This window comes from Corynebacterium sp. CQ3829_602738 (assembly GCF_054478435.1).
The window spans coordinates 2154595-2212265 of sequence record NZ_CM137003.1 but is presented as its reverse complement, the minus strand read 5'-3'; the positions used below and the strand labels follow the sequence as shown (position 1 = coordinate 2212265).

Here is a 57671-nt window from a genome sequence, read left to right as displayed (position 1 = left end):
GAAATCCTTTACATTCACGGCATTAACCGGCACTTTCGATAGTCCGGTTGTTTTAGACCGAGTAGTCCGGCACTATTGGCCAGCAATAGCTCCGGGCTGCCCGGATGTGTACAGAGTTGTCTAGTTAGGGAGAGCAGATGAGCGCACCCACGAAGCCCAGGACACGCGCCAAAAAGCCGGAGGGGCAGTGGCTTATCGACGGCTGCACGCCGCTGAACCACGACGAGGAGATCAAGCAGGAGTCCCCGGTCCTGGACGTCAAGCAGCGCGTGATCGACGTCTACTCCAAGGGCGGCTTCGACTCCATAGACCGCGAGGACCTCTACCCGCGCTTTAAGTGGCTCGGCCTATACACCCAGCGCAAGCAGAACCTGGGCGGGGAGTTCACCGGCGAGGACAACAGCGTGCTCGAAGACAAGTACTTCATGATGCGCATCCGCTTCGACGGCGGCATCTGCTCCACGGAGCAGGCCCGCGCCGTCGGCGAGCTTTCCCGCGACTACGCGCGCTCCACCGTGGATCTGACGGACCGCCAGAACATCCAGTTCCACTGGGTGCGCATCGAGGACGTCCCCGTGATCTGGGAGAAGCTCGAGGCAAACGGACTGAACACCTGGGACGCCTGCGGCGACGTGCCGCGCGTGATCTTAGGCTCCCCGGTCGCCGGCATCGCCAAGGACGAGATCATTGACGCCACCCCGGCGATCCGCGAGATCCAGCAGATCGTCACCGACGACGAGTTCCAGAACCTGCCGCGCAAATTCAAGACCGCGATTTCCGGCAACGCCCGCCAGGACGTCGTCCACGAGATCAACGACCTCGCCTTCATCGGCGTCGAGCACCCCGAGCTCGGCCCCGGCTTCGAGTGCTACGTCGGCGGCGGCCTGTCCACCAACCCGATGCTCGCGCAGTCCCTCGGCGCATTCGTCACCCTCGAGCAGGTTCCGGACGTGTGGGCGAACGTGGTGCGGATCTTCCGCGACTACGGCTACCGCCGCCTACGCAACCGCGCGCGCCTGAAGTTCCTGGTCAAGGAGTGGGGCGTGGCGAAGTTCCGCCAGATCCTCGAAGAGGACTACTTGGGCTACAAGCTTCCGGACGGACCAAAGGCCCCCAACAACCTGGTTGACCGCGACCACATCGGCGTGCACGAGCAGAAGGACGGCAACGTCTACATCGGCGTCAAGCCCACGCTGGGGCACATGTCCGGCGAGCAGCTCATCGCCCTAGCCGACCTCGCTGAACGCTACGGCGTGACCGACCTGCGCTTCACTCCGTTCAAGGAGGTGCTGCTGCTCGGGATCACACCGGAGGACGTCGAGAAGCTGCAGGCTGATTTGGAGGAGATGGGCCTGTACTCCACACCCTCCGAGTTCCGTCGCGGCCTGCTCAGCTGCACCGGCTTGGAGTACTGCAAGCTCGCGCACGTGACCACCAAGTCCCGCGCGATCGAGCTGGCGGATGAGCTGGAGGAGCGCTTCGGCGACCTGGATTCCCCGATCACGATTTCGCTCAACGGCTGCCCGAACGCGTGCGCGCGCCACCAAGTCTCCGACATCGGCTTGAAGGGCCAGATGGTGGCGAACGACGCCGGCGAGAAGGTCGAGGGCTTCCAGGTGCACCTGGGCGGCACCGTCGGCGAGGGCGCGAACTTCGGCCGCAAGCTGCGCGGCCACAAGGTGCTGTCGACCGAGCTGACGGATTACGTCACGCGCGTGGTGCAGCATTACGTGGACAAGCGCGAGGACGGCGAAACATTCCGTCAGTGGGTCGCCCGCGCGGACGAGGACGACCTGCGATGAGCTTTCGCCGGGCCCCGAATCCGAACCGCAATTTCCCCTCGTTTTGCCCCTATTGTGGCGGCGAGGACCTCTGGCCGAACGAGGAGACGGACTTTGCCTGGAAATGCGGGGAATGCCTGCGAATTTTCGAGGTGAAATACCACGGCCAGGACGATCCGGACACCCCGCACGCGCCCGCGCCGTCGACGGAGGAGGCGCTGCAGGCCTCCCTGGCGCGGCACGGGCATACCGCAGTAGTGAAGGAAGAGAAGCGATGACCAACCTGCTCAACCAGCCGGGAGGAAACTTCCGCGACCCCGAGATCAGCCCGGAGGGGCCGAAGGAGACGGCGGCGTTGCCGGAGGACGTCGCGAAGCAAAACGCCCAGTTAGTCGAGGAGTGGGCACCCAAGCTTTACGACGCATCCGCCGCCGACATCTTGAGCTGGGCCCACGAGCACGCCCCCGGCAAGCTCGTGGTGACCCTGTCCATGGAAAACACCGTGCTGGCGGAGCTGGCCGAGCGCCACCTGCCCGACGCCGACTTCCTGTTCCTGGACACCGAGTACCACTTCCCGGAGACGTTGGAGGTGGCCGACGCGGTAGAGGCGCGCTACCCGACGCACGAACTGGTGCGCGCGAAGGCGCAGCTTTCCCGCCCGGAGCAGGACGAGGTGTACGGACCGAACCTGTACCTGCGCAATCCCGGCGCGTGCTGCCGGATGCGCAAGGTGGAGCCGCTGGCGGTGCACATGAGCCCGTACGCCGGCTGGATCACCGGCCTGCGCCGCGCCGACGGCCCCACCCGCGCTGAGGCGCCCGCGCTGAGCCTGGATGGAACCGGCCGGTTGAAGATCTCCCCGCTGGTGACCTGGTCGCTGGAGGACACGGAGGCCTTCGAGGAAGACAACGACCTGATCATCCACCCGCTGACCCGTCAGGGCTACCCCTCCATCGGCTGCGCCACCTGCACCATGCCGGTGGCCGAGGGGGAGGACCCGCGCGCGGGGCGTTGGGCGTTCGCATCCAAGACCGAGTGCGGCCTGCACGAATAAAAGGAGTGTTAGAGAAGATGACGCAAGCAACGACAACTGAGCTGTCGCCGCACCTGAAGGACTTGGAAAACGAGTCCATCCACATCATCCGCGAGGTGGCCGGGCAGTTCGACAAGATCGGCCTGCTGTTTTCCGGCGGCAAGGACTCGTGCGTGGTGCTCGAGCTGGCGCGCCGGGCCTTCGCGCCGGCGGCGATGCCGATTGAGCTGCTGCACGTGGACACCGGGCACAACTTCCCGGAAGTGATCCAGTTCCGGGACGAGCTCGTGGAAAAGCACGGCCTGCGCCTGCGCGTGGCCGAGGTGCAGGACTGGATTGACCGCGGCGACCTGCAGGAACGTCCCGACGGCACCCGCAACCCGCTGCAGACCGTGCCGCTGGTGGAGACCATCGCGGAGGTCGGCTACAACGCCGTGCTGGGCGGCGCGCGCCGCGACGAGGAACGCGCCCGCGCCAAGGAGCGCGTGTTTTCCGTGCGCGACTCCTTCGGCGGCTGGGACCCGCGCCGCCAGCGCCCCGAGCTGTGGGACCTGTACAACGGCGCGACACTGCCGGGCGAGAACGTGCGCGTGTTCCCCATCTCCAACTGGACCGAGGCGGACGTGTGGGAGTACATCGGCGCGCGCGGGATCGCCCTGCCGTCGATTTACTTCGCGCACGACCGCGAGGTGTTCGGCCGCGACGGCATGTGGCTGACCCCGGGCGAGTGGGGTGGCCCGCGCGACGGCGAGCAGCTTGAGACCCGCCGCGTGCGCTACCGCACCGTGGGCGACATGTCCTGCACGGGCGCGGTTGATTCGGACGCGTCCACGATCGACGAGGTGCTCGTCGAGATCGCCAACTCCACCCTGACCGAGCGCGGCGCGACGCGCGCCGACGACCGTCTGAGCGAATCCGCCATGGAAGACCGCAAGAAGGAAGGCTACTTCTGATGACTACGACTACCGCTCCAGCCGCCTCCGCCGCAGCCGCTTTGGCGGACCGCGAAACGCTGCGCCTGTGCACCGCCGGCTCCGTCGACGACGGCAAGTCCACCTTCGTCGGCCGCCTCCTGCACGACACGAAGTCCGTCCTCGCCGACCAGCTCGCCTCCGTTGAGCGCACCAGCGCAGATAGGGGCTTTGAGGGGCTCGATCTTTCTTTGCTTGTCGACGGGCTTCGCGCCGAACGCGAGCAGGGCATCACCATCGACGTGGCCTACCGCTACTTCGCCACCGACAAGCGCACCTTCATCCTCGCCGACACCCCGGGCCACGTGCAGTACACGCGCAACACCGTGACCGGCATGTCCACCTCCCAGGTGGTCGTGCTGCTGGTGGACGCCCGCAACGGCGTGGTGGAGCAGACCATCCGCCACCTTACCGTGGCCAAGCTGCTGGGCGTGCGCACCGTGATCCTGGCGGTGAACAAGATCGACCTGGTCGGCTACTCCGAGGAGACCTTCAACGAGATCAAGGCGGCGTTCGACGCCAAGGCCGCCGAGCTGGGCATCGAGGACCCGCACGTGGTGCCGATCTCCGCGCTCAAGGGCGACAACGTCGCGGAGCGCAGCGACGCGACCCCCTGGTACGACGGCCCGACCGTGCTGGAGCTGCTGGAGACCATCCCGGTCAACCACGGCCGCGCCGACGACCTGGACTTCCGCTTCAACATCCAGTACGTGCTTCGCGAGCACGCCACCGACTACCGCGCCTACGCCGGCCGCGTCAACGCCGGTTCCGTCTCCGTCGGCGACGAGATCCTCGCCCCGCACGGCCGCACCACCACCGTGGCCGGCATCGACACCTCCGACGGCCCGGTGGACACCGCCCACGCCGGCGACTCCGTCGCCCTGCGCTTGGCGGACGAGATCGACCTGACCCGCGGCGACCTTTTGGCCTCGGGCACCCGGCCGGAGGACGTGCGGGAGTTCGCCGCCACCGTCGTGGGGCTCACCGAGAAGGAGCTGCGCGCCGGGCAGGCCGTGAAGCTGCGCATCGGCACCGCGTTCGTGCGCGCCCGCGTGGCCAGCGTGGACCGCGTCCTCGACATCGACGGCGCCGCCGGCGACAACACCTCGCCCGAGGCTGTCGCCCTCAACGAGATCGCGCACGTGACCATCCAGACCGCCGACGAGCTGCCGGTCGAGCCCTACGCCGCCCGCGGCGCGGTGGGCAACTTCCTGCTCGTGGACCAGTCTTCCGGCAACACGCTGGCCGCGGGTCTCGTCGGAAAGCGCCTGCGCTAGGAGCACCCGCCATGACCGCGCTGATCACCCTCTCACACGGCTCGCGCCACCCGCGCGCCAAGGAGGGCATCCGCGCGCTCACGGAAGCGGCGGCCGGCAAGCTCGGCGTGGAGTGGGCGGACGCGCACCTCGAGTTCGACCGCCCCACCCTCGCCGAGGCGGCCGCCGCGCTGGACAGCCCGCGCGCCATCGTCGTGCCGCTGCTGTTCACCCGCGCGTTCCACGCGAAAGTGGACGTGCCGGCCCACCTCGCCGAGGCGCGGGCCCACTGCGACCTCACCCTTGCCGAGCCGCTCGGCACCGGCCCCGACATCGCCGAGGTCCTGCACAAGCGTTTGCTTATCGACGCCCCTTCGGCGCCCCACGCCACCCTCTTCCCCGTCGGCACATCGGACACTGCACAGGCTGCGAACTACGCCAACCTGGCGGATGACCTGGCACGTTTGGCCGGGATCGAGGTGTCGGTGGTGCAGGCGACGAGGGGCGACCGGAGGTTCGTCGATAGGCACACGCACGTGCTGCCGCTGTTTGTCACCCACGGAACACTCCTGGACCGGATCCCGCTGCACCTGTCAGCTTCTGGGCCGTTAACCACAGACCTCGCGGACGTCGTTGCCAACCGATACCGCGCCGCCGAAAAGGACGCCTGAAATGTACAAGATTGAGACGCTGCTGCTCATCGCCGTGGCCGGCCTGGCCGCCCAACTTGTCGACGGCGGCCTCGGCATGGGCTTCGGCGCCACCTCATCCACCATGCTCATCGCGCTGGCCGGGCTCACGCCCGCCGCCGCGTCCGCCGTCGTGCACACCGCCGAGCTGGGCACCACGCTGGCCTCCGGCGTCGCGCACACCCGCTTCGGCAACGTGGACTGGCGCACCGCCATCGCCATCGGCATCCCCGGCGCAATCGGCGCTTTCCTCGGCGCGACCGTGCTGGTACGGCTGTCCACCGAAGCGGCACGGCCGGTGATGTCGCTGATCCTCGCGCTGATCGGGCTGAACCTGATGCTGCGCTTCGCGCGCGGGCTGACGCAGCGCAAGCTGGCTGAAAAGCCGCACTCGCGCGGGTTCCTGGCCGGGCTGGGCCTGTTCGGCGGCTTCGTGGACGCCACCGGCGGCGGGGGCTGGGGGCCCGTGACCACCTCGACGCTGCTGACCGCGGGGCGCTCCGAGCCGCGCCGCATCGTCGGCACCGTCAACACCGCGGAGTTCCTGGTCACCCTGGCAGCCACCCTCGGGTTTGCGGTGGGCATGTGGAACGACCTGATGGCCAACCTCGCCGGAGTGCTCGCGCTGTTGGCAGGCGGAGTCATCGCCGCGCCGATCGGCGCGTGGGTGGTCACCCGCATGAACCCCATCGCCCTCGGCGGGGTGGTGGGCACCCTGATTGTGTTCTTGAACCTGCCGGTGGTGCTGAAGTTCCTCGGCGTGGACTCCGGACTGTGGGCCGTGCGCGTTGCCGTCCTGATCGTGGGCGCGGCGCTATCCGTGCGCGGCGTGCTCAAGGCGCGCGAGAATTCCAAGGCGGCGGGGGAGCGCGAGGGCGCGACAGTGGTCGACCCGGAGCCAGCGCGCCTACGATAAGCAACCATGTCTGACTTGCTTATCGTCGCAGCCATGAAGGAAGAAGCCGCGGACATCATGTCCGGAGGCGACCACGAGGTGCTCATCACCGGCATCGGCACCCTGCCCGCCGCAATCGCGCTGACCAGCCGCCTATCCGAAGGCCCTCTGCCGTCGCGCGTGATCAACGTCGGCACCGCCGGCGCCCTGGTGGACTTGGAGCCCGGCGTCTACGAGGTTTCCGACGCCGTCAAGCACGACTTCAAAGTCGGCGGCACCTCCGAGATCACCGACTTTGTCTACCCGCGCTGGTTCTCCTTCGACCCGCTGACGGAGCTGCCCAAGGCCAAGCTCGCCACCGGCGACGCCTTTGTGAACCGCTCCGACCTGCGCGACGAGCTCGCCCGCGAATGCCAGCTCGTGGACATGGAGGGCTACGCCCTGGCAGCGGTGTGCTCCACCTTCGGCGTGCCGCTGACCCTGCTCAAGCAGGTCTCCGACTCCGCCGATGAGTCCGCCTCCGAGGTGTGGGAGGCAGCCCTGGAACGCGCCCGCGTCGAGCTGGAGCAGGCGTTGCGCGACCACCTGCGGTAATCCAATCACTTCGACGGACTCGCCTATTTTTCGATCGCTGGCGCCGGCTTCCGATGGGCTTTTCCAGACTCGACTCCGTTGAGAATGCGGATCGTCTAGTAGCCCACCCAACGCTGCTAGACGATCAGCCAAGTCGGGTGGTGTTCCCCCAGGTGATGTTGAAAACGATTGCCGGTATTGGCCTAATCGTCTAGCGTTTCGCTGAGGTTGCTAGACGATTCGAACTTTCGACAGCACTGAACCGGAGAATCGGTCCGCGCTGAAGCCAACTCCCACATCAGGCAAAGAAAACGCCCGCCGGGGCAAACCCAGCAGGCGGAGGGAACAGAGCCCTACTTCGCGAACTCCTCCACGAGCGTGGCGTTGAATGCCGGCAGGTCGTCCGGGGTGCGGGAAGAAATGAAGCCGGAGTCGACCACAACTTCCTCGTCGACCCAGTTGGCGCCGGCGTTGGCCAGGTCGGTCTTGACGTTGGCTACGGAGGTGAGCTTGACGCCCTTGAGCAGGTCGGCGTCGGCGAGGATCCAGCCGCCGTGGCAGATCACGCCGATCGGCTTGCCGGCATCCTTGAACGCCTTGACCAGGGCGACGGCGTCGGCGTCGGTGCGGATGGTGTCGGCGTTAATGGTGCCGCCGGGCAGGATAAGGGCGTCGAACTCGTCGGCGGAGGCGTCGGCCGTCTTGGCGTCGACAGCTACCTTCGCGCCCTTCTTGCCTTCGATCTCACCGGTCTCGGTGGAGATGACCTTAGTGATCGCGCCGGCGGACTCCACGGCCTCCTTCGGGGAAGTCAGCTCCGAGTCCTCGAAGCCGTCAGTGGCGATAATCGCGATGTTCTTGCCGTTGAGGTCTGCCATGGTTTTCGTCCTTTCGTCGATGAGTAAGTACGGCGCCCACCGTACCTATTCTTCGTCTTTGATGGCGTGGGTGCGGCCCGGGACGTCGGGCTCTCCCTCGGCCTCGCCCAAGGGAACGCGGGTGGAGCCGAGGCCTTCCTTGACGGGGACCTTGGTGTTGGACTTTTCTCGCTTTGCCATGCGCATCATGTGGTCGCGCACGGCGAGGAAGGACGTCTTCGAATCCATGGTTTGGGTTTGTTGCGTGGCCATGGCTATCTCATCGGCGGTGATTTCACCGGAGCGCAGCGAGACCATCTCGGCCCAGTAGCGCAGCCAGACAGCGGCGACGGCGGCGACCGGCACGGCGAGGAACGCGCCGACGATGCCGAACAGGGTACCGCCCACGGCCACGGCGAGCAGGACCACGGCGGCGTGGAGGCCCATGGCCTGGGACTGCAGGATCGGGGAGAGGACGTTGCCCTCCAGCTGCTGCACGGCGATGATGAGGATGAGCACGAACACGGCGTTCATGAACCCGTTGGACACCAGCGCGATGATCACGGCCAAGGCGCCTGCGGAGATCGCACCGACGATGGGGATGAAGCCGGCGAAGAAGGTCACCACAGCCAGCACGGGCCACAGCGGCACGCCCAGGAAGAGCAGGCCCAAACCGATGAAGACGGCATCCACCAAAGAAACGATGGCCTGGGTGCGGATGAAGCCGGACAGGGTGTTCCAGGAGCGCATGCACACCTCGGTGAGGTGCCAGCCGGCGCGCACGCCGGTGTACTTGCGGACCCAGGGCAGGAAACGGTCGCCGTCTTTGAGGAAGAAGAACAGCAGCACGAGTGTCAACGCGAGCGTCGTGCCTACCGACGTAATCGCGCCGATGCCGGAGAACACCCCGGAGGCGATGTTTGACGCCTGGCCCTTCACAAACGCGGTGGCCTGGTCCACGGCCTGCTGGATGCGTTCCGGCTCGAGGAAGGTGAAGTTCTGTTCCTTCAGCCAGGCGATGATCTGGTTGATGCCCTGTTCCGCCTGGTGGCCGAGCTCGGTGCCCTGCGACTTCACGGTCGGCGCCATCGCGGCGATGATGCCCCCGAGAATGCCGAAGGTGCCGATCAGCGTGATGAACACGGCGAGGGCGGCGGGGATCTTGTGGTTTCGCATCCAGCGCACCGGAGGCCACAGCACGGTGGCAAGGATCAGGGCGAGCAGGATGGGAAGAAGGCCCATCCAGACCCATTTGAGCAGGTAAAGCAGGATCGCGGTGGCGGCGACGATGATGATGAAGCGCAGCGCCCAGGCGGCGGCGGTGCGGCCGTCGGAGGCGATGATGTCGCCGCGGTCCACGGGCTCCTTGGAGAGCTCCTGGGCCGCGTCTGCCGGAGTGGGCAGCATCCGGACATCGTCGACGGCGGTGTCGAGCGCGCCGACGTAGTCGTTGTTTTCATGTGTAGTCACGCGCTCATTGTGCCAGAGATGCTGGTTAATGCATATGTCGTGGGAGCCGGATGGGCGTCGCAAAGCAAAATGCTCTAGACCACATGCGGAGATAAGTGTAGCGTGGGCCACAACCTGACCTCGATGTAAGAAAGGCCTGGAAATGACCATCTACCCGAACCCCGGAACTGAAGGCTCGAACGTCAAGTACCGCGAGCGTTACGACAACTACATCGGCGGCGACTGGGTCGCCCCGGTAGACGGCGAGTACTTCGACAACATCACCCCCGTCACCGGCGAGGTGTTCTGCCAGGTGGCGCGCGGCAAGGAAGCTGACATCAACCTCGCGCTCGACGCCGCGCACAAGGCCACGCCCGCCTGGGGCAAAACCTCCCCGGCGGAGCGCGCGATGGTGCTGCTGAAGATCGCGGACCGTATGGAGGAGCACCTCGAGGAGCTCGCGGTGGCGGAGACCTGGGAAAACGGCAAGGCGGTGCGTGAGACGCTCGCCGCCGATATCCCGCTGGCCGTCGACCACTTCCGCTACTACGCGGGTGCGCTGCGCGCGCAGGAGGGCCGCCTGAGCCAGATCGACGAGGACACCGTCGCCTACCACTTCAACGAGCCGCTCGGCGTGGTCGGCCAGATCATCCCGTGGAACTTCCCGCTGCTCATGGCGGCCTGGAAGCTTGCCCCGGCGCTGGCTGCGGGCAACGCAATCGTGCTCAAGCCGGCGGAGCAGACCCCGGCGTCGATCCTGTACCTGATGGATTTGGTCGGCGACCTGATCCCGGCGGGAGTGCTGAACATTGTCAACGGCATGGGCGACGAGGCGGGTGCTGCGCTGTCCGGCTCCGACCGTATTGCCAAGATCGCCTTCACCGGCTCGACCGAGGTGGGCAAGATCATCAACAAGGCCGCGGCGGACAAGATCATCCCGGTCACGCTCGAGCTCGGCGGCAAGTCCCCGGCGCTGTTCTTCGAGGACATCTTTGAAAAGGACGACGACTTCAAGAAGAAGGCCGTCGAAGGCTTCGCCATGTTCGCGCTGAACCAGGGCGAGGTGTGCACCTGCCCGTCGCGCGCGCTGGTGCACGAGTCCATCGCAGACGAGTTCCTGGAACTCGGCGTGCAGCGCGTCAAGCAGATCAAGACGGGCAACCCGCTGGACACCGACACCATGATGGGCGCGCAGGCCTCCACCGAGCAGATGAACAAGATCCAGTCCTACCTGGAGCTTGGGCCCCAGGAGGGCGCGGAGGTGCTCACCGGCGGCGGCGTGAACACAATCGACGGCCTGGAAAACGGCCTCTACATCGAGCCGACCGTGTTCAAGGGCACCAACGACATGCGCATCTTCCAGGAGGAGATCTTCGGCCCGGTGATGTCCGTGACCACTTTCAAGGACTTCGACGAGGCCATCTCCATCGCCAACGACACCATCTACGGCCTTGGTGCGGGCGTGTGGGCACGCTCCGGCACCACGGCCTACAAGGCCGGCCGCGCCATTCAGGCTGGTCGCGTGTGGGTGAACCAGTACCACACCTACCCGGCCCACGCGGCGTTCGGCGGCTACAAGCAGTCCGGCATCGGCCGCGAGACGCACCTGATGATGCTGGACCACTACCAGCAGACCAAGAACCTCCTGGTCTCTTACTCGGAGCAGGAGACTGGCCTGTTCTAGGCAGTTGCTTGTCGACGGATACGCCTCCGGTTGCCCTCGCAACCGGAGGTTTTTCTTTATGTTGAGCTGCGGAAACAAAGAAAGTTGCGTCGAGTGGGAACAACTTTGGTGCACGTGCCGTTGTTACCTATGAGTGCGACAGACTCAAGAACGTCGCCGCCGGTGTTATAGTGGTGGCCGTCAAGTTGAGTCGGAGCACATCAACTTACTGATAAACCACTTCTCAACAGGAGGAATAACTCTTATGGCACGTGCAGTTGGTATTGACCTTGGCACCACGAACTCGGTCGTCTCCGTCCTCGAGGGCGGCGAGCCGGTTGTCATCGCTAACGCGGAGGGCTCCCGCACCACCCCGTCCGTCGTCGCTTTCGCGAAGAACGGCGAGGTCCTGGTTGGCCAGTCCGCGAAGAACCAGGCTGTGACCAACGTCGACCGAACGATCCGCTCCGTCAAGCGCCACATGGGCGAGGACTGGACCGTGGAGATCGACGACAAGAAGTACACCCCGCAGGAGATCTCTGCCCGCACCCTGCAGAAGCTGAAGCGTGACGCGGAGGCGTACCTCGGCGAGGAAGTCACCGAGGCTGTTATTACCGTCCCGGCGTACTTCGAGGACGCTCAGCGTCAGGCCACCAAGGAGGCCGGCCAGATCGCGGGCCTCGATGTGCTGCGCATTGTCAACGAGCCGACCGCGGCTGCCCTGGCGTACGGCCTGGACAAGAACGAGAAGGAAGAGACCATCCTGGTCTTCGACCTTGGCGGCGGCACCTTCGACGTGTCCCTGCTGGAGATCGGCGACGGTGTCGTCGAGGTGCTGGCTACCGCCGGCGACAACGAGCTCGGCGGCGATGACTGGGACAACCGCATCGTTGAGTGGCTCGTGGACAAGTTCAAGTCTCAGAACGGCGTTGACCTGTCCAAGGACAAGATGGCGATGCAGCGTCTGCGCGAGGCTGCGGAGAAGGCCAAGATTGAGCTGTCGTCCGCACAGCAGGCCTCCATCAACCTGCCGTACATCACCGTGGACTCCGAGAAGAACCCGCTGTTCCTGGATGAGACGCTGACCCGCACCGAGTTCCAGAAGATCACCTCCGACCTGCTGGACCGCACCAAGAGCCCGTTCAACCAGGTGGTCAAGGACGCTGGCATGTCCGTCGGCGACATCGACCACGTGGTCCTGGTCGGCGGCTCCACCCGTATGCCGGCCGTGTCCGAGCTGGTCAAGGAACTGACCGGCAAGGAGCCGAACAAGTCCGTCAACCCGGACGAGGTTGTGGCGCTGGGTGCTGCTCTGCAGGCTGGCGTGCTGCGCGGCGACGTCAAGGACGTGCTGCTTCTCGACGTCACTCCGCTTTCCCTCGGCATCGAGACCAAGGGCGGCGTAATGACCAAGCTCATCGAGCGCAACACCACCATCCCGACGAAGCGTTCGGAGACCTTCACCACGGCTGAGGACAACCAGCCGTCCGTGCAGATCCAGGTCTTCCAGGGCGAGCGCGAGATCGCGTCCGCGAACAAGCTGCTCGGCTCCTTCGAGCTGGCAGGCATCGCACCGGCTCCGCGCGGTGTGCCGCAGATCGAAGTCACCTTCGACATCGACGCCAACGGCATCGTGTCCGTGTCCGCGAAGGACAAGGCCACCGGCAAGGAGAACACGATCAAGATCCAGGACGGCTCCGGTCTGTCCGACGAAGAGATCGATCGCATGATCAAGGACGCCGAGGCTCACGCCGACGAAGACAAGAAGCGCCGCGAGGAGCAGGAGACCCGCAACAACGCGGAGACCATGGCCTACCAGACCCGCAAGTTCATGGATGAAAACGGCGAGAAGCTGCCGGAGGACATCAAGGGCCGCGTGACCGAGGCTGCCGACGCTGTGGACGAGGCGCTCAAGGGCGAGGACCTGGATGCCATCAAGTCCGCCGTGGAGAAGCTCAACACCGAGTCCCAGGCAATGGGCACCGCGCTCTACGAGGCTCAGGCGAACGAGGGCGCAACCCAGGCTGACGCCGCCGCAGGCGACGACAACGTGGTCGACGCTGAGGTTGTCGAGGACGACGACGCAACCGATTCCGACAATAAGTAAGGAGGCGACGTCTGATGACGAATCCGCAGAACGAGCAGATGCCGGACAACCCGGGCGCTCCGGAGGCCACGGACCCTGAGTACGTGTCCCCCGACCAGGCGGAAACGCTCGCCGACGAGGCCGCTGAGTCCGAGGCGCTTGCCACGGACGAGGACCCCCTCTTAGCCGCGGACGCCGAGCTCGAGGACGCCGCGAAGATCGCGGAGAACGAGATCGACCCGGACGCTGACGGCGACGGCGCAGTCAGCGACATTGAACTGCAGCTGGCGGAGCGCACCGAGTCGCTCCAGCGAGTCAGCGCGGAGTACGCGAACTACCGCCGTCGCACCGAGCGCGAGCGCGGCGAGCTGGCCAACACCGCGAAGGCGAAGTTTGCCACCCAGCTGCTGCCGCTTCTGGACGACCTGGATCTGGCCGAGCAGCACGGCGACTTGGAGCAGGGCCCGCTGAAGGCGTTTGCCGACAAGTTCCGCGCGATCGTCGCCGGCCAGGGCATCAAGGAGTTCGGCGCCGAGGGCGACGCGTTCAACCCGGAGATCCACGAGGCAGTGCAAGACCTGTCCCAGGGCGACACCAAGGCCGTGGGCACGGTGCTGCGCAAGGGCTACATGATCGGGGACCGCCTGGTGCGAAACGCCATGGTGATCATTGCGGATCCCGCCGATCCCGCCGAGCCGGCCGGCGAGCCAGAAGCCGACACCGCCGAGTAGCGAAAACGCTCGGATGCCAGGGCCGGGGAATGAGGTAGCGCGGACCCACGCGGCCTCGTCCCCGGCCTTTGTACTTAGATAAATTAGTGAACAAACTTTAGCGAGACAGACTCAATACTCTTTGTAGAGGAAAGGAGGGTGCGAGATGGCTATGCAGCAAGAATGGGCAGATAAGGATTATTACGGCGACTTGGGCGTGAGCTCGTCGGCAAGTGCTGCCGATATTAAGAAGGCATACCGCAAGCTCGCACGCGAAAACCACCCCGACTCGAACCCCGGCAACAAGAAGGCGGAGGAGAAGTTCAAGAGGGTGGCCGAGGCGTACGACGTTGTCGGCGACGAGCAGAAGCGCAAGGAATACGACCAGCTGAAATCCATGATCAGCTCGGGCGGCTTCGGCCGGTTCGGGCGGGGAGGAGGGTCCGGCTTTCCGGGCGGGTTTCGCGGCACGGAAGCGGAATTCGACCTCTCCGACATCTTCGGATCAGCCGCTGGTGGACAAGCTGGAGACAGCGGCCTTGGTGATATCTTCGGTGGCTTCTTTGGCGGCCGCGGCGGTGCTGGCAGGAACGCTCGGCCGTCGCGGGGGGCCGACGTCGAAACGGAAATAACCCTCGACTTCCGCGAGGCAGCCAAGGGCACGACCATCCCGGTCGAGCTCACCGGCGACGCGCCGTGCACCACCTGCCACGGCTCCGGTTCCAAGGACGGCAAAACCCACACATGCCAGATGTGCTCCGGCTCCGGCTACATCCGCGAGAACTCCGGCGCCTTCGGCATGGCACGTCCCTGCACGAACTGTGGCGGCACCGGCGAAATCATCGAGGACCCCTGCACCACCTGCGGCGGCACCGGCACCGTGCGGCGCACCCGCTCCATCACCGTGCGCATCCCCGCCGGCGTGATCGACGGGCAGAAGGTGCGCCTGGCAGGCCAAGGCGAGGCGGGCCCGAACGGCACGCCCGCCGGCGACCTGTTTGTCACCGTGCACGTGCGAGGCGACGAGGTGTTCACCCGCTCCGGCGACGACCTAGAAGTCACCGTCCCGGTCGCGTTCTCCGAGGTCGCCCTCGGCGCAACCATAACGGTGCCCACCCTGGACAACCCGGTGAAGGTCAAGGTCCCGGCTGGCACACCGAACGGGCGCACCCTGCGCGTCAAGGGCCGCGGCATCCCGAAGCGCTCCGGCGCCGGCGACCTGATGGTCACCGTCGAAGTGAAGGTGCCAAAGGATTTGGATCCGTCCGCCACCTCCGCGCTGCGCGCCTACGCCCAGGCTGAGAAGGACTCCGGCTTCGACCCGCGCGCCGGGTGGGCCGGGCTCTAGCCCAGGAAGGAGGTGTAGACGATGGATGAAAAACAGGAGTACTTTGTCATCTCCGTCGCCGCCGAGCTCACCGGCATGCACGCGCAGACCCTGCGCACCTACGACAGGCTCGGCCTGGTCACGCCGATGCGCACCAAGGGCGGCGGCCGCCGCTACTCGCGTCGTGACATCTCCATGCTGCGCCGCATCCAGCACCTCTCCCAGGAGGAGGGCGTCAACCTCGCCGGCATCAAGACGATCATCGAGCTATCCCAGCAGATCGAGGATCTCCAGGACGAGCTGGAAACCCAGCGCGGCCACAACGAGGAGCTGCGCCAGAAGCTGCAGTCCGGTGGGCGCCGGGGCGGCGAGCTCGTGCACGTACCCCGCTCAACAGCGGTAGTCACGTGGGAGCCAGCTGCTTCTCGACGCCGCCGGCGCAGCGCACGGTAGGTGATACTCCTTACGGGCGTTGTGCTTGGAGCTCATCAACGCGTGATTGTCTGGTGTAAAGGCTTAAGGGCAGTGGAGTAACTACATCTGCGTAGAAATCAAGCCTTAGGAAACTGCAAAAAGGGCGAGGACTTCAATAGTTCCTCGCCCTTTTTCGCTTAGCAAGCTCCCCCTACATCCTATCCATTTGCTTGTCGGTATCAGTACGCAAATCCGTTTCATTCACCGATCGGTACCCGTTGGCGAAACCCTTCAGAATTTTGACTACCCACCAAATCACCGCAATTACGATGAAAGCCAGGATCGCATAGACGAGAAATTCCTGCATCGAGAAATTAATTGTCGGTCTCCTATCAGGTACAGCAATTACAACAAATTCACCGCAATGGTAAGGCGGCCAGCTATCTGATGCAGGACTGAGAAATCGTTTGTATCCAATCTGATACGTAGCGATCGGCACAAAGCCCCCAATGTCCCTTGGCGCCAGGGTGGTCGTGAACGGCGAACCGAAGGAGGTTTGTTTCACGACCGATTCACAGTTGCTTCAGTTGGTGCCGTCGGCGTTGACGTCGGCTGCGGCCGTTGATGCCTTGGTGGCCACCAGAATGGTCAAGCCTAAGACGTCGCGCGAGGAGGTCGAGGAGGTCCCCTGTATACTCTCCCCCGAAAGCCCCGGAACGATCCCTGCGAAAGCACATCGCCGGGGTTACTGAATTTCCTTCTTCAGCGGTGGTCACGTGGGAGCCAGCTGCTTCTCGACGTCGCCGGCGCAGCGCGCAGTAGCGGTCGGGGTTTTAAACTCGGCCGCATGACGACTCAGGCTGGCGCTCCGCCGCTGCTCAAAGAGACCGGTCCGTGGCGGTTCCGTTTCCCGGAAGTCATCCTGTTGGTTGCGGCGTTGGCGTGGATGGTGGTTGAGGATGCGAACGCCGAAATCAGCGCCGGTTTTGGGTTTGCATTGTTTTTCGTCGCTCCGATGTTGCTGGGTGTCTTGCTGATGTGCATGGTGCTGGGCATTCCGCTGCAGCGCCAGCCGGTGAACAGGTTTTGGGGAGATGCCGCCTACGTCGTGGTGGGCGTTCTCGTCGCCGTCATTCTGGCCAAGAGCGATAATCCGTACGGCGCGCTGCCGGCCATCATGCCGTACGTCGCCGCAGCCATATTCCTGACCGGGGTCTCCGCGGCGCTGCGGCGCGCAATTGCGCTCCTGGCGTGGAAGAGGAAGTAATGCGGAGGCTCGAATACTCGGCCACATGATGGCAGGTGTCAGCGAACCGCCGCTGCTTAAAGACACGCGACCGTGGGGTTTCGCATCCCCGAGTTTCTGCTGCTCGCGATTCTGTGTGTCGCGTTTCCAGGCGTGGCGGCATTCGGCGGCTACATTGTCGTCCCCCTGCTGGGGATGCTCGCCGCAGCGCTGCTCATCGGGCTTCCCCTGCAGAACCGCCGGGTGAACGACTTCGTCGTTGACGCTGGCTACCTGGGTGTCGCGTACGTTGCCGGTCTCGTGCTGAGGCTGACCGGGTTTCCCTACGAGGATCAGTTTTGGCTCAACGCCACATTTGGAGCGACGTCCATTGTGCTGCAGGTCGTCGGGTGGTCGGCGTTGATCCGGCGGGCGCTGGGGTATCGGCAGTGGAAATCAAGTGCGGAATGACAAAACGCCCGCGCAATGAACACGTGAGCGCGGGCGTTTGTGCTGTAAAAATTCGAAACGCTTCCTAGCCATGGAGGGCTAGGGGCTTTTTGAAGCCTCCACAACACTACATACGCCGATGTGTTTCCGCATTGAGGAGGCTACCGGGCCGGACTTAACCGCCGAACTCGATGGCCGCGGCACCGCCGATGTGGCGGAGGTTGGACTTGGCCAGGTTGAACAGGCGGCCGACGCCGCCCTCGAGGAAGGCGGTGCGGGCGCCGGACTTGGTGAAGCCCTTCATCATGTCCCAGGTGATTCCCGGCGGCAGGGAGAGTGCCTCCGGGTCGGTGACAATGTCCACGAGCACCGGGCCGTCGTAGGCCAGGGCCTCCTTGAGCACCGGCTCGAGGTCGTCCGGGTCCTCGATGCGGAAGGACTTAATGCCCACGCCCTTGGCAATCTCGGCGTAGTTGGCCTGCTCGTGGTCGGTGCCGAAGTACGGCATGCCGGCCACCATCATCTCCAGCTTCACCATGCCCAGCGAGGAGTTGTTGAAGCAGATCACCTTCACCGGCAGCTGGTGCAGCTTGATGGTGAGCAGCTCGCCCATGAGCATGCCCAGCCCGCCGTCGCCGGACCAGGAGATGACCTGGCGGTCCGGGAACGCGGCCTGCACGCCGATCGCCATCGGCAGCGCATTCGCCATGGTGCCGTGAAGGAACGATGCAGCCTCGTCGCGCTTGCCGTTCGGGGTGAGGTAACGCGAGGACCACACGTTGCACATGCCGGTGTCGACGGTGAAGTACGCGTCGTCGTCCGCGAGCTTGTCCAGCACGGATGCGGCGAGCTCCGGGTGGATCGGCTTCTTGGACTCCGCTGCCTTGTGGGTGTAGTGCTTCACCACGTGCTCGAGCAGCTGGTAGTGGCGCTTGAGCATCTTGTCCAGGAACTTGCGGTCGGACTTCTCCTCGATGTGCGGGAGGATGTTTTCGATGACGCTCTTCACGTCGCCGACGACCGGGTAGTCCACCTTGGTGCGGCGGCCGATGTGGGTGCCGTCGATGTCGATCTGGGCGACGTTCTCGTCCGGCAGCCAGTCGGTGTACGGGAAGTCGGTGCCCACCATGATGAACAGGTCGGACTCTTCCATCGCGTCCAGGCAAGCGCCGTAGCCGAGCAGGCCGGACATGCCGACGTCGTACGGGTTGTCGTACTCGAAGTACATCTTGCCGCGGAAGGAGTGGCCGATGGGGGACTTGATCTTCTCCGCCAGGGCGAAGACCTCGTCGCGTGCGTCGCGCGCGCCGTAGCCGCAGAACAGGGTGACCTTGTCGGCCTTGTTAATCGCCTCCACCAGGCGGGCAGCCTCGTGCGGGTCCGGGTAGACGCGCTTGTTGGCGCCGGTGGCGTACACGGAGTCCGCGGTGTGCGGGCCCTCGGCGGTGTCGGCGGCGAAGACGTCGCCAGGCACGATCATCACGGACACACCGTTGCCAGCGAGGGTGTTCTGCAGGGCGTTGTGCAACACACGCATGCCCTGGTCCGCCTCGTGGACAACCTCGCAGTAGGAGGAGCACTCCTGGAAGAGCAGCTCCGGGTGGGTCTCCTGGAAGAAGGAGGAGCCGATTTCCATGGTGGGGATGTGGGACGCGATGGCCAGCACCTTCGCGCCGTTGCGGTGGGACTCAAACAGGCCCTGCACGAAGTGGGTGTTACCCGGGCCGCAAGAGGCGCCGCACACGGCGAGCTCATCGGCGGCGAGGGAATCGGCGCCCGCGGCGAAGGCGGCGGCCTCCTCGTTGCGCACGTGGACCCACTCGATGTCGCTTTGACGCACGGCGTCGGACAGCGGGTTGAGCGAATCGCCCACCAGGCCGTAAATGCGCTTAATGCCTTGATCCTCTAGGCGCTTGACTACTTGTTCTGCAAAGTTGGGCATTGTCTACCTAATTCTCCTTATAGGTGGTTTCATTCAACGTGCGCCATGGTAACGACATTTACGCAGGCGGGTCGGCGCGCTGTTGCAAAGCAGACAAGAACGCGGGGTCTGTGAAGTAGTCGGTGTGGTCGCCTCTCACACCCAGCACACGCTCGCCGCCCCACCCGATGTACGACGGCGACGAGCCGAGCGCCGCCGTCGGCCCGGAGCGCAGCAGCAGGATCGGGTCTTCGGGGGAATCCACCACGTGCACCGTCGCCTCCGGCCCTGCGAGCGTCAGCTTTGAGACGTGCTCGCCAGACACGCCAGCGCTGCCCAGGATCCACAGGTCGTCCGCGAGCAACCCGTGCTGGTGCGCCGCCTTAGTGGCCAAAAGCGTGCCGTAGCTGTGGGACACCACGGTCTTTTGCGCGTCAGGGAAGCGCTCCTCCAGCGCGGCTTGGAACATGGCGAGGTCGTCCGCGCCGGCGTGGGCGCGGTGGGGCGAGGCTGCGTCCGTGAGTAGCGGGGGAGGGGCGTAGCCCTGCCACACCACCACCGCGGCCCCGGTTTTCTCCGAGAGCATCCGGGCCTTTTCCAGCTCGCCCGGCAGCTGCGACGGTTTGCCGGTGGTCGCGCCTGCGACCATGGTGATCACGCGCGCCGGGTCCACCGCGTCGCCGACGAGCACCGTGCTCGCGGTCGGCCCGGCCTCCAGGAGAACGCCGCCGGCGTCCTCCACCGCGCGCAGCGTGGAGGCCGGCACCGTCTGCGCGTGCCGGGCGTGCAGGGATTCGAAGGACTCGTCCGGGTGGTCGAACAGCGGGTCGTAGTCCTGCTCTTTGCCAGATGCGCCCAACAGGGTCCGAGACAGCCTCAGGTCCAGCATCATGGACATGCCGTTGAGCCACAGCACGACACGTGAGTGGGAGTACATGCCGATGAACTCGGCGGCCTCGTCAAACTGCTGCTGCAGTGCGGCGGCGGCGACCAAAGCCACCGAGGCTTGCTCCAGCCGCTCGGCGCTTGCGCCTAGCGACGAGCCGTAGTCCGCAAACCTGGCCGCAGAGACCTCGAACGCGGGGCCACGGAACCCGGAATCCGCAATCACAGCGGCTGAAAACGGCGCGTGTTCCGCGCGCTCCCGCGCACCCTCAGCGGCCAATCTGGTGGCGGCGGCCGCGGCGAACAATTCGGATGCGATCAGTGCTGGTTTGTATGTCATGGCGTTAGCTCCTTGCCGAATCGGGCATCTGCCTGCTCCACTTCGGACGCAAACGCGACGACATCGTGGAGGTGGGTGTCAAGGCGGGACGTGGTGTCGTCGACAAGCAAATGCTCCGTGTCCTGCAACGTTGCGAGCGCGGATGCGGAGCGCGACGGGCTTAAGTGGGCGGTGGGAAGGGTGCCGAAGCTGCGGATGCAGCTGCGGGCGGCACGTGCGGTCTCTGTGGTCAATTGAAGAAATGTCATGCAACGAACCATCCGCGAACGCAACAAGCGACGCAATACCCCTTTTCAAATCTGTGGATAACTCCCCCGAAACGCACCTAGAGTTATCCACATGAAGATCGCGCTATTGCAAATCGCCACCGGCAGCGACAAGATGGAAAATTTGGCCGCCATCGAACCACAGGTCCGCGACGCCGCCGCCCAAGGCGCAACGCTGATCGTCCTGCCCGAGGCCGCCAGCCAGGCGTTCGGGCAGGGGCGGCTGGATACGCAGGCAGAAGAGCTGGACGGTCCGTTCGCCACAGGGCTCAAAAAGCTTAGTGACGAGCTCCGCGTCACCATCGTCGCCGGCATGTTCCGCCCCGCAGACACCAACACCGTGGACGGCAAGGAACTCAACCGCGTCTACAACACCGCGCTGATCACCGGCGGCGGGGTGCATAAGGGATACGACAAGATCCACACTTACGACGCCTTCAACTACAAGGAGTCGGACACAGTGCGCGCAGGTGGTGAGCTGGTCACGTTCGTCCACGACGGCGTGACGGTGGGGGTGGCCACCTGCTTTGACATCCGCTTCCCGGAGCAGTTCCAACAGCTTGCCCAACGCGGCGCAAAGGTGGTTGTGGTACCCACGAGCTGGGCGGACGGGCCGGGCAAGGTGGGGCAGTGGCACATCCTCACCGCCGCGCGTGCGCTGGACGCCGGGGTGTTCATCGCGGCGGCCGACCAGGCGCGCCCGGACTTCGAAGCCAAGGCCGGCGAGCCCTCAGGCCCCACGGGCGCGGGGCATTCGGTGGTGGTGGACCCGTTTGGCACACGCCTCGCGGAGGCCGGCTACGGCCCGGAAACCCTGGTGGTGGAGATCGACCCGACTGACGCAGACGAGGCACGCAAGCAGCTGCCGCTAGAGGCGATTAGGCAGCACAGCGCTATGCGCTAAACCACTCCGGCGCCGCGTCGGGGGCGACGGTCTGCACGTCCCGCGCCCCGGCCACCTCCAGCGCCGCGGCCAGGCTCACCGCGCGCTCCTCATTCGCGCACACGATCACCTCGCGGCCCCACCACATCCCGGCGCCGGAAACCACCTGCTCCAGCGGCGCACCCACCCGCGACTGCGCAATCCACGCCACGTCCAGCCAGTCCTGCGCCGCGGCCAGCGCGTCCAGCGCCGCCGTGTCGTAGAACCCCTCCGGCCCGCTCGCGCCGACCACGAGGTGCACCTCCGGCGGATCGGTCTGCTCCAAATAGTGGAAGACCAGCGCCTTCGCCGCCGCGAACCCACCCTCGGCGGCAACCAGGAGCAATTGCCTATCGACGTCCCCGCGTACCCCGCCCCGCGCCGCCCCCAACGTCAACCAGTCGCCCGGCTGCAACTGCATCTCGTCGGGAACGTGGAACTCCAGCTGCCCGAGCTGGTTGGACGGCAGCGCGGGGACCAGGCCGGTCCACTCGCCGGGGCGATTCGGCGACATCACCGGGATGACCTGTCCGGGGGCGTAGGGCACCGGCGTGCCGGCCTCCAGGCGCACGACCTGCACCCCGCCGCGGCGCTCCACGCTGGTCACCTGCGCGGCGGTGGCGGCAGGCACGCCAGCAACGTCCGCCTGTGAGGCGGCATTGCGCATGAGCTCCGCCGCCTGGATCAGTTCGGGCGCGTCGGCCCCGGCTTCGTCGATAAGCATCTGCACAGCGTTGGGGTACTCCTCGGCCGGAAACCCTGTGCGGCGCAGATCCAGCGCCAACGCCTTGAGCTCGTCGCGCACCTTATCGGCGGGGCGCTCGAGCACCGCGAGGGCGGTGCGGAGCAGGATCGGCGGCATCTCCTCGCCAGGCGGCAGCATCATCTCTGCCTGCGGGTACGCCTCGGAAAAGCGGGTACGCCACGCGCGGCTGACCTGCGGGCCGCGGGTGCGCAATATCTCGGCAAAGTGGGCGGAAGGCATAAAAACAGGTTACCTAGCGGCTGTGGGCTAAAGTTGCACCCGGTTTGAATGTGATAAGTGGATAGAAAAGAGGTGCTGTGGTGGAATTCACCCCGTATACGCTGCTCACGGATATCGGCTGGATTTCGGTCCTGCTCATCGTCGGCAACATCCTGCGCAACCGGTTGAAGGTGCTGCAGGCGCTGCTGCTGCCTGCCCCGATCACCGCGGGCCTGCTCGGCCTGCTGCTAGGCGACGAGATCCTGGGCGTCATCCACTGGTCCGACCAAGTGGGCACGTACACCACGCTCCTGATCGCGGTGGTGTTCGCCTCCATGGCCTACTCGATGGAGCTCGGCGGCTCCGTCGCCTCCGGCGCCCGCAACATGTGGGGCTACTCCACCGCCATGTTCATGGGCCAATGGGGCCTGTTCGTGCTGCTCGGCGTGTACCTGTTTGCGCCGGTGTTCGGCACTGAACCGTGGTTCGGCATGATGCTGCCGGTCGGCTTCGTCGGCGGCTTCGGCACCGCGGCGGCCGTGGGCTCCGCGCTCGAGGAGATCGGCGTGGAGGGCGCGTCCTCCATCGGCTTCACCTCCGCCACCGTGGGCACCCTGGTGGCCATCGTGGGCGGCGTGATCATGGCCAACTGGGGCATCCGCAAGGGCAAGGCCTCCCAGCTCGCCGGCACGCTTCCCGACGACCTGCGCACCGGCTACATCCACAACGAAGATGAGCGCCCCTCCATCGGCAAAGCCACCACCAACCCGTCGTCCATCGAGCCGTTGGCGCTGCACGCCGGCTTCATCGTGTTCACCGTGCTCATCGCCTACATGGTCAACAGCGTGATCAAGGGCCAGTGGCCGAACGTGTCCATCCCGCTGTTCGCCATGGCGTTCGTCATCGGGCTTATCGGCCGCCTGCTGCTCAAGCTCGCCGGCCGCCCGAACTACCTGGACAGCTCCACCATCAACTCCGTCTCCGGCGCCGCCACGGACTACATGATCGCCTTCGGCATCGCCTCCATAGTGCCCGCGGCACTGGCCGGCTACTGGCAGGCGCTCGTGCTCATCTTCGTGCTGGGCACCCTGTTCTGCGTGGTGTGGATGTTCTGGGCCGGCCCGACCTTCTTCGGCGACAAGTGGCTCGAGCGCGGCCTGTTCGGCTGGGGCTGGGCCACCGCCGCAGTGGCCACCGGCATCGCGCTTTTGAAGATGGTGGACCCGAAGCTCAAGTCCGGCACGCTCAACGAGTACGGCGTGGCCTACGTCGGTTTCGCCCCGTTCGAAATCGGCACCACCATCATTGCGCCGATCGCGGTCATCGCGGGCTTTACCGCCGTCTTCGGCTGGATCGCCTTCGCCATCGCGGTCGGGGTTGTCGTGCTTGCTTACGCGATGAAGTGGATACCGGTCGCGAGATCGTCGTAAAGCTTGGTGCTTAGAACGGCCGGCGGCGCAAAGCGGCAGGGATATACTGCTGGCCGGCTAACCAAGACGCTGCCGCAGGATTCATCGAGTTCATTAGGCGGAGACAGACTTTGTGGTACCGCATGAGCTCGGTTGGCTCCAAAAGCGGTTCCAAGTGGCTCGCTCGATTGCGGGCGAATCGCACGGTGCTCGCCCACTTATAGATCACGGCGTGGCTCGCATGTTGGAACGAAGATCCCTGCTTAGGGGCAAATGCCGAACTGAGAGCCTCGTTCCAAATCCTCATCCTGGGGTTCTGGGAGGAAGTTACTTCGGGGCGTGGCAGAAGGAACAACCAGGATCCGAACGGCAGGGCTGCCACAAGATCGTCATGCGTTGGGTTGGGCTTTGTTGGGTTGCCGTCTTCGCCCAGAAGGGCGGGTTCAGCCTTCTTCCACATGGGTGGCCGGTTGGCGGGCGAGATAATCTGCCGGAGCCGCGGCGCAGGATCTTTAAGCCATCCGCGGGGATACGGTTCTGATCGACCGGGCTCGTTTACGGGCTCGTTCTCGTTCCACCCTTGAAGTAGAGCGTCGATACTGTTGCGCAGCTGCACCTCGACCATTCCGGTGGTCGCAGCGACGGCACCGGCCGCCCCAATATTCCATAAATAGAGTTCAAGTGCCTTCGCGTCGGAGCCCCCAGCGACGGTCCGGTATGTATCGAAGCGGGCGTCCGACAAGGCTTTTGTGATAGCCAAGGTGGTTTGCGTTTGCACGAACTCATATTTACACTGGCAACTACAAGACGGGTTAAAATCCGGTATCAATAAGAATCCCCGCTAGGTTTCGCGCCTAGCGGGTTTCTTTGTTGAAGGGGGTATCCCCCGCGTGTGATCTGGTGCGATGCTACTTTGAGCCAACCCCGCGCAACTTTTTTGCCGTTGACAGGAACAGACTCAACTTCTTGTGCGTTACACCTAGTGCGAAACAAACATTAGGCAAGAAAGGACCATGGAATCATGGCGAATAAATACACGCAGAAGACACAGGAGGCCCTGCAGCAGGCGCAGATGCGCGCCTCTGCCGCCGGCAACCCGGAGATGCGCCCGGCGCACGTGCTGGAAGCGCTTTTGAAGCAGGAGGACGGCATCGCCGCCCCGGTGCTCAAGGCCACGGGCGTGGACCCAGACACCGTCGCGCGCGAGGCCAGCGAGCTGATTAGCACCTACCCCAGCGCGCAGGGGCAGAACATGGCCAACCCGGGCATCAACCGGGACCTGCAGACGGCACTGCAACACGCGCAGGATCTCGCGGGCGAGCTTGGCGACGAGTTCGTGTCCGCCGACGTCCTTTTGGCCAGCATCGCAAAGGGCAACGACGACGCCGCTGAGCTGCTGACCAAGCGCGGCGCCACCTTCGAGGCGCTCAAGGAATCCTTCCCGTCTGTGCGTGGCGGCAAGAAGGTGACCACGGAAAACCCGGAAGATCAGTTCCAGGCGCTGCAGAAGTACTCCACGGACCTGACCGCGCGTGCGCGCGAGGGCAAGATCGACCCGGTGATCGGGCGCGATTCGGAGATCCGCCGCGTGGTGCAGGTGCTTTCCCGTCGCACGAAGAACAACCCGGTGCTCATCGGTGAGCCGGGCGTCGGTAAGACTGCGATTGTGGAGGGCCTGGCCCGCCGCATCGTCGCTGGCGACGTGCCGGAGTCGCTCAAGGGCAAGACACTGATCTCGCTGGATTTGGGCTCCATGGTCGCGGGCGCGAAGTACCGGGGCGAGTTCGAGGAACGTCTCAAGGCTGTGCTGGACGAGATCAAGGAGTCCAACGGGCAGATCATCACCTTTATCGACGAGCTGCACACCATCGTTGGCGCCGGTGCCTCCGGCGATTCCGCGATGGACGCCGGCAACATGATCAAGCCGCTGCTCGCCCGCGGTGAGCTGCGCCTGGTCGGCGCGACCACGCTGGACGAGTACCGCCAGTACATCGAGAAGGACGCCGCCCTGGAGCGCCGCTTCCAGCAGGTCTACGTGGGCGAGCCGACGGTGGAGGACACCATCGGCATCCTGCGCGGCCTGAAGGAGCGCTACGAGGTGCACCACGGCGTGCGCATCCAGGACTCGGCGCTGGTGTCGGCGGCGGAGCTGTCTAACCGCTACATCACCAACCGCTTCCTGCCGGACAAGGCCATCGACCTGGTCGACGAGGCCGGCTCGCGCCTGCGCATGCAGATCGACTCCTCCCCGCAGGAGATCGACGAGCTCGAGCGCATCGTGCGCCGCCTGGAGATCGAGGAGATCGCCCTGCAGAAGGAGTCCGACGCCGCCTCCGCGCAGCGCCTGGAGCACCTGCGCGAAGAGCTCGCGGACCAGCGTGAGCGCCTCGGCGAGATGAAGGCGCGCTGGGAGAACGAGAAGGCGGAGGTGAACAAGGTCCAGTCCGCGAAGGAGGAGCTCGAGCGTCTGCGCAACGAGTCCGAGATCGCGGAGCGCGAGGGCGACTACGCCAAGGTTTCTGAGCTGCGCTACGGCCGCATCCCGGAGCTCGAGGCTGAGGTTGCCAAGGTGGAATCCGAGGCCAGCAACAAGACCATGCTGGAAGAGGAGGTCACCCCGGACATCATCGCGGACGTCGTATCCTCCTGGACCGGTATCCCGGCGGGCAAGATGATGCAGGGCGAGACGGAGAAGCTGCTGAACATGGAGTCCGTGCTCGGCGAGCGCGTCGTGGGCCAGAAGGAAGCCGTGGTCGCGGTCTCCGATGCGGTGCGCCGCTCCCGCGCGGGCGTGGCGGATCCGAACCGCCCGATCGGTTCCTTCCTCTTCCTCGGACCCACCGGCGTGGGTAAGACGGAGCTGGCCAAGGCGCTGTCGGAGTTCCTCTTCGACGACGAATCGGCCATGATCCGCATCGACATGTCCGAGTACGGCGAGAAGCACTCCGTCGCCCGCCTGGTCGGCGCCCCTCCGGGATACGTCGGCTTCGACGCCGGCGGTCAGCTCACCGAGGCCGTGCGCCGTCGTCCGTACTCGCTCGTGCTTTTCGACGAGGTCGAGAAGGCGCACCCGGATGTCTTCGACGTGCTTCTGCAGGTCCTGGATGAAGGTCGCCTCACCGACGGCCAGGGTAGGACGGTGGATTTCCGCAACACCGTGGTCATCCTCACCTCCAACCTGGGCGCCGGTGGCAACCGCGAGCAGATCATGGACGCGGTGAAGCACCACTTCAAGCCGGAGTTCATCAACCGCCTCGACGACGTGGTGGTCTTCGACCCGCTGAGCCAGGACCAGCTCGTCGGCATCGTGGACATCCAGCTCGACGGCCTGGCCGAGCGCCTCGCCGCCCGTCGCCTGACCCTCGACGTGTCGGATTCCGCGAAGTCCTGGTTGGCCGAGCGCGGCTACGACCCGGCCTACGGCGCCCGCCCGCTGCGTCGCCTGATCCAGCAGGCCATCGGCGACCGCCTGGCCAAGAAGCTGCTGGCGGGTGAGATCGTCGACGGCGACACGGTCCACGTGGACGTCGCCGACGGCGGCGAGGGCTTGGACGTCACCGCGAGGTAGATAATGGGTGCATGACTCAACTCGTGCACACCCCGGAAGCGCTGGACAGAGCGCTTCCGGACGGCCCCGTCTCACTCGTCCCCACCATGGGCGCGCTGCATAGTGGCCACCTCGCCCTCGTCCGCTCAGCCAAGGCACTGGGCAACCCCGTGGTAGTGAGCATCTTCGTCAACCCGCTGCAGTTCGCGCCGGGCGAGGATTTAGAGAAGTATCCGCGGACGTTGGCTGAGGACGTCGAGAAGCTTGAGGCTCTCGGCGTCGACGCCGTTTTCGCGCCGGCGCCGGAGACGATGTACCCGCACGGACCGCGCACGACGATCCAGCCCGGCCCGCTCGGCGCGGTGCTGGAGGGCGCGACGAGGCCGACGCATTTCGCGGGCGTGCTCACGGTGGTGGCGAAGCTGTTCGCGCTGACCGGCGCAGCGGACGCGTTCTTCGGCGAGAAAGACTACCAGCAGCTCGCGCTGATCCGGCAAATGGTGGATGACCTGCACCTTCCCGTGCGCATCCACGGCTGCCCGATCGTGCGCGACACCGACGGCCTCGCGCTATCCTCGCGCAACCGCTACCTCTCCGCCGAGGAGCGCGAGATTGCCCTTGCCATCCCGCGGGCGCTGGCCACCGGCAGTCTCACCGAAGCGCAGTCGCTTCTCGACGCCACCAAAGGCCTCCACCTCGACTACCTCGTCGCCACCGCCCCCGACATGTCAGATCTGCCGGAGGGGTACACGGGTCCGGCGCGTCTGCTCGTGGCGGCGAAGGTCGGCGCGACCCGTCTGCTGGACAACGCCCCGATCGAGCTCTAGCGCTGCAAGCGACCCGCGCCCTCCTAGAACGTGTGCTCGTCGGCCGGGAACTCCCCGGTGTGCACGGCGCGCTTGTAGTCCGCGGCCGCGGCGGCCAGGTCCGCGCCGACGGTTCCGAAACGGCGCACGAATTTCGCGCGGTGGTCGCCGGCGGGCATGTCCGCCATGTCGTGCCAGACCAGCACCTGGGCGTCGGTGCCTGCACCCGCGCCGATGCCGACGGTCGGGACCGGGCACGAGGCGGTAAGTTCCGCCGCCAAATCCGCGGGCACCATTTCGAAGACCACCATGTCGGCGCCGGCTTGGACGACTGCGTGGACGTCGTCACGCAATTGCTCCGCTCCAGCGTCGCGGCCTTGGACCTTGAACCCGCTCAAGTTGTCCACGGACTGCGGGGTGAACCCCACGTGGGCGCATACCGCAAGACCTGCGTTTTTCAGCGCCCGGATGCGCGGGGCGATCCGCACGCCGCCCTCCAGCTTCACCATGTGGGCGCCGGTGCGGCGCACCAGGTCGGTGGCGGTGCGGACGCATTGCTCGTCGCTCGCCTCGTAGCTCCCGAACGGCAGGTCCATGATCACCAGCGCATTCCCAGCGCCGCGCACGACGGCCGCGCCGAGGAACGCCATCTCGTCCACGGAGACCTGGCTGGTGGTGTCGTAGCCGTAAACCACGTTGGCCGCGGAGTCGCCGACCAGGAGACACTCGATGCCGGCCTGCGCGAACACGCGGGCGGTGGCGTAGTCGTACGCGGTGAGCATCGCCCACTTCTCGCCGTCAGACTTTCTGCGCGCGAAGTCCGCGACGCGCATTTTCTTGGTGGGGGCTAAGTATCCAGTCACGCATGCAGTCTAGACCGACACTTCTATAGCCCGGTCGAATACCAAAATGTTATCTGCGGCTCTACTCGCAATTCTATGTGATCTGTACCATATGACATGTAACTGCATTTCGTCGGAAAGGAGTCCCAATGTCCACCCCAACCGCAATGCGCGCGGCAGTGGCTGAACAGTTCGGTCCCAGCGTCAATGTCAAAGAGATCGATTTGCCCAAGCCGGGCCCGTTTCAAGCACTGGTGAAGCTTCGCGCTTCCGGAATCTGTCACACCGACCTCCATGCTGTCGAGGGGGACTGGCCGGTCAAGCCGCAGCCACCGTTCGTGCCAGGGCACGAGGGCGTGGGCGAAGTTGTGGAGCTCGGGCCAGGAGAGCATTCGGTGAAAGTGGGTGACATTGTCGGCAACGCGTGGCTGTGGTCCGCGTGCGGTGAGTGCGAGTTCTGCCGGACGGGGCGTGAGACGTACTGCAAGCAGGCGGAGTACGGCGGATACACCCAGAACGGTTCGTTCGGTGAATACATGCTGGTGGACACCCGCTATGCTCCTCGAATCCCGGATGGCGCTGACCCAGTTGAGGTCGCACCGATCTTGTGTGCTGGCGTGACCGTCTATAAGGGACTGAAGGAAGCCGAAACTAAGCCGGGCCAGTTCATGGTGATCTCCGGTGTCGGCGGTCTGGGTCATCTGGCGGTGCAGTATGGCGTGGCAATGGGCATGCGAGTCATCGCGGTAGATATTGCGGACGACAAGCTTGAGCTGGCCAAGCAGCTGGGTGCCGAGTTCGCGGTGAACGCAAAGACCACGGACCCAGGCGAGGCGGTGCAGGAGTACACCGAGGGTGGCGCCCACGGCGTGCTGGTCACCGCAGTGCACCCGGACGCGTTCGGACAGGCGATTGCGATGTGCCGCTCCAACGGCGCCATCGTCTTCAACGGCCTGCCGCCGGGGGAGTTCCCGGCGCCGATTTTCGACATTGTCCTGCGCGGCATCACCATCCGCGGCTCCCTGGTGGGCACCCGCCAGGATATGGCGGAAGCGCTGGACTTCTACGCGCGCGGCGAGGTCAAGCCGCACGTGACCGCTTGTGAGCTGGATGATGTCAACGAGGTGTTTGAGAACATGCGCAACGGCAAGATTGCTGGCCGTATGTCGATCAAGTACTAGACTGCCCTGCATGCAGGCAACCACCACGATCCTCACCCGCGTTGCAATCCCGGGCGTTGAGAGCGAGCAGCTGCAGGCGCACCAGATTGGGCAGAATCATTTTGTGGTGGCGAGCGTGCCGTTCGTGGATACGACGCTCGCGATGGGCGACATCGTGGAGTGCGTGACGGTGGGCGGCGCGTTCCACGTGGATCGCGTGGTGGTGCGCGGCGGCGCGTCGACGGTGCGCGTGCTGCCGGAAGACCCCGAGGGCCTGGACCCGGACGAGATCGCCGGCACGCTGCTGGCGTTCGGGTGCCGGGTGGAGCTCGGCCCGGGCGGCATGCTCGCGGCGAGCATCGGCGCGGATTGCCCGCGCGAGGGGATCACCGAGTGGCTCAGCGGCTTGGAGGAGCAGGGCACGATCCAGCTCGCTCCCGGGTACATGGCGTAAAACACCGTTACACTTGCGGCCATGAGCGTCTTTGTCTCCGCCGCTGAACTCAACGAGCGTATCCAGACTGGCCAAAAACAGACCATCATCGCCGCGCTGTGGGAGCCGAAAGCAGGCAAAGCGTGGTCCAAATTCCAATCTGAGCACATCCCGACGGCGCTGTACTGCGACCCGTCGGTGCAGCTCGCCGGCTTGCCCGGCCGCGCGGTGGGCCGCAACCCGCTGCCCAGCATCGACGTGGTGCGTAAAGCCGCCGCGAGCTGGGGCATTGAGGACGGCCGCCCGGTGTACATTTACGACGGAGGCAACGGACTGTTCGCCGCCCGCGCGTGGTGGATCCTGCGCTGGGCCGGGGTCACGGACGTGCACATCCTCGACGGCGGCTTCGCTACCTGGGACGGCGGAGGCTTCCCCACAGTCGCGGGCCCGGGCGGCATCGTCGTCCCGCGCGACGTCAAACTCACCGAGGGCAGCTTGCCGTCCGCAACCATGGAGGACGTCAGGGCATTTGAGGGATTGCTTATCGACGCCAGAGGTGCCCGCCGTTTCCAGGGCCTCCGCGAGATCCTGGATCTGCGCGCCGGGCACATCCCGGGTGCCCGCAACCTGCCGGTGAACGACCTGATCGATCCGGAGACCCACAAGGTGAAGGACACCGACGAGATCCGCGACCGCTTCTCCCAGCTGGGCGTTACCCAGAACACGGACCCGGCCAGCGTGATCACCTACTCCGGCTCAGGCAACCACTCCGCTCTGCTGCTGGCCGCGATGGAGCACGCCGGCCTGCCACTGCTGACGCATTACGTGGGCGGCTGGTCCCAGTGGAGCGGCAACCGCGACAACCCGGTGGCGACGGACATTTAGTGTCGGGCCGCGCGGTAGCATAGTCCGCGATGGTCATCCTGCTGTTCGTTCTCGCACTCGCGGCGCTGCTTGCCGCCGTGGCGCTGTTCGCATCCGACGCCCGCGAGCGCAGCACACAACCCGAAAAACCGGCTAAACCGGCCAAGCCGGCCAAGCCGGCCAAGCCCAGCAAGCGCGCCCGCCGCGCCTGGGCCCGCGAGCACGGCTACGCGTTCGCGTCCAGCGACGACATGCTGGCCAGCGAGTGGTCGCGCGGCGCCGCCGCCGGGGGAGCCTCCGCCCGAAACGTAGCCACAGGGGCCGCCTACGGCCACGACGCGCACGTGGCGGACCTGGGCGAGGCCACCGTCATCGCCATGGGCACCGGCGCGGAAACCAACGCGGTGGTGGACTTCCGCCGCACCGATTTCGCGGCGGAAGGCTCCGACGACCTGGTGGAGCTGGACACGCACCACGGGTTCACGTGTTTTGCTACGCAGGCGGGGGCGGGCCGGAGGTTCGTCGATAGGCGAGTGCTCACCGCGCTCGAACAACTGCCCGCCGCAGTGCAGGCCGTTTGGTTCGAGGGCGCGTGGGCGATCGCGCAGCTGAGCCGCGACGCCACCCCGCAGGACTGGGACGCCACCCTTGCGCCCCTGGCGCTGCTCGCGGACGCGGCCCGGACGCTCCCGCCTCTCGACGATGCTCCGCTCACCCTCCCATTCCCCACCCGCGACATCCCGGGCCAGGCCCCCGCGGCAGAGCCTGAGGCCGAGGATGAGCCGGTGATGCAGCGCCCCGAGGACCCCGTGGAGCTGCCCACCCGCACCACCGGCGGCGAGCGCGGCGAGGTGGCCGACCACACCATCGGCGGCGACGACGTGGAAGCCATCGCCGGCGACGAGCGCCGCGTGGTGGACCTGACCCGGGTGCGCCGCATGCAGGGCCCGAGCTCAATTTTCGACGACAAGGAGTAAAACGATGAAGGAAAAACTCGCTGAGCTGGTCAAAGAGCTGGCAGTGGTGCACGGCAAAGTGACCCTGTCCTCGGGCAAGGAGGCGGACTACTACGTGGATCTGCGCCGCGCGACGCTGCACCACGAGGCCAGCCCGCTGATCGGCCAGCTGCTGCGCGAGCTCACCGACGACCTGGACTTCGACGCCGTCGGCGGCCTCACCCTGGGCGCCGACCCCGTCGCCACCGCCGTCATGCACGCCCCCGGCCGCCCGATCGATTCCTTTGTGGTGCGCAAGGAGGCCAAGAAGCACGGCATGCAACGCCGCATCGAGGGCCCGTCCATCAAGGGCAAGCGCGTGCTGGTGGTCGAGGACACCACCACCACGGGCAACTCGCCGCTCACCGCCGTCGAAGCCTGCCGTGAGGAGGGCGCCGAGGTGGTCGCCGTGGCCACCGTCGTCGACCGCGCGACCGGCGCCGATAAGGTGCTCCGCGATGCCGGCCTGGAGTACCGCTTCCTCCTCGGACTCGAAGACCTCGGCCTTGCCTAATTCGCCTGAAGACGAGCTCCGCGGCCCCACCGAATGGAACGAAGGCCGCCACGGCGTCGGCCCCTGGGAAGGTGAGTGGCCCGACGACCCCCGCCTGGACCCGGAGTTTCTCCGCGACGGTGACCGCCGCAACGTCGTCGACGCGTACCGCTACTGGTCGCTGGATGCGGTCGTGGCCGACCTGGACCAGCGCCGGCACCCGTTCCACGTGGCCATCGAGAACTTCGAAAACGACATGAACATCGGCACCGTCGTGCGCACCGCCAACGCCTTTCTGGCCCGCGAGGTGCACATTGTCGGACGGAAGCGGTGGAACCGGCGCGGCGCGATGGTCACGGACCGCTACCAGCACATCCGCCACCACGAAACGGTTGCCGACCTCATGGAGTGGGCCGCCGCGGAGGGCATCCCGATCGTTGCCATCGACAACACCCCCGGCTCCGTTCCGTTGGAGACCGCCGAGCTGCCCCGCGAGTGCGTCCTGCTGTTCGGCCAGGAGGGCCCCGGCGTGACCGAGGCTGCCCAGGAGGCGTCGGTGATGACCTGCTCGATCGCCCAGTTCGGATCCACCCGCTCCATCAACGCTGGTGTGGCGGCCGGCATCGCGATGCACGCCTGGGTCCGTCAGCACGCGGACCTCTCCCAGGCGTGGTAGCCGAGGGGCGGCCGGCCCCGGTTTTGTACGAATTTACATGCACCAAAACTTATAATCTTCTGACCTGCACGTTCGAAATTGAACAACCGTCCCAATTGTCGATTTGTGCATGTTTCGTTTAGCTGGCCCGCCGCCAGGCCCGCTACCAGACCCGCCGCCAGACCTAACCGAACCCCTAAAACCAGCCGGAACCGGTGAAACGAATCCGGCCACTCTGGCAATATAGGTACGAACCGTTTGAAATTGAGGAGTCCCCCTGTGCCGGAAACGTGGGCGCACCGCGCCGACCTGGCTGAATCTGCCGTAAATGAACGCCACGCGCAAAAGCTCTGGGGTCTGCCCAAGACAAACCTTGCGGTGGTGGCGTGGCCGCCGGGCCCCAAGGACCGCCTGTTTTGGCACTGGCACTACTGGTGGCAGGCCCAGTACCTGGACTGCCAGGTCGACGCCGCCGCCCGCCGCGAAACCAAGGCTCGCCGCCGCCGGATCGCGGACACGCTGCGCGGGGTGCAGCGCCGCAACCGGGGCAAGCTGCTGACCAACGTCCACTACGACGACAAGGCGTGGCTGGCCCTGGCATGGAACCGCGCGACCCGCATCGGCGGGATCAAACGCAACCGCCACCTGGACGACCTGGAGTTTGACCTGCTCGCGGGCATCGACCCGGTGACGGGCGTGCTGCCGTGGCGAAGCGGCGAGACGTTCTACAACGTGCCGTCGAACGCCACCGCGGCGCTGCTTTTCGCCCGCACCGGCCGCCTGGATAAGGCGCGCGAGATTGTGGACTGGATCTTCGACAACCTGGTGCGTGAGGACGGTCTGCTTGACGACGGCATCCGGATGCGCATGAGCGGACCGGAGGTCGTCGATAAGGTGTACACCTACAACCAGGGCACCGCCCTCGGCGCGAGCCTCGAGATCGCACTCGCGCTGCGCGAAGACGTCGGCCTGGCGCACGACGAGCAGATCGACTCCTTCGTCTACTCGGAGCGCGCGGACGCGTCGATGTTCTACATCACCCACATCCGCGCGATTGTGCAGGCGATTGCGCTGCACCTGGCCACCCCGCAGGGCGTGCTGCTGAGCCCGCCGGAGGAGTCCGGGGAGGGCGACGGCGGCCTGTTCAAGGGCATCCTCGCGCGCTACCTGGCGGAGGTCGCCCTTCGGCTGCCGGAGGATTCGAAGGAAAACGTCGCCACGCGCAAGATCGCGGCGCGGCTGGTCATGCAGTCGGCGGAGTCGCTCTGGTCGCACCGCCTGGAGGTCGACGGCCTGCCGGTGTTTGCCGCGGAGTGGACCCAGGATGCGAAGTTGCCGCACAACTACGGGCTCGGGCCTTCGTCGATAAGCGAGGCGGTGGGGCTCGTGCGTATCGACGAGCGCGACCTGTCCGTCCAACTTTCCGGCTGGATGCTGCTGGAGGCGGCGGCGAGGGTGGCTGCAGCGCAGGCGTAAAAGGGGCATACTGGAGGCGTAACTGCAACCCCTAGCAGGAGGATTTCCATGCCTATCGCAACCCCCGAGGTCTACAACCAGATGCTGGACACCGCCAAGAAGGGCGGCTTCGCGTTCCCGGCGATCAACTGCACCTCCTCGGAGACCATCAACGCGGCAATCAAGGGTTTCGCCGAGGCGGAGTCTGACGGCATCATCCAGTTCTCCACCGGCGGCGCCGAGTTCGGCTCCGGCTTGGGCGTGAAGAACAAGGTTGCGGGCGCGAAGGCGCTGGCGGCGTTCGCGCACGAGGTGGCGCAGCACTACGACGTCAACATCGCCCTGCACACCGACCACTGCCAGAAGGAGGTGCTGGACGACTACGTCCGTCCGCTCATCGCCATCTCCCAGGAGCGTGTGGACCGCGGCGAGCTGCCGCTGTTCCAGTCCCACATGTGGGACGGCTCCGCTGTGCCGATCGACGAGAACCTCGAGATCGCGCAGGAGCTCCTGGCTAAGGCGCACGCGGCGAACATCATCCTCGAGGTGGAGATCGGCGTCGTCGGCGGCGAGGAGGACGGCGTCGAGGCGAAGGCCGGCTCGAACCTGTACACCAACGAAGCCGATTTTGAGAAGACCGTCGATGCCCTCGGCACCGGCGAGAACGGCCGCTACCTGCTGGCCGCCACCTTCGGCAACGTCCACGGCGTGTACAAGCCGGGCAACGTGAAGCTGCGTCCGGAGGTCTTGGACATGGGCCAGAAGGTCGCCGCCCGCAAGCTCGGCCTGGACGAGGGTGCGCAGCCGTTCGACTTCGTCTTCCACGGCGGCTCCGGCTCCGAGAAGGAGAAGATCGAGGAGGCCCTGCGCTACGGCGTGATCAAGATGAACGTGGACACCGACACCCAGTACGCGTTCACCCGCCCGGTCGCGGCGCACATGTTCTCCAACTACGACGGCGTGCTCAAGATCGACGGCGAGGTGGGCAACAAGAAGACCTACGACCCGCGTTCCTACCTGAAGAAGGCCGAGCAGGCCATGTCCGAGCGCGTCATCGAGGCGTGCCAGGACCTCCACTCCGTGGGCAAGTCCGTGTCCAAGTAAGCATTTGCTTCTCGACGAACCTCCGGCCATCCCCGGAGGTTTTCCTTTTGCCCTGTTTCGGTCTGGTGCGAACTTTCCCGGGCGCGAACCACACCAGCCCCAACAGCTTCCTGCGCCACACCCGCCCCAGGCCTCGGGTCAGTGTTTGTAAAAGATTACATGCGCGACGTCTTATAGCCTCCTGACCTGCAACAATAAATCTGCACACTCGTCCAGGATGTCGACTTTTGCACGTTTCGTTTAGGCCTCAACCGTTCTCATGCCCGACCGGTTCCCCTCCCGCCTAGACTGTCTAACCATGGCGAAGCAGAGGATGGGTACGCGGGAGCGTCTTCAGCTGGTGGACAAATCGGTGCAGGCGCGCCTGAAACGCGTGCGCAAGCGTCTGCTCCCGATCCTGCAGATCGGCCTCGCGGCCGGACTGGCGTACTTCCTGGCACGCGACGTCGCCGGACACCCGCGCCCGTTCTTCGCACCGATCAGCGTGGTCATCATCATCGGCATGACGGGCGGGGACCGAGTGTCCAAATCTGTGGATATGGCGCTCGGCTGCATCCTTGGTGTGCTGGTTGGCGACCTCATCTTTTACCGGCTCGGCGACGGCGGCTGGCAGATCGCCGTGATCGTCGCTGGTTCGCTGCTTATTGCGTCGTTTTTCTCCAGTTCGATCCTGGTGAACAACCAGGCCGCGATCGGCGCGATCCTAATCGCCACGATCATGCCGCCGGGCGCGGAGGTTACGGGTATCGACCGCACCGTGGACGCGATCATCGGCTGCCTGGTCGCCTTGGCTACTATCGCGCTGATCCCGCAGGCGCCGATGCAGTCGGCCCGCGCGGAGGTGTCCAAGGTGCTGGGCATCATGTCGTCGGTGCTCGACGACGTCTCGGACGGACTGCGCGACAACGACCCCGCGAGCATCGACGAGGCTCTCGACCTGATCCGCGGCACCCAGACCGGCATCGACGACCTCGCCGCCGCCATCAAGGCCGGCCAGGAAACGTCGCGGGTCTCGCCGTTTTTGTGGGGCACGCGCCGCTACATTAATTCGCTCGCGCGCGTGATCCCGCCCGTCGATAATGCGGTGCGCACGACTCGAGTCCTGGCGCGCAGGGCGGGCGTGCTTGCAGACGACAACGATTCCGCCACCCCCGCCCAGATCCAGCTTCTGGACACCCTTTCCCAGGTCTGCCTGGAGCTTTCCGAGGTCTACGACGTCAACTCCCGCGTCGCCCAGGCCACCGTGATCCCGCAGTGCGTGAACGAGCTGCGCCAGGCCGCGCAGGAGGCCGGCATGGACGTCATCCCGGAAAACGGCGTGCTGTCCGCGTACGCGATCTTGGCGCAGACCCGCTCGCTGATAGTGGACCTGCTGATGGTGTGCGGCATGTCCCACGAGTCGGCGCTCGCGGCGTTGGCACCCACCTCGCAGACGCCGAAGGTCGAGCCGGAATCGTTCGACTTCGACTAGCGGGCGTTGGGTTTGGCAGCCCAAACCAACCCGCACAGCGAAAACCCCGACTGGGAGGAAATCCCAGCCGGGGTTTGTGGCGCTTAGCGCGTAGTGTTTAGCGCTTGTTGACGTCGCCCTCGACGTCGCCCTCGACGACGCCGTCGGTCTCGAAGCGCTCCTTGCGGACCTCCTCGGAGACGCGCTCGGTGTCGCGGACGGTGTCCTTCTCCAGGGAGACCTTCTCCACCGGGACGGACTCCTTGGAAACGTTCACGCGGTCCTCGGAGAGGGTGACGGAAGCTTCCTGCTCGCCGATGTTGCCGTCGTAGTTGGCGCGGTCAGCGTCGGTGATCGGCTCGCGGACAACGCGGACCTCTTCGCGCTCAACCGGGACCTCGACGGTCTCGGTCTCGTTGACCACGTACTTGCGCAGGCGGACCTGGCCGGACTCGACGCGGTCCTTGGAGACGTTCAGCTGCTCCTCGGAGCGGATGATCTCGCCGTTGTCTGCGACGTCGCGACGGTCGGTGTCGGCGAACTCGCGGCGCTCAGCGTCGACGTCGGTCTCAACGTCGCGGCGCTCGCCAGCTGCGTAACCAGCACCTGCACCGGCAGCGCCTGCGGCACCAGCCTGTGCGAAGCGGTTGTCGGTCTCGTAGGTGGTGACGTCCTGGGTGTTCTCCAGGCCGTAGTGGCGGTAGAACGCGTCCTGGTCCTCGGTGGTGAGGTGGCCGTTCTCGTCCAGGTCCGGTGCGTCCTCGATGCGCTCCTTCGGGAATGCGAGGTGCAGCTCGCCGTCGCGCAGGCTGTGGCCGCGCAGCGGGACGATGGAGTCGCCGCCACCGAAGAGACCGTGGTTGACGGAAACGAAGTCCGGCTGGCCGGTGGTGTCGTTGACGTAAACGTCCTTGACGCCGCCAACCTTGTCGCCGTCGACGTCGTATGCGGTTGCGTTTGCGAGGTCCTCGATGCGGTTGAAGTCAGCCATGATTTCTCCTTAAAAGTTTTGGCTAGTAAATTTATTTTGCTACCGCGGTTTCCGTCTGAAGCGGTCCTTGCGGGAACAAAAACGAATGTAGGGAAGACCCCACCGGCACGTTTGGACGACCGTTCAAAAACGCCCCCTAGAACAAAAGTTCGAGCGACAAACCCGCCCGCTTCATGTAGCCCCCGTCGCAACCCCCTGACGTGGGCCTTTGCCTATCGACGTCACGCAAACCGCCAAAACCCACAACAAGGCTCAATACCGACGAGGTAACGAAACGCTAACCAAACGCCACAAAATTCCCACTGTGAGATAACTCACATTTGGGAATCTAGCCCTCGCGGACGCTCTGAATGTCGCGCAGATGGCGGTAGAACGTGACGCGGGAGACTGTGCGTGGGCGACGGATGCCGTCGATAAGCACGGCGATTTCCTCGCCCCCTGATTGCAGCGCGCGGCCCGCGAGCACCCGGGAGGCGTCGGTGCGGCGCACGGGCTGTCGCCGCAGGAAGCGGCGCGTGGGCACGAGCGGGCTGACAAACGGCACCGCGACCAGCCCGGGCGCGTCTACGGTGGGTACGAGCCGCGCCCCGAACTCGCTGCCGCCGACGAGCACCTCGGAGTCCACGACAATTTCGCCCACGTACGGCGCGGAGCCGTCGCCAGTAAACAGCTCGGCGGAACCCGCGACCACCTCGCCGAAGTCCGTGCGTATGCAGGGCATCGGCCGCACCGCCCCCTCGACCGCGAGCGCCGCATCGCCGGCGCCCCACATCACGGCCGCGGGCGATTGCCTATCGACGGGCACGTACCCGACCTCCACCCACATCACATCCGCCCGCATCAGGCGGGTGAGCACGAGCCCCAAGGCGCGGTCGTCGCCGGAGACCACCACGCGCACCGGCTCGGCGGGCCGCTGCGGCGCAAACGATGGTTCGCCCAGGTGTGAGACGCTGGGGCTGGCCTGGATCTCATCCAGCGACGGCGTGGGGTCCTCCGGCAACACCTCGCGCGCGATATCCGCCAGAAACTTCAGGTCCCGCTGGCCGGGGTGCTGCGGAAGATCGAAGCGCTGGGCGCCGGGGATGACTGGCGCGTCGCCGCACGCGCAGTGGATGAGCCGCATGGCGCTCACGCTACAATATGGCCGTTATTGCGCCATACATAAGGAGTGTGCGATGTCCGCCATCATCATTGTGGGCGCCCAATGGGGCGACGAAGGCAAAGGCAAAGCGACCGACATCCTCGGCGGCAAGGTCGATTACGTGGTTAAACCCAACGGCGGCAACAACGCGGGCCACACCGTTGTGGTGGGTGGGGAGAAGTACGAGCTGAAGCTGTTGCCCGCCGGCGTGCTCAGCGAGAACGCCACCCCGATCCTCGGTAACGGCGTGGTGGTGAACCTGGAGGCGCTGTTCGAGGAGATCGACGGCCTGGAGGCCCGCGGTGCCAACGCGTCCCGCCTGAAGGTCTCCGCCAACGCGCACCTGGTGGCCCCGTACCACCAGCAGCTGGACCGCGTGCAGGAGCGCTTCCTGGGCAAGCGCGCCATCGGCACCACCGGCCGCGGCATCGGCCCCACCTACGCCGACAAGGTCGCGCGCGTGGGCCTGCGCGTGCAGGACGTCTTCGACGAGTCCATCCTGCGCCAGAAGATCGAGTCCGCGCTGGATGTGAAGAACCAGATGCTGGTGAAGATGTACAACCGCCGCGCGATCTCCGTGGAGGAGACCATGGACTACTTCGGCCGCTACGCCGAGCGTCTCGCGCCCATGGTGGTGGATGCGGAGCGTGTGCTTAACGACGCCCTCTCACGCGGCGAGCACGTCCTCATGGAAGGCGGCCAAGCCACGATGCTGGATGTGGACCACGGCACCTACCCGTTTGTGACCTCCTCCAACCCCACCGCCGGCGGCGCCTGTGTGGGTTCCGGCATCGGCCCGACCCGCATCACCGGTGTGCTTGGCATTATTAAGGCGTACACCACCCGCGTCGGCGCAGGCCCCTTCCCCACGGAGCTGTTTGATAAGTGGGGCGAGTTCCTCCAGGTCACCGGCGGCGAGGTGGGTGTGAACACCGGTCGCGTGCGCCGCACCGGCTGGTACGACAGCGTGATCGCCCGCTACGCCTCTCGCGTCAACGGCTTCACGGACCTGTTTTTGACCAAGCTGGACGTGCTCACCGGCATCGGCGAGATCCCGATTTGCGTGGCCTACGACGTGGACGGCGAGCGTTTCGATGAGATGCCGCTGACGCAGACCGACTTCCACCACGCCGAGCCGATCTACGAGACCATGCCGGCCTGGGACGAGGACATCACCGTGTGTCGGGAGTTCTCGGATCTTCCCCAGAAGGCGCAGGACTACGTGCTGCGCCTGGAGGAGCTCTCCGGTGCGCCGATCTCCTACATCGGCGTCGGACCGGGCCGCGACCAGACCATCGTGCGACACGACGTGATGGAGCGGTAGCGGGGTTCAGCGCCGTTGGCGGTAGTTGCAAAAGTCTCAGCAACTCCTTGGAGTCGAGCTTCCGGGTCTGTCCAGCATGGTTGGCGACGTCAACGCCCAGCTGCAGCAGCAGATCGGCCTGTTCAACCCGGAGGTTGCAGTCCAGGTGGATGTGATTAACCAGCAGCTGGCTCAGTACGGCACCGATCTCGGTACCGTCGCTGGCGCACTGGCTCTGATCGCGGCTGGCATCCTCGCTGGCACGATCATCTACGACGCGTGTGCTCCGGAGGGCTCCCAGAGCTCCGTGAACGAGCTGCGCCTCGAGGGTTCCTCCGGCAAGACCTACGCCGGTTCCTCCAAGATGTTTAGACCACGTGTTTAGTAACGGTGTGGTGAGTTTCGGGTAACGCCCGGGTGAGTATCGAGTAACACCCGGGCGTTTAGGTTGGTAGCGGGGGTTATTGGGTCAGTCGCATGTTGGTGCCTTCGAGTGTGATGATTTCGGCGCCGGCGACGAGTCGGTTGAGTATTGACTCGGCGATGACGGCGTCGGGGATGGATTTGTACCACTCGTCGGGTGTGAACTGGGATGTCACGATGGTCGATCCGCGGGGTTCGCGTTCTGCGAGGATATTGAGCAGTTGGTGTGCGGTGGCGGCATCGATTGGGGTGGTGAGGAAGTCGTCGAGGACTAACACGTCTGTGTTGTGTAGGTCTTCGAGGAACGTGATGCGGGCTGGGTCGTCGTGTTTGAGCACGGCGAGGTGGTTGGCGAGTGTGTCGGTGCGGAAGAAGCGTGCGGAGTAGTCATTTCTGCACGCCGCGGTGAGTAGTGCTTGGGCGAGGTAGGTTTTGCCGACGGAGGATTTGCCCAGGATGACAATGTTTTGTGCGCTTTGGCACCATTGGCAGTGAGCGAGTCGGGTGATTTGCTCTTTGTTAATGGTGCGGCCGGGCGTGTAGGTGATGTCTTCGATACAAGCATCGGGATTTGGCGATCGGGATGCTTTGAGCAGTTTGTTGACTCGCCTCTCACGCTTGGCCGCTACCTCTTTATCGAGTGCGTAGAGCACTTTGTCGGAGAAGCTCCAGTCGTCGAATGCGGGATCGGCGGCGATGTCGATGACGCTTTGTCCGAAGGCGGTCATGCGTAGATCGGTAAAGATCGGCAGGACTGATTCGTCGAGGAAGCGGGCGGATGATGATGCTGGTTGCGGGTGGGGCATGGGTTATGCAGATCCTTTCTTGGTGAGGTTTTCGAGGCTGAACTGGGCAGCACCACCGAGGTAGGCGCCGCGGGTGTCACGCGCTGTCGGGGCAGGCGCACCGTCAGCGGGTCTGCCGGTTAATTGATCGATTGGCAGGTCAGCACCTGTAGGTCGTGTGGAGGTGTCTTTGCGCACGGCGGCCATCATGTTTTTCACCGCGGTATACGACACAGCACGCCTTCTGCCGTCGGTGGACACCAAACGTCTGCAGGCTTCTTCGAGGATTGGCTTGTTGGCGTGTTTGCCCATGTTGAGCACGTTGCGGCACGCTTGGTACGCCTGGGCAGGGATCGCTTTAGCTTCGATGAGCTCGGCAATTACCTGGCGGGTGGCCGGCCCGATCTTGGAGGCTTCGCGCAGGAAGTACTCACTTGTCCACAACCCACGGGTATCACCCAGGTTCGCCGGTATGTGGTCGGTGTCGGTGACATACACCCCGCGGGCACGCGCGAGTTGGTGTCTGGCCACACGCTGCCCGGCGTCGAAGACGGCGAGACTGTCACCGGTGATGCGCACATCCACGGTGCGGCCCACCAGCTGGTGCGGTACCGAGTAATGCGCGTTGTGCACTCTGATGTGGAAATTGGGTGCGACTTTGGCGCGTTTCCATTCGGTGCGCTGCCACGGTGTTGCAGGCAGCGCGGTGAGCACGTCGCGTTCGAACTGATCAAACAATGCGCGTCTGCTCGTCGCATTGCCGCGAAACGGCGTGGCAGCGTTGATCCCATCGACCAGGGCGGTGATTTTCGCGTTGAGCTCGTCTATCCCGACGCACTGGTGGCCATCGAGTGCGTGGATGACGTTTTGGGTGACGATCTTGACTGCGGCTTCGACGCTGGCCTTGTCTTTGGGTCGTTTCGCCCGAGCCGGCAATGCGGCGGTGTTGTAGTGCTCCAAAAACTCCTCGTAGGTGGAGTTGACCCGACGATTTTTGTCCGCGGCACTAATCGCGTTCGAGGCTGTCGAGGCGTTATCTGGCACGATGACCTCGGCAACCCCGCCGAAGTACTCAAACGCGCGGATATGAGCTGCAAGCCATGCGTCCTGGCGCTCATCCGCGCACGCGCAGGCGAACACCATGCCTGAATACGGCAGCGAGGCGACAAAGATACTGACCTTCGATCCTTGCCCGCCGGTGGGGTCACACAGCCGCATCTTTGTGCCTGCCCAGTCCACCTGCATCGTATGGCCTGGGGCATGGGTGATCCTGGCGGTCAGCCCAGCTGCATCAACGTGTTGGGCCACAAGCTGGCGAAACCGCTCGTAGCTGTAATACCGCTGGCCTGGGTCCGCAGGCTGTGCGGTGTAGCGGCCCCACAGTACCTGCAGGGTCACCTTGTTGCGCCCGGTGCGTGCCTTGGCGACAGCGTCGAAATCGATCGGGACGAAATCGCCCTGAGCATGGCTGCGCCCGTCGACGAACCAGTCCACCAGCTCATGATCCGCAACCCCACGAAGTTGCTCACGGGTTGTGATGTTGTGTTCCACCAGCGCATCGCGTGCTTTTTGCACCGTGGTGTGCGAGCACCGCAGACTCGAACAGATTTGGCGGACAGACCAGCCTTTGAGCACTTGATCCATTACCGCCCGGTAGTCAGTCACAATCAGACTCCTCTGGTAACGCCGCGTGCCCTGAAGTCACGCGGTCACCAGAATCCTCCCCCGGACTGTTACTGGATGCTCACCAATGCGTTACTCGATACTCACCACGGTGTTACTAGATACGACCGCGTAACATCCAAGAAGGAGGAGAAGGCGGCGAAGTAGGGTTCTTCTGAGAAGAAGTAGCCTCGGCTAAGCCCAGGTTGGCCCCCGCGCTCCCGCGAGGGAGGGTGGGGGCCTTTGCCTATCGACGCCCCTCCGGCCACCCCCATAAGGTGCTGTGTTCAACCAAGATTGACATAGATACCCGGCGCACCCCCGCCACCAGCGACAACCCAAAACGGTGACACGTCTACAGATGGGGAGCGCCCGCGCCAAAACCTATCGAACAAACTTTCGTTACCTAATATGCAATGTGAACGCTACCTGCGAAAACCTTAGCACGCACATTGTATGTTTTGCCAACTTAACACTGCTTTACGCCACGTTTCATATTGATTTAGAACAGAGGGACAGCGCGCAATTATTGAACACTCATTCTAGTCAATCCCCGAAATTGTTCGTCGGGTCAATCCGTCCATAGGTGGAATATCGCCCCCGCGCATAGATGAACGATGAACGGTGTAGTGCGAATCATGCACAATCCCCATCGTTTCGCGCTCCGTGTTGTTTTCCAACCACTCTTGCCAACACAGGTAGCGGTCTAGGTTCTTGGAAGCAACGTTGGAGAATTTACGCATGAAACGCTTGGTCTTAGAGTGCAAAGAGTTGATAGGTGCAAGTTCTTTACGCCCCTTGCGAGAATCGTAGGCGTGGTGGGTAGCGCCCAATTCTTTTAACGCGGTGACATAACCCGCGCCCTTGTCGGTCACGATAGTTGCGCCCGGTTGCACAATGTCACCTAAGACTAAACGCGCGTCATCTTTTGATAGGGAAGAATAACCCGCTATTTGGTGGAAGATAGCGCCCGTGGAAGTCACGCCCATAACCACGCAAATTTGTGACTTAGATTGTGATTTATCCTTACGTCGCTTATCCCCGCCACGTTTCTTCGCGCGTGTTCCTTTAGGCGGGGTCGTTCCCTTGATATTCACCGGGAAAAACGTTTCATCAATATAGGCGGTCGTACCCTTATGCACCGTCACTTTTTTAACGTGCTTTTCCACTAGTTCAAGTACGCGGTGGCGCATGAAAAACGCGGTTTGGATACTTACCCCGCAACGTTGTGCAGAACGTCGCACGGTTACACCGTCGATAAAGCACTCAAGGAACTTTTTCCACGTCTCCAGCGGAAGCTTAGAGGACTTAATCACCTTGTTCGTGGTGTGTCCGAAAGTGCGCTCGCACCCCTTGCATAGGTATCGCTGTCCCGTTTTGGTACGCCCCTTTTTCACAATGCCCTCATGTTCGCAACGGGGACATTGTTTGGGTACGTCCTCGTATTCCGGTTCTTGCAATAGTTGTTCAAGTTCGGAGATAAGGCGTGCGCGTTCATCAGGGGAGACACTGCCAATTGTCTCTTTCACCTGCGTAATTAGGTCTGTTTGCTTCATGTCTGTAACTCTACAACCCGCCCCGACGTGGTTTATTCCCGTTTAGAACGTGTGTTCTACCATCTTTTTGGTGTGGGGTGGGTCACAATGTCAATCTTGGTAGAACACAGCACCCATAAGGGTGAAAAACGCAGCGCTGCGTCACATTCTTACTCGAAATTAAGAATCGTCTCGTTCCGCATCACCTGCAAGTGCCTCCAGGATCTGCGCGCGCACAGTTGCCTTCCAGGAAGTTTTGTGTCCCGAACTTTCTAGCTGCGGTTCTGTATGTGTGGAGGGCTTGCCCGGCTTGGTCGGACGGGATATATGCGCCATTGCCGCCCCTCAGCAGTCTGTTAAGAACGGCGTTTTCCGGACGTTGACCAACTTGTGATGCTCTGGTTTTTCGTCGGGGTGACCGTCGACATTTGGTTGGGCTGTGCTCGACATATGTCAATTTAGTCAACCGCGGACGTGGGTTGACATGCGTAAACATGCATAAAAACGTCATTGCAGTGTCCTTGGAGCGTCCGTACGCTTGCCCATGTTGGCCCCTTATGGACAGTTGTCTAGCTGCACACATGTCTCGGGCTCAGCGTTCTGTTGTTTCAGAGATTCCTCGAAAGGGACTTTTATGAAGAAGAACTACATCGCTCGTCGCCGTGGAACCTCCGTGGCTGCGGCGGCACTGTCGTTTGCGTTGGTTGCGCCGTTTGCGCAGTCGGTGGCTGTTGCTCAGGAAACTCCTGCTGCTGTTGCTGACCAGACTGCCGGCGCTTCCTCAGCAGCCGATCAGAGCGAAACTATTGATGCTGACGCCATCGCAAGCGGGCGTGTTACTAAGGCAGCAAACCTTACTGATGCGCAGGGCGTCGGTAAGGGGCTTATCTCGGGCCACGTGTATCTGACGGGGCCGAAGGGTAATCCGGGATCGACCATTGACAACGGCAACATTCCGCTCGATGGTGTCACGGTCTACGCGCAGTTCCAGGACAAGGATGGCTCCTACTCGCCGATTTTCTCCGCTAAGACCCACACCCTGCCAAATGTGGTCGGTGGTAACGGCGGTAAAGGCACGTTCGCTTTCGGAACCGAGGATAAGGGCATTACCTGGACCGACAAGCTGGGCGTTGAGCACACATGGGCTGCTCGTACGGATCAAAAGCACCGCATCTGGGTTGAGCCGTACACCAACGACCGTGGAAACAAGGTCGTAATGTTCCGTCAGGCAAACGGCTTCGTCCCGGGTTCCTTCAATGGTCTCGTTGAAGGTCCCCTTGGTTCGTTCGCCGCTGCGGATGGCAACATCCAGTTGACGGCCGCGTTCTACCAAGAGGTTCCGCCGAACCACGAAACCAGCTGGATGGCAGCCAAGGGTGACAAGCTCGTTGAGGATCCGGAGGGTCCGATCGACGCACCGGCTACGCAGCTGAATGAATCCAACGTGCTTTCCGGCCGTGTTTGGCTTGAAACTGGTGGCCCGGATAAGGGCATTGTGGCAACTGGCCCTGCGATGAACTCCATCGACGAACCCGCTGACGGTTACACGGTGTACGCATCGACGCTGACCAAGGACGGCGCCGCAGCAAACCAGAAACTGCACGAGCAGTTCAAGGACGACCCGAACAAGCTGGCGGATGCGACCAAGAAGATGCTCGAGGATAACCCTGAGTACATCCTCAAGACCGTCTACGGCAAGACCGATCCTGACGGTTACTACTCGCTGCGGTTCGGTGAGCTGACGGATGCAAATCAGACCAACGAAGATTCTCTCAACAAGGACAACGTGTTCGTGTGGGTGGAGAACGAGGATGGTGTGGTTCAGAACGGCTACACCGGTTTCCACACTCCTGTCTTCCAGAAGTACAACGATGGTGGAAACTTCCGTGCATCGGCAATCCCGGCCAGGAACAGAACTGTTACTTCCCGGGTTGAAGACCAGGGGAAGCCACGCTACGGCAAGCAGGTCAATTCGATCTACAACGTCAACTACGCACTCATGCCGTACACCCCGGTTTCGATCGTTGCTGACTACAACGCCACTGATAAGCCGGCGGCACCGGGCACTACGGTGACCCCAGAGTTCAGTGGTGACCTCTCTACTCTGCCCTCGCAGGTTGAGTGGCGTGACCAGCAGGGCAAGGTTCTCAAGACCTGCGAGCTTGACCAGTCCAAGGGCATTAAGGCTCAAGTTGCAGCTTGTACCTTTGACATCCCGGAGGATGCAGAAAAGGGCGATTACTTCAACGTAGTCCTGGTTTCTGGTGGCAACGACGTTTCCGCGTGGACCGTCCTGGTCACCAAGGACTCGGACGAATACACGCCTGCGTACGAGGACAAGTTTGTTGTCCCGGGTGAGGAGACGAAGTCCACGCCGATTTTCACCAAGGTGGACGAGGAAGGTAACCCGACTGAAGAAAAGGTCGAGGCTCCTGAGGGTTCGAAGTTCGCGATTCCGGGGGACTTTAAGGCTCCGGAGGGCTACGAGGTCGCGATTGATGAGAACACCGGCGAGATCACGGTGACGTTCCCGGATAAGTCCAAGCTGAACGCGGATACCGTTGAGGAGTTCGATGTCCCGGTGACGGTGACGTACCCGGATGGTTCCACGGACAAAGAGGTTAAAGCGAAGTTCAAGCTGGACACCGATGGTGACGGCAAACCGGATAATGAAGACACCGACGATGACGGTGACGGCATTCCGGATGACCAGGAGAAGGAAGACGGCACCAACCCGAAGGCTCCGAACCAGAACCTGGACTTCGAGCCTGAGTATGAGGATGGTTCTGGTAAGCCGGGCGAGGATGTGACGGTTCCGGCTCCGACGTTTACGGATAAGGACGGCAAGGAGACCACTGCTCCGGATGGCACGAAGTTCACTCCGGGGGAGGGTGCTCCGGATGGTGTGACGGTTGATGAGAACACTGGTGAGATCACTGTTCCGGTGCCGGAGGACGCGAAGCCGGGTGACAAGATCACGGTTCCGGTGGATGTGACCTACCCGGATGGCACGAAGGACACTGTTGATGTCACTGTCACCGTCGATGAGCCGGATGTTCCGGCTCCGGCCGAGAAGGACAATGAAAAGTACCAGCCTGGGTACGAGGATGGTTCTGGTAAGCCGGGCGAGGATGTGACGGTTCCGGCTCCGACGTTTACGGATAAGGACGGCAAGGAGACCACTGCTCCGGATGGCACGAAGTTCACTCCGGGGGAGGGTGCTCCGGATGGTGTGACGGTTGATGAGAACACTGGTGAGATCACTGTTCCGGTGCCGGAGGACGCGAAGCCGGGTGACAAGATCACGGTTCCGGTGGATGTGACCTACCCGGATGGCACGAAGGACACTGTTGATGTCACTGTCACCGTCGATGAGCCGGATGTTCCGGCTCCGGCCGAGAAGGACAATGAAAAGTACCAGCCTGGGTACGAGGATGGTTCTGGTAAGCCGGGCGAGGATGTGACGGTTCCGGCTCCGACGTTTACGGATAAGGACGGCAAGGAGACCACTGCTCCGGATGGCACGAAGTTCACTCCGGGGGAGGGTGCTCCGGATGGTGTGACCGTTGATGAGAACACTGGTGAGATCACCGTGAAGGTGCCGCAGGACGCGAAGCCGGGTGACAAGATCACGGTTCCGGTGGATGTGACCTACCCGGATGGCACGAAGGACACTGTTGATGTCACTGTCACCGTCGATGAGCCGGATGTTCCGGCTCCGGCCGAGAAGGACAATGAAAAGTACCAGCCTGGGTACGAGGATGGTTCTGGTAAGCCGGGCGAGGATGTGACGGTTCCGGCTCCGACGTTTACGGATAAGGACGGCAAGGAGACCACTGCTCCGGATGGCACGAAGTTCACTCCGGGGGAGGGTGCTCCGGATGGTGTGACGGTTGATGAGAACACTGGTGAGATCACTGTTCCGGTGCCGGAGGACGCGAAGCCGGGTGACAAGATCACGGTTCCGGTGGATGTGACCTACCCGGATGGCACGAAGGACACTGTTGATGTCACTGTCACCGTCGATGAGCCGGATGTTCCGGCTCCGGCCGAGAAGGACAATGAAAAGTACCAGCCTGGGTACGAGGATGGTTCTGGTAAGCCGGGCGAGGATGTGACGGTTCCGGCTCCGACGTTTACGGATAAGGACGGCAAGGAGACCACTGCTCCGGATGGCACGAAGTTCACTCCGGGGGAGGGTGCTCCGGATGGTGTGACCGTTGATGAGAACACTGGTGAGATCACCGTGAAGGTGCCGCAGGACGCGAAGCCGGGTGACAAGATCACGGTTCCGGTGGATGTGACCTACCCGGATGGCACGAAGGACACTGTTGATGTCACCGTCACCGTCGACGAGCCGGCAAAGACCCCGGATTGGAACGACGAAACCACTACTCCGGGTGAGCCGGTCGAGATCGAGAAGGATCCGAACTCCGGTGATTTCACGCCGGGTTCGACGGTTGAGGTCACTGATGGCCCGGGCACCGCTGAGATTGATGACAACGGTAAGATCACGGTGACTCCGTCTGATGAGGCGAAGCCGGGCGACAAGATTGTCGTTGATGTGAAGGATCCGGAGGGCAAGGTCATCGACACCGTCACGGTGACGGTCACCGATCCGGATGCCACCCAGGCCGAGACCTTCGACCCGAACTACGAGGAGCTCACCCAGGTAACGGTCGACGGTGACAAGGCAACCAACAACCCGTTCGGCGGGGAAGATGCGCCGCTGAAGAACATCGATTCCAAGGCATCGGACGGCTCCCAGGATTGGGAGTTCCAGATGCAGGAAAACGGTGTCATCGTGGCCACCGCACCGACGATGGCTGAGGTTGGCGAGGCTGTCGGCGAGCAGCTGCCCACCATTGACAAGAGCTGGGAGAAGTTCGTTGAGACCTTCACCCCGTACGCTCGCCCGACCGTGACGGTGGACTTCACCTACGAGGATGACTCGAAGGACGAAGGCGTCGACGCGAACTTCGACCTGCTTGGCAAGGACGATAAGTCCCTGCTGGATCCGAATGGCGACTTCGACGGCGACGGCCACACCAACAAGGACGAGATCGAGAAGGGCACCAACCCGGCTGACAAGGACTCCAAGCCTTCTGAGGGCGACGATGTCAAGGACACCACTCCGCCGACCGTGAACCCGATCAAGCCGGGTGATAAGACCATCTCCGGTACGGGTGATCGTCCGAATGAGGACATCATCGTTGAGCTGCCGGGTGGCAAGAAGGTCGAGACCAAGACCGACAAGGACGGCAAGTGGACCATTGATGTTCCGGCTGGTGTTGAGCTCAAGCCGGGCGACAAGGTGATCGTTTCCGACGGTGCTGGTAACAAGACCCCGGCTCAGGTTGGTATTGACACCGGTAAGTGTGTTGCTACGTCCCTCGGGTTTGGTCTGCCGCTGCTGGCGTTGATCCCGCTGGGTCTGGCGTCGCAGATGGAGATTCCGGGTCTGTCCAACGTTGTGGCTGACGCGAACGCTCAGCTGCAGGCTGCGAACACCCGCATCCAGCAGCAGCTGGGTCTGTTCAACCCGGAGATTGCCGCGCAGGTTGATGCGGCGAACCGTCAGCTGGCGCAGTTCGGCACTGACATCGGCACCGTTGCCGGTGGTCTGGCGCTGATCGCGGCCGGCATCCTGGCTGGCACCCTGATCTATGACAACTGCTCCCCGAATGGTGGCGGCAGCTCTGTGAAGGATCTGGAGCTGAAGGGTTCTTCCGGTAAGACCTACGCTGGTTCTTCGAAGAAGGAGGACAAGGCTGGCGAGAAGGCTGCTGACAAGAAGTAGTAGTTTCGCGTAGCCCGGCTAAGTAGCCCCTGTTCTCCCTTTATGGGAGGGCAGGGGCTACTGCTTTATGTGACGCCTGGTACCGATGTCGACGGCCCGATCACGGTCACCGACCCGAACCTGCCCAACGGCGCAGTCGAGGCCGAGGTGCCGGTGGACGGCCACGAGAAGAACCGTGACGACAACGATTCCGACACCGCGTCCGTGACCACCCCGGACGTCCCGGCGGACGGCAACGCGCACGTTGTCGGCCGCGTGGACAACCCGGACAAGGACGGCGGCTACACCGGCAAGCTCGTGGACCGCTCTGGCAAGGAGATCGAGGGCGGCGTCGTCGAGATTGACCCGGAGACCGGCGAGATCAAGGTGACCGTGCCGGCCGGCACCGACCCGCGCGAGGCCTTCGTGGCCGTGCGCGACAAGGACGGCAAACGCGTCACCGACAAGGACGGCTACGACCTGCGCGTCAACATCGTCGCCCCGAACTACGGCGACGCCACCGCGGTGAAGCCGGGCGAGAAGGGCACGTCCAAGGATCCGTTCGCGGGCCAGGACCTCACCGCCGCAGTGGTGGGCGCCGAGGTCGAAGGCTCCAAGGGCGCGGACAACTGGAGCTTTACTATCGACGGCACCTCCGGCGTGATCACCGGCCAGGCCCCGACGAACGAGCAGCTCCAGGATTCCTTCACCGAGAAGTTCCCGAACGGCAAGACCACCTGGGACGGCTTTGTGAAGCAGTTCGACGGCATCGCCAACCCGTCCGCGACCGGCACCATCACGCTCGACGGCGTGAAGGATCCGCTGACCGGCGAGGCGAAGTTCGAGCTGGTGGGCCAGGACGGCCGCTCCATCCTGGACCCGAACGGCGACTTCGACGGCGACGGCGTGTCCAACCGCGACGAGATCGAGGGCAAGTCCGACCCGTTCGACGCGGACTCCACGCCGTCCGAGGGCCAGGATGCGCCGGAGAAGCCGGCTCCGGAGCCGGAGAAGCCGGGCCTGACCGACGACGAGCGCAAGCGCTGCATCGCCACCTCCGTCGGCTTCGGTCTGCCGCTGCTGGCGCTGATCCCGATCGGCCTGGCCACCCAGACCGCCATCCCGGGCCTGAGCCCTGTGGTGGAGCAGTACTCCGAGCAGATCCGCCTGGCTAACGCCCGGATCCAGCAGGAGCTGGGCGTGTTCAATCCGGAGATTGCGCTGCAGGTCGAGGTGATTAATAAGCAGCTGCGCCAGTTCGGCCTGGACGTGGCAACCGTGGGCGCAGGCCTCGCACTGATCGCCGCCGGCATCCTCACCGGCACGGTCATCTACGACAACTGCACCCCCGGCGGCATTGGCAGCTCCGTGCAGGACCTCGAGCTGAAGGGCTCCACCGGCAAGACCTACGCCGGTTCTTCCGAGAAGAAGTAACCGAGTAGGGCCCGGTCCCTAGCCGAGCCGAGCGCCCCCGCTTCCCGCACTGGGAGGCGGGGGCGCTTCGTCGTTGGGCCGCCGCAGTTCCTCGCCCCGATCCGTGTGATCACTTTTAATGATCGATCATTATTTGTGAAGTATGCTGCTCAATATGGATATGAGGCATCGTATTAACGAAGCTTTAGAGCGTCAGAGACTGCCGTTGAGTATTTCCAAGCTGAGAACCTTCCCCTGTGAAGGTGGCCAGTGTGGACATGCGCTCGTCGCGGTTGATACGGAAGGTGGTTCGTCGACCTTTGAATTGCCCGTATTTGTGACGACGGGCGGATTTAGTCCACGGCAGCAGCCTCGCCTGGAGCGAGACGGGTTTATGGTGCTTGCGGAGAAGATCCAGCCGTCCGTTGCAGAACGCCTAAGGCGTTCGGGAACTGCTTTCGCCGATGTCCGAGGGAATTGTTTTTTTCGGGAAGGGCAGGTGGTGATCGATGTTCGTGGGCGCACTGAAATGCCGGACCGAAAGAAGACAGCAAACCGGTCCACACGTGCGGTAAATCTGTTTGCACCCAAGCGTGCGCAGGTGGCCGCGCTCATATTGTCCTATCCGGAAGTGTTGTCGATGTCGGTGCGGGATATTGCAAAGGCATCCGGAGTCTCTTTCGGAACCACTGTCAACGCTTTGAATCTCTTTGCGGAAACTGGGTACTTGGTCGCACGCGGTTCCGAGCTTGCCCTCGCCGGTCATCGGTTCGACGCTTTTGCAGAGTCGTGGGCTGACGCATTCCCGGCCGGGTTAGGAAAGAATATCGAGATCTACCGCGGGTTCGGCGATATTCATCGTTTGAAGGAAGAGTTTGGTGGTGTCTGGGTAAGCGGCGAGGCGGCGGTGCCGGAACTGGTTCGCGGCGGAGAATCAGTGCAGCTGTACCTCGAAGACCCGGATGACGCTGCACGAATCATACGTGCATGCAGGATCCGTTCTTCCCCGGAAGGCACTATTACGCTACGACAGGCATTCTGGGATCTTGATGTAGTCCAGCAGCAAGCGTTAGTAGTGGCGCAAGAATCCGCTAGTTTAGGTGGGCGGCCTCAGGTCCCGCTTGCGCTGCTGTATGCGGATCTGTGGACAGCGGGGGATCCGCGTTTGGCTGAAATTGCTCAGGAGATTCGGCAGCGCATGAACGATCGGGGGAACTGGTGACGAAGTTTGAAGACGCAGAGTTGTGCGTCTTGTTTGAAGAACTGAACGAACATGTCGATTTAGAAGCCGTGATGCTCATTGGTGCTAAATGTCGTGACATACACCAGCTGAGGTACCGCGACACTTTGCCGGCGAGAACTACCGAGGATGTGGATCTCGCTCTCGCCGTAGATGGATGGAAGCCGTTTGAAACATTGCGGGAACTCTTTCCGTCTAAGTCGAATGCCTGGCAGAAGCTCACCATTGGTTCTCTTCCAGTTGATGTTGTTCCCTTTGGGACTGTAGAACGCCCGCCAGGGACGGTTGCGTCGGGGAAAGGATGGGAGATGAACGTTGCCGGATTCCAAGAGGTTTTTGACGCTCGGGAGTTCTTTTCTCTTTCCAACGGTATGAAGATTGGTATTCCGACCGTGCCTGGGTTTGCCGCGTTGAAGCTTCACGCCTGGTTGGACAGGCATTCAGGTGGGGTCTTCAAAGATGCGACTGACTTAGCTTTAGTGCTTGCTTGGTATGAAGCTGAGGATGAATTTCTCTGGGACAATTTCGACGAGGTAGAAGATGAAGATCTAATCGGCGAAACGGACCGAATGGCGGCAGCTGTACTGGGGCGCAAGGTCCGACAGCTGCTCGGTCCATCCGCTGCGGCGTTTTTGGCAGATCGGTTTGAGGAAGAGACGAATAGCGAGCTGGATAGATTCGCAGAAAACTTGACGGTGCAGGGCGAGCGCCCCCTCCCGTTCCGCCGGCGTCGACAGCAGGTGTCTGACCTTGTGGGAGCGTTGACGCCGGCTCAGGACTAGAGGGGTATTTACCCAGCTCACGCGTTTGCGTACCAGCCTGCATCCATAACTGTGGGATAATTCGTTCCCATGACTGTTCCGCACTCTGCAGAGCACCCCACCGACCACTCCGCCGACGACACGGGTGCTATCCCCACCGTCCCCGCCGCGCCCGCTACCAGCGAGGAACCGGCGGAGATGCCGCGCCGGGCACTGATCCTGGGCGAGTCCGCGATGGCGCTGGACCTGGAGCAGGCCTACAAGCGCATGGGCTTTGACACCCGCATCGGCGCCGCGAGTATTGCGGAGGCGTTCTACCCGGGCATCATCGTCACCTCGGGCGATGCGGAGGACACGATCGAGACGGTCGAGGAGGTCTCGCAACGTGTCGGGGCGGTGGTGGCGCCGTCGGTGGAGGCGTGCCGCCACACCGCGGACCGCATGGCGGTGCGCAAGCAGGCCAACGAGGAGCTGGGTCTTCCCACCCTGGACTACGAGTTCTCCGCGACTCCGCAGGAGATGCACGACGCGGTGGAGCGCATTGGCTACCCGTGCGTGGTCAAGGCGCCGACCAGCAAGGACGGCGAGGGTTTCAGCTTCGTGCACAGCGACGCGGACCTCGCGGACGCGTGGCGCGCCGCCGACCGAGGCCTGGGGCAGGGCGCGGTGGTGGAGCGCTTCATCGACTTCGATTTCGAGGTCACCATTCTTGCGGCCCGCTCGATTGACCCGAGCACGGGCGAGTTGGCCACGTGGTTCTGCGAGCCGATTGGCACCCGCCACAGGGAAGGCCGGCTCGTCGAAAGTTGGCAGCCCGCGCCGCTGCCTGAGGCGGCGATGGATAACGCCCGCTCGATCGCGGCGCGCATCACCGGCGCGCTGGCCAGCTGCGGCATCTTCTCGGTGGAGATGTTCGTCTCGGGCGACGACGTGTACTTCTCCCAGGTCACACCGCGCCCGAGCCGCGACGGCCTGGTCACATTTGTTACCCAGCGCATCAACCAGTTCGACCTGCAGGCACACGCCACGCAGCGGCTGCCCATTGATTCGACGCTGATCAGCCCGGGCGCGGTGCGCTTCTTGGAGGGCCACCCGTCGCAGGCCGCGCTCGCTGCGGCCATGGCGGTCGAGGAGGTCACGGTGCGAATGCTTGGCGACGGCACCCTGGTCCTCGCCACGGCCGATTCCGCCGCGGAGGCCCGCCAGCGCACCGATGAGGCCGTCCGGGAGATCTACAACGTCGACGGCAAACCCGGCGAGAATTAGATCACACCATTCAGTTCGTCTTGGCGGGGGTCGCACCGGTAAACTGTTGCATGTTTGCCCACGACGAAAGGTGAAGCCATGTCTCAACGCCAATCATTGCTGGTAACCCTCGCAAACCGCACCTTCGACGGACTGGATCTGCAGCAGCTTGCCAGCCGTTTGGAGCTGCCCCTGGTGCGACTTTCGGGTGACAGCGTGGCAGAAATCTTCAACTCCGAGCAGATCAGCGAGGAGCCGGCCCTGTACGCGGGCACCGGCGACTACAACTTCGACGCTCAGCTCGCCGCAGCCCTCGGCGCCCCGGTGCTGCTCGCCGCAGGCGACGAAACGGCGGCTAAGCTCGCGCAGGCGCGCATTGGGGAGTTGGGGGCGACCGTGGCGTCGACAAGCAATGGCGATTTTGACAACGTCGAGGTCGTCGGCGCCCGCCAGGTGATGAGCCCCGTGGTGTTCGAGCGCCAGCTGGTCGAGCAGGCCAAGGCTAACCGCAAGCACGTGGTGCTGCCGGAGGGCGAGGACGACCGCATCCTGCAGGCCGCCGACCAGCTGCTCAAGCAGGGCGTGGCCGAGCTGACCATCCTCGGCGACGTGGACGACATGAACCGCCGCGCCGCCGACTTGGGCCTGGACCTGTCCGGCGCGCACCTGGTCAACCACCTCGAATCTGATCTGGCCGAGGAGTTCGCCGCCGACTTCGCGGAGCTGCGCAAGAAGAAGGGCGTGACCATCGAAGAGGCGCGCGAGACCATGAAGGACGTCTCCTACTTCGGCACCATGATGGTGCACAAGGGGCTTGCCGACGGCATGGTCTCCGGCGCCGCGCACACCACCGCGCACACGATTAAGCCGTCCTTCCAGATCATCAAGACCGCCCCGGGCGCGTCCGTGGTGTCCTCGATCTTCCTCATGGTCATGCAGGACCGCCTGTGGGCGTTCGGCGACTGCGCGGTGAACCCGAACCCGACCGCGGAGCAGATCGGCGAGATCGCCGCCGTGTCGGCGCAGACCGCCGCGCAGTTCGGCATCGACCCGAAGGTGGCCATCCTGTCCTACTCCACCGGCACCTCCGGCTCCGGCCCGGACGTGGACCGCGCCGTGGAGGCAACCGCGAAGGCCAAGGAGCTCGCGCCGGATGTGGCCATCGACGGCCCGCTGCAGTTCGACGCCGCCTGCGACCCGGGCGTCGGTAAGAAGAAGGCCCCGGATTCCCCGGTCGCCGGCCAGGCCAACGTGTTCATCTTCCCCGACCTGGAGGCGGGCAACGCGGGCTACAAGATCGCCCAGCGCACCGGCGGCGCGCTCGCTGTCGGCCCGGTGCTGCAGGGCCTGAACAAGCCGGTCAACGACCTGTCCCGCGGCGCGACCGTGCCGGACATCGTCAACACCGTGGCTATCACGGCGATTCAGGCGGGGGCGAAGTAAATGTCCTACGTACTCGTTATTAACTCCGGTTCTTCCTCCATCAAGTTCCAGATCGTCGAC

The 57671-nt window shown here is 64.0% G+C and carries 50 protein-coding genes (1 of these 50 running past the window's edge); 37 read left to right on the top strand and 13 right to left on the bottom strand.

What is annotated here, in order from left to right; translation table 11 throughout:
- The first annotated feature begins 137 nt into the window (after positions 1 to 137).
- The 8 genes from ACX1NL_RS10595 to ACX1NL_RS10560 are packed head-to-tail and all read left to right on the top strand — an operon-like array spanning position 138 to position 7219.
- On the top strand, positions 138 to 1802 hold the full coding sequence (locus ACX1NL_RS10595) for a nitrite/sulfite reductase (RefSeq protein WP_458898132.1): 1665 nt from the start codon (positions 138 to 140) through the stop codon (positions 1800 to 1802).
- Positions 1799 to 2059 (top strand): hypothetical protein, encoded by a 261-nt coding sequence (locus ACX1NL_RS10590; RefSeq protein WP_070472049.1) that lies wholly within the window; start codon positions 1799 to 1801, stop codon positions 2057 to 2059. The genes ACX1NL_RS10595 and ACX1NL_RS10590 overlap by 4 nt, the downstream gene beginning before the upstream one ends.
- The gene (locus ACX1NL_RS10585; protein WP_458898131.1) at positions 2056 to 2835 is read left to right on the top strand and encodes a phosphoadenylyl-sulfate reductase; all 780 of its coding nucleotides are present in this window, start codon (positions 2056 to 2058) and stop codon (positions 2833 to 2835) included. Before ACX1NL_RS10590 ends, ACX1NL_RS10585 begins: the two co-directional genes overlap by 4 nt.
- Positions 2836 to 2852: 17 nt before the next feature.
- Positions 2853 to 3767, top strand: a complete 915-nt coding sequence (gene cysD, locus ACX1NL_RS10580; RefSeq protein ID WP_194560608.1) for a sulfate adenylyltransferase subunit CysD — start codon at positions 2853 to 2855, stop codon at positions 3765 to 3767.
- Positions 3767 to 5062 carry a sulfate adenylyltransferase subunit 1 gene (locus ACX1NL_RS10575; protein WP_458898130.1) on the top strand — a complete coding sequence of 432 codons (1296 nt, stop codon included), beginning with the start codon at positions 3767 to 3769 and terminating at the stop codon, positions 5060 to 5062. Before cysD ends, ACX1NL_RS10575 begins: the two co-directional genes overlap by 1 nt.
- Positions 5063 to 5073: 11 nt before the next feature.
- On the top strand, positions 5074 to 5712 hold the full coding sequence (locus tag ACX1NL_RS10570) for a sirohydrochlorin chelatase (RefSeq protein ID WP_458898129.1): 639 nt from the start codon (positions 5074 to 5076) through the stop codon (positions 5710 to 5712).
- Between the two features lie 10 nt (positions 5713 to 5722).
- Positions 5723 to 6646: a sulfite exporter TauE/SafE family protein gene (locus tag ACX1NL_RS10565; protein ID WP_458898931.1), complete on the top strand. Its 924-nt coding sequence runs from the start codon at positions 5723 to 5725 to the stop codon at positions 6644 to 6646.
- A 6-nt stretch (positions 6647 to 6652) separates the two neighbouring features.
- Entirely contained in the window at positions 6653 to 7219 is a 567-nt protein-coding gene (locus ACX1NL_RS10560; RefSeq protein WP_458898128.1) for a nucleosidase, read from the top strand.
- 332 nt (positions 7220 to 7551) lie between these two features.
- Here the strand turns inward: ACX1NL_RS10560 and ACX1NL_RS10555 are convergent, their stop codons facing one another.
- On the bottom strand, positions 7552 to 8076 hold the full coding sequence (locus ACX1NL_RS10555) for a type 1 glutamine amidotransferase domain-containing protein (RefSeq protein ID WP_458898127.1): 525 nt from the start codon (positions 8074 to 8076) through the stop codon (positions 7552 to 7554).
- A 45-nt stretch (positions 8077 to 8121) separates the two neighbouring features.
- On the bottom strand, positions 8122 to 9525 hold the full coding sequence (locus ACX1NL_RS10550; protein WP_458898126.1) for an AI-2E family transporter: 1404 nt from the start codon (positions 9523 to 9525) through the stop codon (positions 8122 to 8124).
- Between the two features lie 142 nt (positions 9526 to 9667).
- Between ACX1NL_RS10550 and exaC the strand changes: the two genes are divergently transcribed.
- The 5 genes from exaC to ACX1NL_RS10525 all read left to right on the top strand — a co-directional run bounded on the left by exaC (position 9668) and on the right by ACX1NL_RS10525 (position 15743).
- Positions 9668 to 11188, top strand: a complete 1521-nt coding sequence (gene exaC / locus ACX1NL_RS10545; RefSeq protein WP_269511462.1) for an acetaldehyde dehydrogenase ExaC — start codon at positions 9668 to 9670, stop codon at positions 11186 to 11188.
- Positions 11189 to 11432: 244 nt separating this feature from the next.
- Entirely contained in the window at positions 11433 to 13274 is a 1842-nt protein-coding gene (gene dnaK / locus ACX1NL_RS10540) for a molecular chaperone DnaK (RefSeq protein WP_181889173.1), read from the top strand.
- 14 nt (positions 13275 to 13288) lie between these two features.
- The gene (gene grpE / locus ACX1NL_RS10535) at positions 13289 to 13984 is read left to right on the top strand and encodes a nucleotide exchange factor GrpE (protein ID WP_269511459.1); all 696 of its coding nucleotides are present in this window, start codon (positions 13289 to 13291) and stop codon (positions 13982 to 13984) included.
- A gap of 145 nt (positions 13985 to 14129) precedes the next feature.
- Positions 14130 to 15311 (top strand): molecular chaperone DnaJ, encoded by a 1182-nt coding sequence (gene dnaJ, locus ACX1NL_RS10530; RefSeq protein ID WP_448237191.1) that lies wholly within the window; start codon positions 14130 to 14132, stop codon positions 15309 to 15311.
- Positions 15312 to 15332: 21 nt separating this feature from the next.
- Positions 15333 to 15743: a heat shock protein transcriptional repressor HspR gene (locus tag ACX1NL_RS10525; protein ID WP_070472076.1), complete on the top strand. Its 411-nt coding sequence runs from the start codon at positions 15333 to 15335 to the stop codon at positions 15741 to 15743.
- Positions 15744 to 15915: 172 nt separating this feature from the next.
- Here the strand turns inward: ACX1NL_RS10525 and ACX1NL_RS10520 are convergent, their stop codons facing one another.
- A complete protein-coding gene (locus tag ACX1NL_RS10520) occupies positions 15916 to 16269 on the bottom strand; it encodes a hypothetical protein (protein ID WP_458898125.1) in 354 nt (117 codons plus the stop codon).
- 282 nt (positions 16270 to 16551) lie between these two features.
- On the opposite strand from ACX1NL_RS10520, the gene ACX1NL_RS10515 reads away from it, so the two are divergent.
- Positions 16552 to 16971 (top strand): hypothetical protein, encoded by a 420-nt coding sequence (locus tag ACX1NL_RS10515; protein WP_458898124.1) that lies wholly within the window; start codon positions 16552 to 16554, stop codon positions 16969 to 16971.
- A gap of 72 nt (positions 16972 to 17043) precedes the next feature.
- Complete coding sequence (locus ACX1NL_RS10510) at positions 17044 to 17400, top strand: hypothetical protein (protein ID WP_458898123.1); 357 nt, start codon at positions 17044 to 17046, stop codon at positions 17398 to 17400.
- Between the two features lie 154 nt (positions 17401 to 17554).
- On the opposite strand, the gene ACX1NL_RS10505 is transcribed toward ACX1NL_RS10510, so the two are convergent.
- Genes ACX1NL_RS10505 through ACX1NL_RS10495 form a run of 3 tightly spaced genes read right to left on the bottom strand, consistent with a single transcriptional unit; the run spans position 17555 to position 20773 of the window.
- A complete protein-coding gene (locus ACX1NL_RS10505) occupies positions 17555 to 19321 on the bottom strand; it encodes a pyruvate dehydrogenase (protein ID WP_239307542.1) in 1767 nt (588 codons plus the stop codon).
- A 58-nt stretch (positions 19322 to 19379) separates the two neighbouring features.
- Entirely contained in the window at positions 19380 to 20525 is a 1146-nt protein-coding gene (locus tag ACX1NL_RS10500; RefSeq protein ID WP_448237181.1) for an alpha/beta hydrolase, read from the bottom strand.
- Complete coding sequence (locus tag ACX1NL_RS10495) at positions 20522 to 20773, bottom strand: hypothetical protein (protein ID WP_448237179.1); 252 nt, start codon at positions 20771 to 20773, stop codon at positions 20522 to 20524. Before ACX1NL_RS10495 ends, ACX1NL_RS10500 begins: the two co-directional genes overlap by 4 nt.
- Before the next feature lie 91 nt (positions 20774 to 20864).
- On the opposite strand from ACX1NL_RS10495, the gene ACX1NL_RS10490 reads away from it, so the two are divergent.
- The gene (locus ACX1NL_RS10490; protein WP_239307539.1) at positions 20865 to 21695 is read left to right on the top strand and encodes a carbon-nitrogen hydrolase family protein; all 831 of its coding nucleotides are present in this window, start codon (positions 20865 to 20867) and stop codon (positions 21693 to 21695) included.
- On the opposite strand, the gene ACX1NL_RS10485 is transcribed toward ACX1NL_RS10490, so the two are convergent.
- Entirely contained in the window at positions 21685 to 22698 is a 1014-nt protein-coding gene (locus ACX1NL_RS10485; protein WP_458898122.1) for a ferredoxin reductase domain-containing protein, read from the bottom strand. The two genes, ACX1NL_RS10490 and ACX1NL_RS10485, sit on opposite strands and share 11 nt — an antisense overlap.
- Positions 22699 to 22778: 80 nt before the next feature.
- Between ACX1NL_RS10485 and ACX1NL_RS10480 the strand changes: the two genes are divergently transcribed.
- The 3 genes from ACX1NL_RS10480 (at position 22779) to panC (ending at position 28460) form a co-directional block, all read left to right on the top strand.
- Positions 22779 to 24107, top strand: a complete 1329-nt coding sequence (locus ACX1NL_RS10480; RefSeq protein WP_181889648.1) for a sodium/glutamate symporter family protein — start codon at positions 22779 to 22781, stop codon at positions 24105 to 24107.
- Between the two features lie 1000 nt (positions 24108 to 25107).
- Complete coding sequence (gene clpB / locus ACX1NL_RS10475; RefSeq protein WP_458898121.1) at positions 25108 to 27654, top strand: ATP-dependent chaperone ClpB; 2547 nt, start codon at positions 25108 to 25110, stop codon at positions 27652 to 27654.
- Between the two features lie 11 nt (positions 27655 to 27665).
- Positions 27666 to 28460 carry a pantoate--beta-alanine ligase gene (panC, locus tag ACX1NL_RS10470; protein WP_269511431.1) on the top strand — a complete coding sequence of 265 codons (795 nt, stop codon included), beginning with the start codon at positions 27666 to 27668 and terminating at the stop codon, positions 28458 to 28460.
- Positions 28461 to 28483: 23 nt separating this feature from the next.
- On the opposite strand, the gene panB is transcribed toward panC, so the two are convergent.
- Complete coding sequence (gene panB / locus ACX1NL_RS10465) at positions 28484 to 29302, bottom strand: 3-methyl-2-oxobutanoate hydroxymethyltransferase (RefSeq protein ID WP_269951842.1); 819 nt, start codon at positions 29300 to 29302, stop codon at positions 28484 to 28486.
- Positions 29303 to 29430: 128 nt separating this feature from the next.
- On the opposite strand from panB, the gene adhP reads away from it, so the two are divergent.
- The 9 genes from adhP to ACX1NL_RS10420 all read left to right on the top strand — a co-directional run bounded on the left by adhP (position 29431) and on the right by ACX1NL_RS10420 (position 37911).
- Positions 29431 to 30462 (top strand): alcohol dehydrogenase AdhP, encoded by a 1032-nt coding sequence (gene adhP, locus ACX1NL_RS10460; RefSeq protein ID WP_239356025.1) that lies wholly within the window; start codon positions 29431 to 29433, stop codon positions 30460 to 30462.
- 10 nt (positions 30463 to 30472) lie between these two features.
- On the top strand, positions 30473 to 30895 hold the full coding sequence (locus ACX1NL_RS10455) for a DUF4265 domain-containing protein (protein WP_035000158.1): 423 nt from the start codon (positions 30473 to 30475) through the stop codon (positions 30893 to 30895).
- 21 nt (positions 30896 to 30916) lie between these two features.
- A complete protein-coding gene (locus tag ACX1NL_RS10450) occupies positions 30917 to 31759 on the top strand; it encodes a sulfurtransferase (protein ID WP_458898120.1) in 843 nt (280 codons plus the stop codon).
- Between the two features lie 29 nt (positions 31760 to 31788).
- Complete coding sequence (locus ACX1NL_RS10445; RefSeq protein ID WP_448230841.1) at positions 31789 to 32715, top strand: type III secretion system chaperone family protein; 927 nt, start codon at positions 31789 to 31791, stop codon at positions 32713 to 32715.
- 4 nt (positions 32716 to 32719) lie between these two features.
- Positions 32720 to 33247 carry an orotate phosphoribosyltransferase gene (gene pyrE, locus ACX1NL_RS10440; protein ID WP_458898119.1) on the top strand — a complete coding sequence of 176 codons (528 nt, stop codon included), beginning with the start codon at positions 32720 to 32722 and terminating at the stop codon, positions 33245 to 33247.
- Positions 33192 to 33902, top strand: a complete 711-nt coding sequence (locus tag ACX1NL_RS10435; RefSeq protein WP_458898118.1) for a TrmH family RNA methyltransferase — start codon at positions 33192 to 33194, stop codon at positions 33900 to 33902. The genes pyrE and ACX1NL_RS10435 overlap by 56 nt, the downstream gene beginning before the upstream one ends.
- Before the next feature lie 258 nt (positions 33903 to 34160).
- On the top strand, positions 34161 to 35357 hold the full coding sequence (locus ACX1NL_RS10430) for a glycoside hydrolase family 76 protein (protein ID WP_458898117.1): 1197 nt from the start codon (positions 34161 to 34163) through the stop codon (positions 35355 to 35357).
- A gap of 48 nt (positions 35358 to 35405) precedes the next feature.
- Entirely contained in the window at positions 35406 to 36440 is a 1035-nt protein-coding gene (fbaA, locus tag ACX1NL_RS10425) for a class II fructose-bisphosphate aldolase (RefSeq protein ID WP_458898116.1), read from the top strand.
- A 298-nt stretch (positions 36441 to 36738) separates the two neighbouring features.
- Positions 36739 to 37911, top strand: coding sequence for an FUSC family protein (locus ACX1NL_RS10420; RefSeq protein WP_269511407.1), 1173 nt, complete (start codon positions 36739 to 36741; stop codon positions 37909 to 37911).
- A gap of 97 nt (positions 37912 to 38008) precedes the next feature.
- Here ACX1NL_RS10420 and ACX1NL_RS10415 read toward each other — a convergent pair whose 3' ends face one another.
- On the bottom strand, positions 38009 to 38881 hold the full coding sequence (locus ACX1NL_RS10415; protein ID WP_458898115.1) for a PRC and DUF2382 domain-containing protein: 873 nt from the start codon (positions 38879 to 38881) through the stop codon (positions 38009 to 38011).
- 328 nt (positions 38882 to 39209) lie between these two features.
- The gene (locus ACX1NL_RS10410; RefSeq protein ID WP_458898114.1) at positions 39210 to 40004 is read right to left on the bottom strand and encodes a hypothetical protein; all 795 of its coding nucleotides are present in this window, start codon (positions 40002 to 40004) and stop codon (positions 39210 to 39212) included.
- 52 nt (positions 40005 to 40056) lie between these two features.
- On the opposite strand from ACX1NL_RS10410, the gene ACX1NL_RS10405 reads away from it, so the two are divergent.
- Entirely contained in the window at positions 40057 to 41346 is a 1290-nt protein-coding gene (locus tag ACX1NL_RS10405; RefSeq protein ID WP_458898113.1) for an adenylosuccinate synthase, read from the top strand.
- Between the two features lie 76 nt (positions 41347 to 41422).
- On the top strand, positions 41423 to 41710 hold the full coding sequence (locus ACX1NL_RS10400; protein ID WP_458898112.1) for a hypothetical protein: 288 nt from the start codon (positions 41423 to 41425) through the stop codon (positions 41708 to 41710).
- Between the two features lie 76 nt (positions 41711 to 41786).
- Here ACX1NL_RS10400 and ACX1NL_RS10395 read toward each other — a convergent pair whose 3' ends face one another.
- The 3 genes from ACX1NL_RS10395 to ACX1NL_RS10385 all read right to left on the bottom strand — a co-directional run bounded on the left by ACX1NL_RS10395 (position 41787) and on the right by ACX1NL_RS10385 (position 45751).
- Positions 41787 to 42554 (bottom strand): ATP-binding protein, encoded by a 768-nt coding sequence (locus ACX1NL_RS10395; RefSeq protein WP_070771239.1) that lies wholly within the window; start codon positions 42552 to 42554, stop codon positions 41787 to 41789.
- A 3-nt stretch (positions 42555 to 42557) separates the two neighbouring features.
- Positions 42558 to 44198 carry an IS21 family transposase gene (istA, locus tag ACX1NL_RS10390; protein WP_284871047.1) on the bottom strand — a complete coding sequence of 547 codons (1641 nt, stop codon included), beginning with the start codon at positions 44196 to 44198 and terminating at the stop codon, positions 42558 to 42560.
- Between the two features lie 539 nt (positions 44199 to 44737).
- Complete coding sequence (locus ACX1NL_RS10385; protein ID WP_458898111.1) at positions 44738 to 45751, bottom strand: IS1595 family transposase; 1014 nt, start codon at positions 45749 to 45751, stop codon at positions 44738 to 44740.
- A gap of 613 nt (positions 45752 to 46364) precedes the next feature.
- On the opposite strand from ACX1NL_RS10385, the gene ACX1NL_RS10380 reads away from it, so the two are divergent.
- The 7 genes from ACX1NL_RS10380 to ACX1NL_RS10350 all read left to right on the top strand — a co-directional run.
- Entirely contained in the window at positions 46365 to 51530 is a 5166-nt protein-coding gene (locus ACX1NL_RS10380; RefSeq protein ID WP_458898110.1) for a YPDG domain-containing protein, read from the top strand.
- 69 nt (positions 51531 to 51599) lie between these two features.
- Positions 51600 to 52943, top strand: coding sequence for a hypothetical protein (locus ACX1NL_RS10375; protein WP_458898109.1), 1344 nt, complete (start codon positions 51600 to 51602; stop codon positions 52941 to 52943).
- Between the two features lie 154 nt (positions 52944 to 53097).
- Entirely contained in the window at positions 53098 to 54144 is a 1047-nt protein-coding gene (locus ACX1NL_RS10370) for a type IV toxin-antitoxin system AbiEi family antitoxin (RefSeq protein WP_181889143.1), read from the top strand.
- On the top strand, positions 54141 to 54944 hold the full coding sequence (locus ACX1NL_RS10365) for a hypothetical protein (protein WP_181889142.1): 804 nt from the start codon (positions 54141 to 54143) through the stop codon (positions 54942 to 54944). The genes ACX1NL_RS10370 and ACX1NL_RS10365 overlap by 4 nt, the downstream gene beginning before the upstream one ends.
- Before the next feature lie 69 nt (positions 54945 to 55013).
- Positions 55014 to 56189: an ATP-grasp domain-containing protein gene (locus ACX1NL_RS10360; RefSeq protein WP_458898108.1), complete on the top strand. Its 1176-nt coding sequence runs from the start codon at positions 55014 to 55016 to the stop codon at positions 56187 to 56189.
- Between the two features lie 78 nt (positions 56190 to 56267).
- Positions 56268 to 57611 (top strand): phosphate acetyltransferase, encoded by a 1344-nt coding sequence (pta, locus tag ACX1NL_RS10355; RefSeq protein WP_458898107.1) that lies wholly within the window; start codon positions 56268 to 56270, stop codon positions 57609 to 57611.
- Positions 57612 to 57671, top strand: partial view of an acetate kinase gene (locus ACX1NL_RS10350; protein ID WP_458898106.1) — the 5' portion only. Its footprint extends 1146 nt past the window's final position; 60 of the gene's 1206 nt are visible here — the first part of the coding sequence; it begins with the start codon at positions 57612 to 57614; its stop codon lies off the right edge, out of view.

Coding starts and splice junctions, on each gene's coding strand:
- ACX1NL_RS10400 (WP_458898112.1), top strand. CDS start 41,423: ATGGTTGGCGACGTCAACGCCCAGCTGCAGCAGCAGATCGGCCTGTTC.
- ACX1NL_RS10405 (WP_458898113.1), top strand. CDS start 40,057: ATGTCCGCCATCATCATTGTGGGCGCCCAATGGGGCGACGAAGGCAAA.
- ACX1NL_RS10555 (WP_458898127.1), bottom strand. CDS start 8,076: ATGGCAGACCTCAACGGCAAGAACATCGCGATTATCGCCACTGACGGC.
- exaC (WP_269511462.1), top strand. CDS start 9,668: ATGACCATCTACCCGAACCCCGGAACTGAAGGCTCGAACGTCAAGTAC.
- dnaK (WP_181889173.1), top strand. CDS start 11,433: ATGGCACGTGCAGTTGGTATTGACCTTGGCACCACGAACTCGGTCGTC.
- fbaA (WP_458898116.1), top strand. CDS start 35,406: ATGCCTATCGCAACCCCCGAGGTCTACAACCAGATGCTGGACACCGCC.
- ACX1NL_RS10410 (WP_458898114.1), bottom strand. CDS start 40,004: ATGCGGCTCATCCACTGCGCGTGCGGCGACGCGCCAGTCATCCCCGGC.
- ACX1NL_RS10570 (WP_458898129.1), top strand. CDS start 5,074: ATGACCGCGCTGATCACCCTCTCACACGGCTCGCGCCACCCGCGCGCC.
- ACX1NL_RS10495 (WP_448237179.1), bottom strand. CDS start 20,773: ATGACATTTCTTCAATTGACCACAGAGACCGCACGTGCCGCCCGCAGC.
- ACX1NL_RS10490 (WP_239307539.1), top strand. CDS start 20,865: ATGAAGATCGCGCTATTGCAAATCGCCACCGGCAGCGACAAGATGGAA.
- ACX1NL_RS10485 (WP_458898122.1), bottom strand. CDS start 22,698: ATGCCTTCCGCCCACTTTGCCGAGATATTGCGCACCCGCGGCCCGCAG.
- panC (WP_269511431.1), top strand. CDS start 27,666: ATGACTCAACTCGTGCACACCCCGGAAGCGCTGGACAGAGCGCTTCCG.
- pta (WP_458898107.1), top strand. CDS start 56,268: ATGTCTCAACGCCAATCATTGCTGGTAACCCTCGCAAACCGCACCTTC.
- ACX1NL_RS10415 (WP_458898115.1), bottom strand. CDS start 38,881: ATGGCTGACTTCAACCGCATCGAGGACCTCGCAAACGCAACCGCATAC.
- ACX1NL_RS10560 (WP_458898128.1), top strand. CDS start 6,653: ATGTCTGACTTGCTTATCGTCGCAGCCATGAAGGAAGAAGCCGCGGAC.
- ACX1NL_RS10445 (WP_448230841.1), top strand. CDS start 31,789: ATGGTCATCCTGCTGTTCGTTCTCGCACTCGCGGCGCTGCTTGCCGCC.
- ACX1NL_RS10575 (WP_458898130.1), top strand. CDS start 3,767: ATGACTACGACTACCGCTCCAGCCGCCTCCGCCGCAGCCGCTTTGGCG.
- adhP (WP_239356025.1), top strand. CDS start 29,431: ATGTCCACCCCAACCGCAATGCGCGCGGCAGTGGCTGAACAGTTCGGT.
- ACX1NL_RS10505 (WP_239307542.1), bottom strand. CDS start 19,321: ATGCCCAACTTTGCAGAACAAGTAGTCAAGCGCCTAGAGGATCAAGGC.
- ACX1NL_RS10370 (WP_181889143.1), top strand. CDS start 53,098: ATGGATATGAGGCATCGTATTAACGAAGCTTTAGAGCGTCAGAGACTG.
- ACX1NL_RS10585 (WP_458898131.1), top strand. CDS start 2,056: ATGACCAACCTGCTCAACCAGCCGGGAGGAAACTTCCGCGACCCCGAG.
- dnaJ (WP_448237191.1), top strand. CDS start 14,130: ATGGCTATGCAGCAAGAATGGGCAGATAAGGATTATTACGGCGACTTG.
- ACX1NL_RS10450 (WP_458898120.1), top strand. CDS start 30,917: ATGAGCGTCTTTGTCTCCGCCGCTGAACTCAACGAGCGTATCCAGACT.
- ACX1NL_RS10515 (WP_458898124.1), top strand. CDS start 16,552: ATGACGACTCAGGCTGGCGCTCCGCCGCTGCTCAAAGAGACCGGTCCG.
- ACX1NL_RS10595 (WP_458898132.1), top strand. CDS start 138: ATGAGCGCACCCACGAAGCCCAGGACACGCGCCAAAAAGCCGGAGGGG.
- cysD (WP_194560608.1), top strand. CDS start 2,853: ATGACGCAAGCAACGACAACTGAGCTGTCGCCGCACCTGAAGGACTTG.
- ACX1NL_RS10385 (WP_458898111.1), bottom strand. CDS start 45,751: ATGAAGCAAACAGACCTAATTACGCAGGTGAAAGAGACAATTGGCAGT.
- ACX1NL_RS10420 (WP_269511407.1), top strand. CDS start 36,739: ATGGCGAAGCAGAGGATGGGTACGCGGGAGCGTCTTCAGCTGGTGGAC.
- ACX1NL_RS10455 (WP_035000158.1), top strand. CDS start 30,473: ATGCAGGCAACCACCACGATCCTCACCCGCGTTGCAATCCCGGGCGTT.
- ACX1NL_RS10380 (WP_458898110.1), top strand. CDS start 46,365: ATGAAGAAGAACTACATCGCTCGTCGCCGTGGAACCTCCGTGGCTGCG.
- grpE (WP_269511459.1), top strand. CDS start 13,289: ATGACGAATCCGCAGAACGAGCAGATGCCGGACAACCCGGGCGCTCCG.
- pyrE (WP_458898119.1), top strand. CDS start 32,720: ATGAAGGAAAAACTCGCTGAGCTGGTCAAAGAGCTGGCAGTGGTGCAC.
- clpB (WP_458898121.1), top strand. CDS start 25,108: ATGGCGAATAAATACACGCAGAAGACACAGGAGGCCCTGCAGCAGGCG.
- ACX1NL_RS10395 (WP_070771239.1), bottom strand. CDS start 42,554: ATGCCCCACCCGCAACCAGCATCATCATCCGCCCGCTTCCTCGACGAA.
- ACX1NL_RS10525 (WP_070472076.1), top strand. CDS start 15,333: ATGGATGAAAAACAGGAGTACTTTGTCATCTCCGTCGCCGCCGAGCTC.
- ACX1NL_RS10590 (WP_070472049.1), top strand. CDS start 1,799: ATGAGCTTTCGCCGGGCCCCGAATCCGAACCGCAATTTCCCCTCGTTT.
- ACX1NL_RS10435 (WP_458898118.1), top strand. CDS start 33,192: ATGCCGGCCTGGAGTACCGCTTCCTCCTCGGACTCGAAGACCTCGGCC.
- ACX1NL_RS10500 (WP_448237181.1), bottom strand. CDS start 20,525: ATGACATACAAACCAGCACTGATCGCATCCGAATTGTTCGCCGCGGCC.
- ACX1NL_RS10360 (WP_458898108.1), top strand. CDS start 55,014: ATGACTGTTCCGCACTCTGCAGAGCACCCCACCGACCACTCCGCCGAC.